The 44,638-nt window shown below is 66.6% G+C and carries 42 protein-coding genes; 13 read left to right on the plus strand and 29 right to left on the minus strand.

From position 1 onward, the window contains the following. Positions 1-61: 61 nt before the first annotated feature. Positions 62-1,339 (plus strand): M23 family metallopeptidase, encoded by a 1,278-nt coding sequence (locus DIE06_RS10640; protein WP_124661386.1) that lies wholly within the window; start codon positions 62-64, stop codon positions 1,337-1,339. 112 nt (positions 1,340-1,451) lie between these two features. Here the strand turns inward: DIE06_RS10640 and DIE06_RS10645 are convergent, their stop codons facing one another. The 18 genes from DIE06_RS10645 to DIE06_RS10735 all read right to left on the minus strand — a co-directional run bounded on the left by DIE06_RS10645 (position 1,452) and on the right by DIE06_RS10735 (position 24,763). Further along, positions 1,452-2,177: an amino acid ABC transporter permease gene (locus DIE06_RS10645; protein ID WP_124661387.1), complete on the minus strand. Its 726-nt coding sequence runs from the start codon at positions 2,175-2,177 to the stop codon at positions 1,452-1,454. A gap of 2 nt (positions 2,178-2,179) precedes the next feature. Beyond that, positions 2,180-2,902: an amino acid ABC transporter permease gene (locus tag DIE06_RS10650; RefSeq protein ID WP_124661388.1), complete on the minus strand. Its 723-nt coding sequence runs from the start codon at positions 2,900-2,902 to the stop codon at positions 2,180-2,182. 105 nt (positions 2,903-3,007) lie between these two features. Continuing rightward, positions 3,008-3,823 carry an ABC transporter substrate-binding protein gene (locus DIE06_RS10655; RefSeq protein WP_124661389.1) on the minus strand — a complete coding sequence of 272 codons (816 nt, stop codon included), beginning with the start codon at positions 3,821-3,823 and terminating at the stop codon, positions 3,008-3,010. Between the two features lie 454 nt (positions 3,824-4,277). Further along, positions 4,278-5,582: an MFS family transporter gene (locus tag DIE06_RS10660; RefSeq protein ID WP_124610727.1), complete on the minus strand. Its 1,305-nt coding sequence runs from the start codon at positions 5,580-5,582 to the stop codon at positions 4,278-4,280. A gap of 232 nt (positions 5,583-5,814) precedes the next feature. Continuing rightward, positions 5,815-7,494, minus strand: coding sequence for a SpoVR family protein (locus tag DIE06_RS10665; protein ID WP_124661390.1), 1,680 nt, complete (start codon positions 7,492-7,494; stop codon positions 5,815-5,817). Then, positions 7,491-8,759, minus strand: a complete 1,269-nt coding sequence (locus DIE06_RS10670) for a YeaH/YhbH family protein (protein ID WP_124661391.1) — start codon at positions 8,757-8,759, stop codon at positions 7,491-7,493. The genes DIE06_RS10665 and DIE06_RS10670 overlap by 4 nt, the downstream gene beginning before the upstream one ends. Positions 8,760-8,884: 125 nt before the next feature. Next, the gene (locus tag DIE06_RS10675) at positions 8,885-10,807 is read right to left on the minus strand and encodes a PrkA family serine protein kinase (RefSeq protein WP_057924430.1); all 1,923 of its coding nucleotides are present in this window, start codon (positions 10,805-10,807) and stop codon (positions 8,885-8,887) included. A gap of 509 nt (positions 10,808-11,316) precedes the next feature. Next, on the minus strand, positions 11,317-13,068 hold the full coding sequence (locus tag DIE06_RS10685; RefSeq protein ID WP_124661428.1) for a methyl-accepting chemotaxis protein: 1,752 nt from the start codon (positions 13,066-13,068) through the stop codon (positions 11,317-11,319). 277 nt (positions 13,069-13,345) lie between these two features. Beyond that, positions 13,346-14,275: a ribokinase gene (rbsK, locus tag DIE06_RS10690; protein ID WP_124661392.1), complete on the minus strand. Its 930-nt coding sequence runs from the start codon at positions 14,273-14,275 to the stop codon at positions 13,346-13,348. After that, on the minus strand, positions 14,272-15,303 hold the full coding sequence (locus tag DIE06_RS10695; RefSeq protein WP_124661393.1) for a LacI family DNA-binding transcriptional regulator: 1,032 nt from the start codon (positions 15,301-15,303) through the stop codon (positions 14,272-14,274). Before DIE06_RS10695 ends, rbsK begins: the two co-directional genes overlap by 4 nt. Before the next feature lie 35 nt (positions 15,304-15,338). Continuing rightward, positions 15,339-16,358 (minus strand): ABC transporter permease, encoded by a 1,020-nt coding sequence (locus tag DIE06_RS10700; protein WP_124661394.1) that lies wholly within the window; start codon positions 16,356-16,358, stop codon positions 15,339-15,341. Further along, on the minus strand, positions 16,355-17,968 hold the full coding sequence (locus tag DIE06_RS10705; protein WP_124661395.1) for a sugar ABC transporter ATP-binding protein: 1,614 nt from the start codon (positions 17,966-17,968) through the stop codon (positions 16,355-16,357). Before DIE06_RS10705 ends, DIE06_RS10700 begins: the two co-directional genes overlap by 4 nt. A gap of 139 nt (positions 17,969-18,107) precedes the next feature. Then, positions 18,108-19,058 (minus strand): sugar ABC transporter substrate-binding protein, encoded by a 951-nt coding sequence (locus tag DIE06_RS10710; protein ID WP_124661396.1) that lies wholly within the window; start codon positions 19,056-19,058, stop codon positions 18,108-18,110. A 613-nt stretch (positions 19,059-19,671) separates the two neighbouring features. Next, positions 19,672-20,598: a CysB family HTH-type transcriptional regulator gene (locus DIE06_RS10715; RefSeq protein WP_124661397.1), complete on the minus strand. Its 927-nt coding sequence runs from the start codon at positions 20,596-20,598 to the stop codon at positions 19,672-19,674. An 80-nt stretch (positions 20,599-20,678) separates the two neighbouring features. Next, the gene (locus tag DIE06_RS10720; protein WP_124661398.1) at positions 20,679-21,737 is read right to left on the minus strand and encodes a sulfate/molybdate ABC transporter ATP-binding protein; all 1,059 of its coding nucleotides are present in this window, start codon (positions 21,735-21,737) and stop codon (positions 20,679-20,681) included. Positions 21,738-21,750: 13 nt separating this feature from the next. Beyond that, positions 21,751-22,698, minus strand: a complete 948-nt coding sequence (cysW, locus tag DIE06_RS10725) for a sulfate ABC transporter permease subunit CysW (protein ID WP_124661399.1) — start codon at positions 22,696-22,698, stop codon at positions 21,751-21,753. Further along, a complete protein-coding gene (gene cysT / locus DIE06_RS10730) occupies positions 22,695-23,591 on the minus strand; it encodes a sulfate ABC transporter permease subunit CysT (RefSeq protein WP_124661400.1) in 897 nt (298 codons plus the stop codon). Before cysT ends, cysW begins: the two co-directional genes overlap by 4 nt. Before the next feature lie 134 nt (positions 23,592-23,725). Then, the gene (locus DIE06_RS10735) at positions 23,726-24,763 is read right to left on the minus strand and encodes a sulfate ABC transporter substrate-binding protein (protein ID WP_124661401.1); all 1,038 of its coding nucleotides are present in this window, start codon (positions 24,761-24,763) and stop codon (positions 23,726-23,728) included. Positions 24,764-25,027: 264 nt separating this feature from the next. Here DIE06_RS10735 and lexA point away from each other — a divergent pair, with 264 nt between their 5' ends. From lexA to DIE06_RS10750, 3 genes are read left to right on the plus strand one after another with little or no spacing between them, the layout of a single operon-like run. Continuing rightward, positions 25,028-25,675, plus strand: coding sequence for a transcriptional repressor LexA (gene lexA, locus DIE06_RS10740; RefSeq protein ID WP_006754655.1), 648 nt, complete (start codon positions 25,028-25,030; stop codon positions 25,673-25,675). Positions 25,676-25,701: 26 nt separating this feature from the next. Further along, positions 25,702-26,040: a hypothetical protein gene (locus DIE06_RS10745; protein WP_124661402.1), complete on the plus strand. Its 339-nt coding sequence runs from the start codon at positions 25,702-25,704 to the stop codon at positions 26,038-26,040. A gap of 29 nt (positions 26,041-26,069) precedes the next feature. Next, complete coding sequence (locus tag DIE06_RS10750) at positions 26,070-26,780, plus strand: DUF2939 domain-containing protein (RefSeq protein ID WP_124661403.1); 711 nt, start codon at positions 26,070-26,072, stop codon at positions 26,778-26,780. Between the two features lie 90 nt (positions 26,781-26,870). On the opposite strand, the gene DIE06_RS10755 is transcribed toward DIE06_RS10750, so the two are convergent. After that, a complete protein-coding gene (locus DIE06_RS10755) occupies positions 26,871-27,368 on the minus strand; it encodes a universal stress protein (RefSeq protein WP_124661404.1) in 498 nt (165 codons plus the stop codon). Between the two features lie 326 nt (positions 27,369-27,694). Here DIE06_RS10755 and nodI point away from each other — a divergent pair, with 326 nt between their 5' ends. Together nodI and DIE06_RS10770 are read left to right on the plus strand one after the other, a co-directional pair. Beyond that, on the plus strand, positions 27,695-28,609 hold the full coding sequence (gene nodI, locus DIE06_RS10765; protein ID WP_260433586.1) for a nodulation factor ABC transporter ATP-binding protein NodI: 915 nt from the start codon (positions 27,695-27,697) through the stop codon (positions 28,607-28,609). A gap of 6 nt (positions 28,610-28,615) precedes the next feature. Beyond that, complete coding sequence (locus DIE06_RS10770) at positions 28,616-29,449, plus strand: ABC transporter permease (protein WP_124661407.1); 834 nt, start codon at positions 28,616-28,618, stop codon at positions 29,447-29,449. Positions 29,450-29,497: 48 nt separating this feature from the next. Here the strand turns inward: DIE06_RS10770 and DIE06_RS10775 are convergent, their stop codons facing one another. From DIE06_RS10775 to DIE06_RS10790, 4 genes are all read right to left on the minus strand, one after another. Continuing rightward, complete coding sequence (locus DIE06_RS10775; protein WP_185733383.1) at positions 29,498-29,920, minus strand: hypothetical protein; 423 nt, start codon at positions 29,918-29,920, stop codon at positions 29,498-29,500. Between the two features lie 144 nt (positions 29,921-30,064). Beyond that, positions 30,065-31,123: a permease gene (locus tag DIE06_RS10780; protein ID WP_124661409.1), complete on the minus strand. Its 1,059-nt coding sequence runs from the start codon at positions 31,121-31,123 to the stop codon at positions 30,065-30,067. Continuing rightward, entirely contained in the window at positions 31,120-32,247 is a 1,128-nt protein-coding gene (gene mnmH / locus DIE06_RS10785) for a tRNA 2-selenouridine(34) synthase MnmH (protein ID WP_124661410.1), read from the minus strand. The genes DIE06_RS10780 and mnmH overlap by 4 nt, the downstream gene beginning before the upstream one ends. Positions 32,248-32,311: 64 nt before the next feature. Further along, the gene (locus DIE06_RS10790; protein WP_124661411.1) at positions 32,312-33,265 is read right to left on the minus strand and encodes a LysR family transcriptional regulator; all 954 of its coding nucleotides are present in this window, start codon (positions 33,263-33,265) and stop codon (positions 32,312-32,314) included. Between the two features lie 164 nt (positions 33,266-33,429). Here DIE06_RS10790 and DIE06_RS10795 point away from each other — a divergent pair, with 164 nt between their 5' ends. Next, on the plus strand, positions 33,430-34,851 hold the full coding sequence (locus tag DIE06_RS10795) for a M20 family metallopeptidase (RefSeq protein WP_124661412.1): 1,422 nt from the start codon (positions 33,430-33,432) through the stop codon (positions 34,849-34,851). 37 nt (positions 34,852-34,888) lie between these two features. Continuing rightward, positions 34,889-36,175 (plus strand): MFS transporter, encoded by a 1,287-nt coding sequence (locus DIE06_RS10800; RefSeq protein WP_124661413.1) that lies wholly within the window; start codon positions 34,889-34,891, stop codon positions 36,173-36,175. An 86-nt stretch (positions 36,176-36,261) separates the two neighbouring features. On the opposite strand, the gene DIE06_RS10805 is transcribed toward DIE06_RS10800, so the two are convergent. Together DIE06_RS10805 and DIE06_RS10810 are read right to left on the minus strand one after the other, a co-directional pair. Further along, positions 36,262-37,314 (minus strand): NADP(H)-dependent aldo-keto reductase, encoded by a 1,053-nt coding sequence (locus DIE06_RS10805; protein WP_124661414.1) that lies wholly within the window; start codon positions 37,312-37,314, stop codon positions 36,262-36,264. Between the two features lie 201 nt (positions 37,315-37,515). Then, positions 37,516-37,953, minus strand: coding sequence for a PaaI family thioesterase (locus DIE06_RS10810; protein ID WP_124604768.1), 438 nt, complete (start codon positions 37,951-37,953; stop codon positions 37,516-37,518). 169 nt (positions 37,954-38,122) lie between these two features. On the opposite strand from DIE06_RS10810, the gene DIE06_RS10815 reads away from it, so the two are divergent. Further along, positions 38,123-38,605 carry a helix-turn-helix domain-containing protein gene (locus DIE06_RS10815; protein WP_124661415.1) on the plus strand — a complete coding sequence of 161 codons (483 nt, stop codon included), beginning with the start codon at positions 38,123-38,125 and terminating at the stop codon, positions 38,603-38,605. Positions 38,606-39,013: 408 nt separating this feature from the next. Next, positions 39,014-39,637, plus strand: coding sequence for a phospholipase D family protein (locus tag DIE06_RS10820; protein ID WP_409364496.1), 624 nt, complete (start codon positions 39,014-39,016; stop codon positions 39,635-39,637). Positions 39,638-39,816: 179 nt separating this feature from the next. On the opposite strand, the gene DIE06_RS10825 is transcribed toward DIE06_RS10820, so the two are convergent. Beyond that, complete coding sequence (locus tag DIE06_RS10825) at positions 39,817-40,029, minus strand: hypothetical protein (protein WP_124661417.1); 213 nt, start codon at positions 40,027-40,029, stop codon at positions 39,817-39,819. 286 nt (positions 40,030-40,315) lie between these two features. Here DIE06_RS10825 and DIE06_RS10830 point away from each other — a divergent pair, with 286 nt between their 5' ends. After that, positions 40,316-41,287, plus strand: coding sequence for a diguanylate cyclase (locus DIE06_RS10830; RefSeq protein WP_124661418.1), 972 nt, complete (start codon positions 40,316-40,318; stop codon positions 41,285-41,287). An 80-nt stretch (positions 41,288-41,367) separates the two neighbouring features. Here the strand turns inward: DIE06_RS10830 and DIE06_RS10835 are convergent, their stop codons facing one another. Then, positions 41,368-41,841, minus strand: a complete 474-nt coding sequence (locus tag DIE06_RS10835) for a VOC family protein (RefSeq protein ID WP_124661419.1) — start codon at positions 41,839-41,841, stop codon at positions 41,368-41,370. A gap of 255 nt (positions 41,842-42,096) precedes the next feature. Further along, positions 42,097-42,405: a phosphatidylserine/phosphatidylglycerophosphate/cardiolipin synthase gene (locus DIE06_RS10840; RefSeq protein WP_124661420.1), complete on the minus strand. Its 309-nt coding sequence runs from the start codon at positions 42,403-42,405 to the stop codon at positions 42,097-42,099. Between the two features lie 203 nt (positions 42,406-42,608). On the opposite strand from DIE06_RS10840, the gene DIE06_RS10845 reads away from it, so the two are divergent. Beyond that, positions 42,609-43,352, plus strand: coding sequence for a DUF695 domain-containing protein (locus DIE06_RS10845; RefSeq protein ID WP_124661421.1), 744 nt, complete (start codon positions 42,609-42,611; stop codon positions 43,350-43,352). 492 nt (positions 43,353-43,844) lie between these two features. On the opposite strand, the gene DIE06_RS10850 is transcribed toward DIE06_RS10845, so the two are convergent. Beyond that, positions 43,845-43,997 (minus strand): hypothetical protein, encoded by a 153-nt coding sequence (locus tag DIE06_RS10850; protein ID WP_260433587.1) that lies wholly within the window; start codon positions 43,995-43,997, stop codon positions 43,845-43,847. Positions 43,998-44,217: 220 nt separating this feature from the next. On the opposite strand from DIE06_RS10850, the gene DIE06_RS10855 reads away from it, so the two are divergent. After that, positions 44,218-44,638, plus strand: a 421-nt coding sequence (locus DIE06_RS10855; RefSeq protein ID WP_148094363.1) for a helix-turn-helix domain-containing protein, incomplete at its 3' end; no start/stop codon positions are given.

A 44,638-nucleotide genomic window follows, 5' to 3' on the forward strand; every position in this document is an offset into this window, starting at 1 on the left:
GCCACCCGACGGATAGGCCGCCGATGGCTCCCGCCCACACCTCTTTGAACCGCTTTCCTGGATGTGGACACCTTTGGTCAAGCCTGCCGCAACTCCTGATGCTTTCGCGCCCGGGCGCGCGCAGCGCCTCGTGCGCGCGCTCGTGCCGGCCGCCGTGCTCGGCGCCCTCGCCGCCTTCGGCCTCGTCGCCGCGCTGCCGGCCGTCTCGCAACTGCCGGGCGCCGTCGATTCGGGCACGGCCGCGCTTCCGCAGCGCGTGCTGTCCGACACGCCGTTTCCCACCGCGCAGCATTTCGTGACGAGCGAACTCGCGCGCACGATCGGCGAGCGCAACGAACTCAACGAACACAGTGATCGCAGCCCGCAGCCGGGCCTGTTCGCGCCGCTCAGCGCGCACCGCAACGACATGCTCGGCTATACGAGCCTGTTCCAGTTCGCACCGCCCGAACAGCAGCACGGGATGCGCGCGGGCGACATCGAACTCACGCTGTCCGACACGCTGAACCGTCTCGACGTGCCGCCCGAGGTGCGCATCCAGCTCGGCGACCTCGTCACCGGCAAGGTCGCGCTGCGCGCGAGTGCGCAGCGCGGCGACTACTACCGCGTCGCGTACGACACCAACAACGGCACGCCGCACCTCACCGCGCTCGAGTTGCGCGTCGCGGGCCGCACGTTCGGTGCGATCTGGTTCCGCGCGCCGGGCGCCGACCACGGCGCGTACTACACGCTCGATGGCGCGCCGCTCGAAGCGGCCGCGTTCACGATGCCCGTCAAATGGACGCGCATCAGCTCGTTCTTCGGCGAACGCATCCACCCGCTGTCGCAGGCGATGGCATTCCATACCGGCGTCGATCTCGCCGCGCCGTCCGGCACGCCGGTCAATGCGGCGGCCGACGGCGTCGTGTCGTTCGTCGGCACCGATCCCGGCGGCTACGGCCACTATGTGATCGTCGATCACGCGGACGGTTATTCGACCTACTACGCGCATTTGTCCGCGTTCGCGCGCGGGCTGAAGACCGGCGAAACCGTCAAGCAGGGCCAGCGCATCGGCTCGGTCGGGATGACCGGCGCGGCCACCGGCCCGCACCTGCACTTCGAAGTGCGCGTCGCGAACGATCCGGTCGATCCGCTCGTCACGCTCGCGAGCGCGCAAACGGGGCTGTCCGACATGCAGCTCACCGCGTTCCGCCAGGAAGCGGCGCAATGGCGCTTCCGCCTCGCGTCGATCAGTACGACGCCGCTCGCGTTCGCGCAGAGCGACGGCCCGCTGTGGGGCGACTTCGCGACCGGTCCGTCGACGCTGCGCGCGGTCTTCGATACGCACTACAGCGCGTCCTGACGCTGACGCGCCGCAGCACCGTCACGCCCGTCGCCGCTCACGCAGTGGCGGCGCGCCGCGCCGCGGGTAGCCGCAGGCCATCGATCCTCATCAGCGGCAATGCGCCCCACCGTCAGCGCGCGGGTTCCGTGCGCTCGGCCGTCGCCTGCGCGATACGCTGCGCACGCGGGCGGCGCGACAGCAACCCGCGCGCCGCGCCGTCGAGGCACGTGCACAGCACCAGATAGATCGCCGCGACGAACAGGAAGATCGGCGCCGGATACACCATCAGCCGGTTGTTCACCTGCGTCGCGACGAACGACAGCTCCGGCACGCCGACGATATAGGCAAGCGACGTATCCTTCACGAGCGCGACCCACTGGTTGACGAACGACGGCGTCATGATCAGGATCGCCTGCGGCAGCAATACGTAGCGCACCGTCTGCCAGCGCGTGAGCCCGAGCGACAGCCCCGCCTGCCACTGTCCGTCGCCGGCCGCGACGATGCCCGCATGCACCGCATGCGCGAGATACGCACCGCCGATCAGCGCCAGCGCGCACACGACCGTCGCGAGTCCCGGCACGTCCATGTGCAGCAGCATCGGCATCAGGAAATACGTCCAGAAGATCAGCATCAGCACCGGAATCGCGCGGAAGAAGCCGATGAACGCGAGCAGCAGCACGCGTAGCGGGCCGCGCGCGAGCGCCATCGCGACGCCGAGTGCCACGCCCAGCACCGCCGACGCGATGGCCGACGCGATCGCGAGCACGAGCGACAGCGCGGCACCGCCGATCGGGCCATCCGGGAATGCGCCGACGAGCAGGTACGGCAGGTTGTCGAGCAGCAGCGAGAAGTCCATCGTCACCGCCCCGCCCCGAGCCGGTCGCGCCATTGCGTGGCCGCATAGGCGCCGGCCTCGATCGCGGCCACCGCGGCGACGTACAGCACGGTCGCGACACCGAACGCGGCAAAGGTCTTGAACGTCTCCGTCTCGACCTGCCGCGACGCATACGACAGCTCGGCGACACCGATCGCCATCGCGAGCGACGAGTTCTTCACGAGATTCATGTATTGGCCGAACAGCGGCGGCAGCGCGATGCGCACGGCCTGCGGCAGCACCACGTAGCGCAGCGACTGCATCGGCGTGAGGCCGAGCGCCGCGGCGGCATCATGCTGTGCGCGGCGCACGCCACGCAGCCCGGCTTCGCATTCCTCGGCGACGAACGCGGCCGTGTACGCGCTCAACCCGACCCAGCCGGCCACGAACTCGAACGACGGCCATGCGAGCGTGAGCGGGCCCGCGCTCAGTGCGTGGCGCGCGTTCAGCCACGCGATCCACGTGTCGGGCAGCAATGACGCGACGCCGAAGTACCAGAACAGCAATTGCACGAGCAGCGGCGTATTGCGGAACGCGACGACGTAGCCGGCCGCCAGCGCGCGCGGTGCCGTGCCGCGCGCATGCCGCATGACGGCGAGCAGCAGCCCGCCAACGGTCGCGGCGAGCGCCGACGCGGCCGCGAGGCCGAGCGTGAGCAGGAAGCCCTGCCAGAGCCAGGACAGATATTTGGGAGCCAGACCGAGCATGCTGTGGTGCGGGCGAGAAGTACGCGATCAGGAAAAACGGAATACGCCGCGATCGCTGTCCTCCGGCACGGCCGGCGGCGGAACGCGGCGCATCGTGCGTGCGACTCAGGTCTTGTCGCCGATGCGGAAGATGCGCGTGAGCGGCGTCTTCGTCGTCGGACCGAACCACGCGTCATAGATCTGCCCCGCGCGGCCGTTCGCCTCGAGCCCCTTCAGCGTGTCGTTCACGAAGCCGAGCAAGCGCGTCTCGCCCTTCGGCACGCCGACGCCCATATAGTCGTTCGAGATCGTGAACGCCGGGATCTCGTAGTTCTGCTTGTCGGGCACGTTCGCGAGCAGGCCGATCAGTTTCGGCCCGTCCTGCGTGATCGCCTGCACGTTGCCGGCGCGCAGCGCGGCGAATGCGAACGGCGTGTCGTCGTACGCGACGATCGTCGCCCTCGGGAATTTCTCGCGCAGCGTGATCTCGTTGGTCGTGCCCTTGTCCACGCCGACGCGCAGGGCGTTCAGCTGGTCGGCCGATTTCAGCACGCCCTTCTTCGCGAGAAACTGCTGGCCCGACGAGAAATACGGGATGCTGAAGTCGACCTGCTTCGCGCGCTCGTCGGTGATCGTGAAATTCGCGAGCACCAGGTCGACCTTGCCGGAGGTCAGGAACGGAATGCGGTTCGCGGGATTGGTCGGTTGCAGTTGCAGCTTCACGCCGAGCTTGTCGGCCAGCGCTTTCGCATAGTCGACGTCGAGGCCGACGATGTGATTGTTCTTGCCGTCGACATAGCCGAACGGCGGATTGCTGTCGAAGGTCGCGACGCGCAGTACGCCGGCCTTCCGGATGTCGTCGAGGCGGTCCGCATGCGCGACCGTGCCGGCCGTGACGAGTGCGGCCCCGACGAGCCACGTGGCGAGAGTGTGGAATTTCATGTGCACGACCTGATTTGTCATGAAGACCGCCGCGGATCGCGCGGCGGCCGGTTCGAGGAACATCGCGACGCCGGGTGTCGTCGCGAAGCCGCTAACGTATCAGCGCGTGCGGCGATTCCGAACCAACGAATGGTGCTTTGCTCTGCGGGTTTCGTGATGAGGCTTGCAGGGGCCGCATGCAACGCATGCGCACAAAAAAACGCCCGCTGCACGCAGCGGGCGCGAATCCCAGTCAAGGAGGTGTCACACGAACTACACGCTCAGAATAAAAGCATCGCCCGCGGCGGACAACGAAGCGATTGCGATATCGATATCGTGCGGCCGGCGATGAGCCCGCACGCGTCCACGCTAAGACGCCGCGCATGAAAAAACGGCGCGCCGCCTGCGTGGCGGAGCGCCGTCCTGTTGCACGTTGCCGGTCGATATGGGCAGCCTGGCCGGGCTGCCCTGTCGATCACGGTTCGTGACGCAGATACCCTTCCTTGCTCGGATCGCGCATCCGCCACGACACGATCAGCGAGATCGCGCACAGCACCGTCACGTACCAGTAGAAGGTTTCCTCGCTGCCGATCGACTTGAACCACAGCGCGACGTACTCGGCCGAGCCGCCGAAGATCGCGTTCGCGACCGCATACGACAGGCCGACGCCCATCGCGCGCACTTCGGGCGGAAACATCTCGGCCTTGATGAGGCCGCTGATCGACGTGTAGAAGCTGACGATCGCCAGCGCGATCGTGATCAGCACGAACGCGGCCGTCGGGCTCGTCACGGTCTTCAGCGCGTGCATCAGCGGCACCGTGCCGATCACCGCGAACGTGCCGAACAGGATCATCGACGTGCGGCGGCCGATCTTGTCGGACAGCGCGCCGAACACCGGCTGGATCAGCATGTAGACGAGCAGCGCGACGGTCATCACGTTACTGGCCGTCTTCGCGTGCATGCCGGCCGTGTTCACCAGGTACTTCTGCATGTACGTCGTGAACGTATAGAAGATCAGCGAGCCGCCGGCCGTGAAGCCGACCACCGTGAAGAATGCCCCCTTGTGTTGCCACACGCCGCGGATCGTGCCGGCGTCCTTCTTGTCGCGCGATGCGCTCGTCGACGTCTCGTCGAGCGATTTGCGCAGGTACAGCGAGATCAGCGCGGCCGCCGCCCCGCAGACGAACGGAATGCGCCAGCCCCACGCCTTCAGTTCGTCATTCGACAGCGCCTGCTGCAGGATCACGAGCACCAGCAGCGCGCACAGCTGGCCGCCGATCAGCGTCACGTACTGGAACGACGCGAAGAAGCCGCGCCGCCCCTTCAGCGCGACCTCGCTCATGTAGGTTGCGCTCGTGCCGTATTCGCCGCCCACCGACAGCCCCTGGAACAGGCGCGCGACCAGCAGCAGCGCCGGCGCCAGCGCGCCGATCTGCGCATAGGTCGGCAGCACCGCGATCACGAGCGAGCCGCCGCACATCATCAGGACCGAGATCATCATCGCCGCGCGGCGGCCGTGACGGTCGGCGATGCGGCCGAACAGCCAGCCGCCGATCGGACGCATCAGGAAGCCGGCCGCGAACACGCCTGCCGTGTTCAGCAACTGCGTCGTCGTATTGCCGCTCGGAAAGAACGCGGGCGCGAAATACAGCGCGCAGAACGAGTAGATGTAGAAGTCGAACCACTCGACGAGGTTGCCCGACGAGGCGCCGACAATGGCGAACACGCGCCGCCGGGTGTCATGCGCGGACAGCGCAGCTTGGTCGGTCTGGACGTCCATGGGTTGGTCTGTTCCTTTTAGTACTTTCTGGGCGAGACGGCTGCGGGCCGCCGCGTGCGGTCGCACGTGGCACCGGTTCCGGCGCACGGCGCTACGGGATTTTAGCGAAATGTAAAGTAACAGGCTTTCCGGGTTCGTCCGGATGTAGAAGAATCTTCTCCCGCCGCGCGTTCGTCATATGAAAACGCCAGCCGTCAGGCTGGCGTCCGATGCAAGCTATGCTCGGTGAGACTCAGACACGCACCTCCGGCGGCACATAGCGGCACTCGTAGCGCTTGCGCACGGTGCCGGCCTCGTCGACGCTTTCCAGGTAGACGTCGAACTGCCAGAGCCGCGCCATGTGCTTGAGCACTTCCTCGCTGTCGTTCGACAGATGGCGGTTGTCGGTCATGAAGTGGCGCAGCGTGAGGCTGCGGTCGCCGCGCGTGTTCACGGCCCACACCTGGATATTCGGCTCGCGGTGATGAATGTCGTACTGCCGCGACAACGCCTGCCGCACGTACTGGTAGCCGGACTCGTCGTGAATGGCCGACACCTCGAGCGAATCGCGCATGTCGTCGTCGAGCACCGAGAACAACCGCATCTCGCGGATCAGGTGCGGCGACAGGTACTGCGCGATGAAGCTCTCGTCCTTGAAGTTGCGCATCGCGTAGTGCATCGCCGGCAGCCACGGAGTGCCCGCGATCTCCGGAAACCACTTGTAGTCCTCTTCAGTCGGCGCTTCGCAGATCCGGCGGATGTCGCTCATCATCGAGAAACCGAGCGCATACGGGTTGATCCCGCTGTAGTACGGCTTCGTGACGGGCGGCTGGTAGACCACGTTGCTGTGCGAATGCAGGAACTGCATCATGAAGCCGTCTTCCAGCTTGCCCTGGTTGTACAGCGTGTTCAGCAGCGTGTAGTGCCAGAACGTCGCCCAGCCTTCGTTCATCACCTGCGTCTGCCGCTGCGGATAGAAGTACTGGCCGATCTTGCGCACGATGCGGATCACTTCGCGCTCCCACGGCTCGAGCAGCGGCGCGTTCTTTTCCGCGAAATACAGCAGGTTTTCCTGCGGTTCCGGCGGATAACGCCCCTCCTGCTCCTCCATCAGCTCGGGCTTCTTGCCCGGCAGCGTGCGCCACAGTTCATTCACCTGCGACTGCAGATACGCCTCGCGCTCGCGCCGCAGCGCGGCCTCCTTCGACAGCGACGGTTTCTGCGGCCGCTTGTAGCGGTCGACGCCGTAGTTCATCAGCGCATGGCACGAGTCGAGCAGCTCCTCGACGCGATCGAGGCCGTAGCGCTCCTCGCATTCCGCGACATAGTTCTTCGCGTACACGAGATAGTCGATGATCGCGTGCGCGTCGGTCCACAGCCGGAACAGGTAGTTGCCCTTGAAGAACGAGTTGTGCCCGTACGCCGCGTGCGCGATGACGAGCGCCTGCATCGTCATCGTGTTCTCTTCCATCAGATACGCGATGCAGGGGTTCGAGTTGATGACGATTTCGTACGCGAGGCCCATCTGGCCGCGGCGATAACTCTTCTCGGTCGACAGGAAATGCTTGCCGAACGACCAGTGGCGATAGTTGACGGGCATCCCGACCGACGCATAGGCATCCATCATCTGCTCGGCGCTGATCAGTTCGAGCTGGATCGGATAGATATCGAGCTCGTATTGCTCGGCGACCTGCGCGATGTGCGTGTCGTATTCCTCGAGCAGTTCGAACGTCCAGTCGGACGGGCACGGCAGCGGCTTGCGTTCGGCAACGTTCATACGCGCTTCCTTCTGCCCGGCACCGGGCAAGTCGGCGGCCGGCGGCGCCGGTTCGGTCCGGCCGCTTTGCTGCGATGCGGCAGGACCGGCCGTGTCGTCGCCGGAAGGGCGCGGCTCGTAGCCGCGCGACTCGTTGTGCAGATGGCGGGTCGTCATGACATTTCCACCTGCTTTTCGAACAATTCGCGAAACACCGGGTAGATGTCGGCAGCCGATTCCACTTTTTTCATCGCGAGATGCGGTTGCGACAACGCCAGTTGCGCGTATTCCAGCCACAGATTCTGCTCTTCCGGCGCGACCTGGATATACGCGAAGTAACGCGTCTTCGTGAGGATATCCTCTTCCAGGATTTTGCGACACTTCGGCGAATCGTCGGTCCAGTTGTCGCCGTCGGACGCCTGCGCGCCGTAGATGTTCCACTCGGTCGGCGAGTAGCGCTCGTTCATCACCTTGCGCATCAGCTCGAGCGCGCTCGACACGACCGTGCCGCCGCTTTCGGTCGAGTGGAAGAAGGTATCTTCGTCGACCTCCTCCGCACGCGTGTGGTGACGAATGAACACCACCTCGATGCGCTCGTAGTTGCGCTTCAGGAACAGGTACAGCAGGATGAAGAAACGCTTCGACAGATCCTTGCGCTGCTCGTCCATCGAGCCCGACACGTCCATCAGGCAGAACATCACGGCCTGACTCGACGGCTGCGGCTGCTTCACGCGGTTGATGTAGCGCAGGTCGAACGGATCGATGAACGGGATCCGCCAGATGCGCCCCTTCAGGTGATGGATCTCGGCCTCGAGCACGGCGATTTCCTCGCGGCGATCGTCGGTGTCGCCCTTCAGCGCCTCGAGCCGCGCCTCGAGCTCGCGCAGCTCGTTGACGAGCGGCGAGCCGAGTGCGATGCGCCGGCCGAGCGCGCTGCGCAGCGAGCGCACGACGTCGATGTTGTTCGGCGTGCCTTCCGCCGACCAGCCCGCGCGCACGTTCTTCCAGCTCGGCACCGTGAGCAGGTGCGTCTTCACGAGGCGCGGCAGTTCGAGATCGTCGAAGAAATACTGCATGAACTCGTCGCGGGACAGTTCGAACACGAAGTCGTCCTGCCCTTCGCCTTCGTTGCTCGCCTGACTGCCGCCTCCGCCCGAGCCGCCCTGCGGACGCGGAATCTTGTCGCCGCGCACGTAGTCCTCGTTGCCCGGGTGCACGTATTCACGACGCCCGCCTGGCCCGTGCCGGAAATTCGGCTCCGCGATGTCCTTGCGGGGAATCGTGATGCTTTGCGTGCTCTGAATATCCTTGATACTACGGTCGCGCACCGCGTCGGACACGGCACGACGAATGTAGTTCTTGACGCGACGCAGAAAGCGTTCGCGGTTGGCGATGCTCTTGTTCTTGCCGGCCAGCCTGCGGTCGATGATTTGATGAAGCACTCCCGGTCTCCCGCTCGAAAGTCGATCTGCCGGGGCACTCGCCGCGCATGCCGTCTGCCGTCATGCGGGCGGCGCCTCTGAAGGCGCCCGTACGGACTCGCCGCACGGGCGCGGTACCGCGCGCGTCATGACGACTTGCGCACGCGCAGGTACCAGTCGCAAAGCAGCCTCACCTGCTTCGGCGTATAGCCCTTCGCGACCATCCGGTTCACAAAGTCCTCATGCTTGCGTTGCTCCTCCGCCGACCCCTTCGCGTTGAACGAAATGACCGGCAACAGTTCCTCGGTATTCGAGAACATCTTCTTCTCGATCACGACGCGCAACTTCTCGTAGCTCGTCCACACGGGGTTCTTCCCGGCGTTGGCCGCCCGCGCGCGCAACACGAAGTTCACGATCTCGTTGCGGAAATCCTTCGGATTGCTGATGCCGGCCGGCTTCTCGATCTTCTCCAGCTCGGCATTCAGCGCGGCGCGGTCGAAGCTCTCGCCCGTGTCGTGGTCGCGGAATTCCTGATCCTGGATCCAGAAGTCCGCATACGTGACGTAGCGGTCGAAGATGTTCTGACCATACTCGGAATACGATTCGAGGTACGCCGTCTGGATCTCCTTGCCGATGAATTCCGCGTAGCGCGACGCGAGCACGTCCTTCACGAAGGACAAGTACTTCTGCTCGGTTTCCGGCGGGAACTGTTCGCGCTCGATCTGCTGTTCGAGCACGTACATCAGGTGCACGGGGTTCGCCGCGACCTCGCTCGAATCGAAGTTGAACACGCGCGACAGGATCTTGAACGCGAAGCGCGTCGATACGCCCGTCATCCCTTCGTCCACGCCCGCGTAGTCGCGATACTCCTGATACGACTTCGCCTTCGGATCGGTGTCCTTCAGGTTCTCGCCGTCGTATACCTGCATCTTCGAGAACAGGCTTGAATTCTCCGGCTCGTGCAGGCGCGACAGCACCGAGAACTGCGACATCATCTTCAGCGTGCCCGGCGCGCACACGGCTTCGGCGAGCGACGAGTTGCGGATCAGCTTCTCGTAGATCTTGACCTCTTCCGACACGCGCAGGCAGTACGGCACCTTCACGACGAAGATCCGGTCGAGCAGTGCCTCGTTGTTGCGGTTGTTGCGGAATGCCTTCCACTCAGACTCGTTCGAGTGCGCGAGGATCACCCCGTCGAACGGAATCGCGCCGAATCCTTCGGTGCCCTTGAAGTTGCCTTCCTGCGTCGCGGTCAGCAGCGGGTGCAGCACCTTGATCGGCGCCTTGAACATTTCGACGAATTCGAGCAGCCCCTGGTTCGCCAGGCACAGGCCGCCCGAGTAGCTGTACGCATCGGCATCGTCCTGCGCGTACTGTTCGAGCTTGCGAATGTCGACCTTGCCGACGAGCGAGGAAATATCCTGGTTGTTCTCGTCACCAGGCTCCGTCTTCGCGATGCCGATCTGCCGGAGGATCGACGGATAGCGGCGCACCACGCGGAACTGGCGGATGTCGCCGTTGTATTCGTGCAGGCGCTTGACGGCCCACGGACTCAGGATGTTCTTCAGGTAACGGCGCGGAATGCCGTATTGCTCTTCGAGGATCGGGCCGTCTTCGTCGTAGTCGAACAGCCCGAGCGGCGATTCGTTGACGGGCGAACCCTTCAGCGAATAGAACGGCACGCGCTCCATCAGTTGCTTCAGGCGCTCGGCGATCGACGACTTGCCGCCACCGACCGGACCGAGCAGGTAGAGGATCTGCTTCTTCTCCTCGAGCCCTTGCGCGGCGTGGCGGAAGTATGCGACCACCTGCTCGATCACTTCCTCCATGCCGTAGAACTCGCGGAACGCCGGATAGACCTTGATAACCTTGTTCGCGAAGATCCGCGACAGGCGCGGGTCGATGCGGGTATCGATTTGTTCAGGTTCCCCGATTGCAGCCAGCATGCGTTCGCCTGCCGTGGCGTACGCTGACGGATCGTTCTTGCAGAGCGCGAGGTACTCCTCCAGCGAGAACTCTTCCTCTCGCGTCTTTTCGAAGCGGTTCGCGAAGCTGCTGTAAATATCCATGCTACCTCCCTCGCCTGAGTCTGAAGACGTGCTTGCCTTCTATGACTGCGCAGAAGCAAGCGCGTTCGAATTCATCCTAAACCCTTTCTTATTTTTTTTCACGAACTCTTCGTATGAAGTTCGTCATTCTCGACAACACCGGTTGGACAACGCATTTCGACGCTTTACAATCAATCTCCCGTGTCGCAGAAACTGCATCCGTCACGTCTCGTCGAGCATCGGAACGTCTCGTGTGTTGGACACCCCCGTCGTCGTCGCTGCGCCCTTCACCCTCCCCTTCATCCCTAGACGTTCGAGCGGACGTTTACGACGACACGCGTCGTGCGCCGTTACAAATTTTTTTCGCATCGTCCGGAGATACCCGTAGCGCGGATGCGCACATGCAACGCGCGGCGATGCACGGACGTTCACGTGCGCCGTCACATTCCGTCGGTCGCCGAAACGACGACGCCCGCATGTCGCGGGCGTCGTGTGCTACCAAATGGGGATAGATGCGCGGCGCGCGCGAATCAGAACGTCTCCCAGTCGTCGGCGCCGGCAGCCACCGGCGCAGGTGCGGCGGACGCGGCCGCCGGCTTGCGCGCCGGCGCGACGCGTTTCGGCGCTGCGTCGCGATCGTCGCGTGCGACGGTCGGTGCGGGCGACGAAACCGGCACCGCGGCCGGTGCGGGCACCGTGCGCGGCGCCTGACGTGCGGCGGCGGCCGGGTGCGCCGCGTCGTCGTCGATCCGGAACACCGACGCCGTCTCGCGCAGGCGCGTGGCCTGTTCGTCGAGCGATTGCGCGGCCGCCGCCGCTTCCTCGACGAGCGCGGCGTTCTGCTGCGTGACCTCGTCCATCTGCGCGACCGCGCGCGCGACCTGGTCGATGCCGCCGCTCTGTTCCTCGGACGCCGCCGCGATCTCGCCCATGATGTCCGTCACGCGCTGCACCGCACCGATCACGTCGCTCATCGTGCGGCCGGCTTCGTCGACCAGCGTCGACCCCGTCCGGATGCGCTCCACCGACGCGTCGATCAGCATCTTGATTTCCTTGGCCGCGCTCGACGAACGCTGCGCGAGGCTGCGCACCTCGCCCGCGACGACCGCGAAGCCGCGGCCTTCCTCGCCGGCACGCGCGGCTTCGACGGCTGCGTTCAGTGCCAGGATGTTGGTCTGGAACGCGATTCCCTCGATGATTGCGATGATGTCCGCGATCTTCGCGGAGCTGTCGTTGATCTCGCCCATCGTGCCGACCACCTGGCCGACCACCGTATTGCCCTTGTTTGCAATCTCCGACGCGTTCGCGGCCAGTGAGCTTGCTTGCCGCGCATTGTCCGCGTTCTGCTTCACGGTGCCGGTCAGTTGCTCCATGCTCGATGCGGTCTCCTGCAGCGCGGATGCCTGCTCTTCCGTACGCGACGACAGGTCGATGTTGCCGGCGGCGATCTGCCGGGCCGCGGTCGCGATCGACTCGCTGCCGCCGCGCACGGTGCGCACCGTGTCGACCAGCCCGCGCTGCATCTTCGCGAGACCGTCGAGAAGCTGGCCCATTTCGTCGCGCCGATGCACCACGATCGAGCGGCGCAGGTCGCCCGCGGCGATCGCGTCGAAATGCGCGAGCGCGTCCGCGAGCGGACGGCCGATCGCACGGCTGAGCGTCAGCCACGACAGCACCGCGGCGACGAAACCGGCCGCCAGCGCAACGATCGACACCACGCGCAGCGTTTCATACACCGATTCCGCGCGGTCGAAGCCCGCCTGTGCGTCGGTGAACTGAAAATTGCGCAGCGCTTCGCTTGCGGTCGAGAGATCGCTGTAAAGCACCTGCAGCTGCTTGGCGCCCTCGCCGATCCGGTCGTGGTCGCCGGTCCCGACGATGCTCCCGAACGCGTCGCAACTGCGCTGCAGCGCCTGCCGCTTCGCGGCGACGTCCTGCGCGATCCGGTCCTCCTCCGGGCCGCGCGGCAGCGCAAGGTACTTTTGCCACCACGCGTCGGACTGCGTGCGCATCGCGCGGCTGCGCTCCACCGCGGCCGCGGCGTCGGGCGTGCCGGCCAGCAGTGCGGCGCGATCGAGCGCGAGGCGCTCGCGTGCCGAGTACATCTCCGCCACGGCCACGTCGACCGCGCTCGGCATCTGGTTCGTGAAAATCTCGCGCGTCGCGTCGTTCGTGCGCGTCATTCCGTACACACCGAGTACACCGATCACCCCCAGCAGTACCGCGAGAAACGCCATCGTCAAACCGATGCGCGCACGTATCGTCAGGTTTCCGATCACCATCATTCTTCCTGTGTTGCGTCGTCATGGACGGGCCCGGCCCGTTTTTCGAAACAGTGTTTCGCTCCGATGCATTTACGACCGTCCGTCGCACAACTTGATGGTATTGACAGCAATTTTCCCCGCAATCCATCTGCTTATTACATATTTCGGAATAATGGATGCGAAGCTTGCGACCCGTGACATGAAATGACGGGACGCAGGTCGGATTCCGGAAAATAGGGGAAGGATAGCCGGCCGCCTGCTGCCGCAGGCGCCGGCTGCGATGCGCGATCGAGCCCTATTCGGCCAGTTCGGCGAGGGTGGGAATCGACGGCTGCGCGCCTGCGCGCGTGACCGACAGCGCCGCCGCGCGTTGTGCGAAGCGGATGGCCGAGTCGACGTCCTCGCCGGCCGCGAGCCGCGCGGCGAAACCGCCGATGAAGGTATCGCCGGCCGCGGTCGTGTCGACCGCCTTGACGACGGGTGCCGGATAGTGGCGCGCCACGCCGTCGGCCGTCAGCGCGAACACGCCGCGTGCACCGAGCGTGATCAGCACATTGCGTGCGCCGGCCGCCTGCAACGCACGCGCCGCGGCTTCCGCCTCGGCCGGATTGCGCACCGGCAGCCCGGTCAGCGCGGCCGCCTCGACTTCGTTCGGGATCAGGTAATCGACCAGCGGCAGCCAGCCGTCGGGCAGCGGCGCGACGGCCGGCGCCGGATTGAGCACCACGGTACGGCCGAGCCGCCGCCCGGCCGACAGCGCCGCGAACACGGCGTCCGGTGGCGTCTCGAGCTGGCAGATCAGCACGTCGGTCGCGGCCAGCGCCGCGTTGTGCCGCGCCACCGTGTCGGTCGTGACCTCGCCGTTGCCGCCCGCGACGATCACGATCGTGTTCTGGCTGGCGTCGTCGACGACGATCAATGCAACGCCGGTCGACGCCGTTGCGCTCGTCGCGAGCCGCGAGCAGTCGATGCCTTCGGTCTCGAGGCCGGCCCGCAGCGCGGTGCCGTGCGCATCCGCGCCGACGCAACCGATCATCGCAACCTGCGCGCCGAGCCGCGCGGCCGCGACGGCCTGGTTGCCGCCCTTGCCGCCCGCGGCCTGCGCGTAGGCGTGACCAGCGAGCGTTTCGCCCGGCAACGGCAGCCGCGGCGCCCGCACGACGAGATCCATGTTGAGGCTGCCGACCACCGTCACGCGGCCGGCGCCTGCCGCACGCGCCGTCATGGACGACCGCCGGGCGCAGCCGGTTCGCGGTAGACCGCCGTCGATTCGCGCAGCACGAGGCGTGGCGACACGACGCGACGGCGGCTCGGCGCAGCCGTCGAGCCGCCGCCGATTCGCTCGATCAGCGTCTGCGCGGCCATTTCGCCGAGCGCGCGCACCGACTGGCCGACCGTCGACAGCGCCGGGTACGTGTAGCGAGAGAATTCGATATCGTCGAAGCCGATGATCGAGCAGTCGTCCGGCACGCGCATCCCGCGCTCGGCCGCCGCGCGCAGCGCGCCGACGCCCATCAGGTCGTTGCCCGCGAAAATCGCGCTGGGGCGCACCGACTCGAACAGCCGCGATGCCGCGTGATAGCCGCCGAGGCACGAAAAATCGCTTTCCGCGATCGCGCCCGGCACGATGTCGATTCCGCGCTCGGCCATCGCGCGGATGAAGCCGTGCACGCGCATCGCGCTGACGGCCGTGTCGGTCGGCCCGGTGATGCAGCCGATCTTCGCGTGCCCGAGTTCGAGCAGGTGACGCGTCGCCAGGTAGGCGCCGCGTTCGTGGTCGATCTGCACGAGGTCGGCCGCGAGCCCCTCGATGTTGCGGTCGACGACGACGAGCGGCGCATGCGCGTCCGCGAGCGTCTGCGCGAGCACCGCGTCCTCGCCGGCCGACGCGACGATCAGCCCGTCGATGCGCTTTTCCTGCAGCACGCGCAGGTAGTTGCGCTGTTTCACGGGATCGTCGTCCGAATTGCAGAAGAACACGCAATAGCCGTTCGCCGCGCACTGGTCCTCGATGCCGCGCGCCAGCTCCGCGAAGTACGGATTCGTGCTGTTCGGCACGACGAGGCCGATGGTCGCCGTCGAGCGCGCCTTCAGCGAGCGCGCCACCGCCGACGGCACGTAGTTCAGCTCGCGGATCGCCCCCTCGACCTTCGCACGCACATCCGCGGACACCGGCCGCGAATTGTTCACCACGTGCGAGACGGTCGTAAACGACACGCCCGCCATGGCCGCCACATCCTTGATCGTCGCCATTTCCCGTTTCTCTCTGGTCTGCTTTCTGTGTAGTTCTACCGGGCGCGCGCGCGCCGGCTGCGATACGTGTCGAGCACGACCGCCACCACGATCACCGCCCCGGTGATGATCCGTTTGGTCGGCTCGTTCGCGCCGATCTGCGCCAGCCCCGCGGCCAGCACGGAGATGATCAACACGCCGAAGAACGTGCTGATCACCGAGCCGCGCCCGCCCATCAGGCTCGTGCCGCCGATCACGACGGCTGCGATCACCTGCAGTTCGAGGCCCACGCCCGCGTTCGGGTCGGCGGCCTCGAGCCGCGAGATCTGGAACAGCGACGCGAGCCCCGCGAGCGCGCCCATCAATGCGAATACGAGGATTTTATACGGCCGCGGGTTAACCCCGGCAAGCCGGACGGCCTCTTCGTTCGTGCCGATTCCGACAAGATAACGCCCGAACACGGTGCGCGTGAGCACGAACTGTGCCGCGATCATTACCGCGACCGCGATCAGGAACGCCGGCGAGATGCCGAGCGCGATCGGGTTCGACAGGAAATCGAACGCGTCGCCGATGTAGGCCGTACGCGAATTCGTCAGTTGGTATGCGACGCCACGCGCGGCCTCGAGCACGCCGAGCGACACGATGAACGACGGAATCCGCCAGGCGACCGTGATCGCGCCCGTCAGCGAGCCGGTCACGGTCGCGACCGCGATCCCGATCAGCGCGGCCGGCAGGGGCCCCCACTGCCATTTCAGCGCGGCCACGCTGACCATCGACGCGGCCAGCGCGAGCACCGAGCCGACCGACAGGTCGATGCCGGCGATGATCAGCACGAAGGTCATCCCGACCGACATCACGACGAGATCGGGGATCTGGTTCGCGATCGTACTGAAGGTATCGTAAGTCAGGAAATGCGAGCTCAGCGTCGAGAACAGCGCGATCATCGCGGCGAGCGCGCCGGCAAGCCCGAGATAGTTCGACACGCCGAGCCGCGTGCCGGACAGCGTGCGCGCGCGGCGCCCCGTCACGTCCTGCTGCGCGCCTGCGTCGCTCGGGGATACGGGAGGCTGGGTCATTGTCGTCGTCCTGTCGTCGAAGTGCCGGAAGCGGTGCGCGGCGCCGCTCCCGCATCCGGATGCCGCGCACCGTCCGGCAGCGCGTCGCGGCCGAAGCCGGCGAACGCCGCGGCCAGCAGCGCATCCTGGGTCCAGTTGCCGCGTTCGAACACGGCGGTCATGCGGCCGGCCGACATCACGCCGATCCGGTCGCAGATCAGCATCAGCTCGCGCAGGTCGCTCGAGACGACCACCAGCGCACGGCCCTCGCGCGCGAGGGCGCCCATCAGCGTGTAGATCTCGAATTTGGCGCCGACATCGATCCCGCGGGTCGGCTCGTCGAACAGCAACACGCCCATGTCGCGCGCGAGCCAGCGGCCGATCACGACCTTCTGCTGGTTGCCGCCCGACAGTTCGCCGACCGCCTGCGCGGTGCCGTGCGTGCGGATCCGCAACGCGTCGATCTGCCGTTCGGCGAGCGCCGTCTCGCGCGTCGTGTCGACGATGCCGCCGCGCGCGAGCCGGTCGAGCTGGCCGAGCGATACGTTCGACGTGACCGACTGCGACAGCAGCAGCCCTTCGCCCTTGCGGTCCTCGGTGATCAGCGCGATGCCGTGCTTCACCGCGTCGACGGGCGATCCGATGCGCGCCGGCTTCAGCGGATCGCCGACCGCGATCATCCCGGCGTCCGGCGTGTCCGCGCCGTAGATCAGCCGCAGCAGTTCGGTGCGCCCTGCACCGATCAGCCCCGAGATGCCGAAGATTTCGCCCGAGCGCACTTCGAGCGACACGTCCTGCACGGCCGTGCCGCGCGTCATGCCCGACACGACGAGTCGCGGCGCGCCGATATGGCGAGCGCCGAGATCGATATGCTCGCCGACCTCGCGCCCGACCATCAGCGTGACGAGCCCGTCGGACGTTGTCGCGACCATGTCGCCGACGTGCACGAGCCGGCCGTCGCGCAGCACCGCGACACGCTCGGCGACGCGCGCGAGCTCCTCGAGCCGGTGCGAGATGTAGACGATCGCCACGCCGCGGGCCTTCAGCCGGTCGATCTGCTCGAACAGCAGCTCGACCTCGCGCGCGGTCAGCATCGCGGTCGGCTCGTCGAGGATCAGCACACGACAGTCGCCGATCAGGTTGCGCGCGATCTCGACCATCTGCTGGTGGCCGATGCCGAGCGCGCCGACCGGCGTATCGGGGTCGACCGCGTCGAGCCCGACCTGCGCCATCGCCGCACGCGCATCGTCGCGCAGGCATGCGCGATCGATGATGCCGAAGCGGCGCGGCAGACGGTTCAGGAACAGGTTTTCGGCGACCGTCAGCGTCGGCAGCAGGCTCAGCTCCTGCATCACCATGCGCACGCCGAGCGCCTCGGCCTGCGTGCGGCTCGCCGGCGCATAGGCCTGGCCGCCGAGCTGCATCGTGCCGGTCGTCGGGTCGACGAGCCCGCCGATGATCTTCGACAGCGTGCTCTTTCCGGCGCCGTTCTCGCCCGTCAGCGCGAGCGCCTCACCCGGCGCGAGCGCCAGCGTGACGTCGGCGAGTACCGGTTCGACATAGGTCTTGCCCACGCCGGAGACGGACAGCACGGGAACGGCTGAACGGGAGGGTTGGAAGGTCGGTTCCATCGCGATCCTGGTTGCGGCCGCGCGCACGCGGCGCGCGGGTATGACGCTCACAAGTGCATGCACTGGCCGTGATCGCGCTCACTCCGTATAACGGCCACCGGCCCGGATTCTTGAGCGCGGCGGCCGTGACGGGGTGGCGTTACTTCGTCACGAGATCCACGGGCGTCTCGACCACGCCGGACATGTCGGCCTGCTTGCGATGCTCGGCGATCGCCTTGAGCGCCGTGTCGATGCCGAATACCGCCTGCTTCGCCGCGTACTGGTCGGCGGTCGCGAGCACGCGGCCGTCCTTCAGCATCGGCTTGATCGCGTTGATGTTGTCGTAGCCGACCACGAACACCTTGCCCTGCTTGCCCGCCGCCCGCACGGCCGACACGGCGCCGATCGCCATGTTGTCGTTGCCGCACAGCAGCGCCCGCAGGCTCGGGTATTCATTCAGCATCGCGGACGCGACCGCATTGCCCTTGTCGATCTCCCATTCGCCCGACTGCACCGACACGACCTTCATCCCGCCCGCCTTCATCGCATCCTGGAAGCCGGCCGTGCGCTGCTGCGCATTGGTCGTCGTCGACACGCCTTCGAGGATGCCGACCTGGTCGCCCGCCTTCAGCCGCTTCGCGAGGTAGTCGCCGATCTTGCGCGCGCCCTTGCGGTTGTCGGGGCCGACGAACGGCACGTTCAGGTTCTTCGACTTCAGCACGTCCGGGTCGAGCCGATTGTCGATGTTCACGACGACGATGCCCGCGTCGACCGCCTTCTTCACGACCGGCACGAGCGCCTTCGAATCAGCCGGCGCGAGCACGATCGCATCGACCTTCGATACGATCATCTGCTCGACGATGCGAATCTGGTTCGCGGTGTCGGTCTCGTCCTTGATACCATTCGTGATCAGGTCGAACTGGCTGGCGTTGTGCTTCTGGTATTCCTTCGCGCCGTTTTCCATCGTCAGGAAGAACTCGTTGGCGAGCGACTTCATCACGAGCGCGACCTTCGGCTTGGCCGTGGATTGCGCGTGGACGGCCGGTGCGGCAGCGACCGCGACGACGGCAAGCGCGGCGGTCAGGAAGCGACGGCGAAAGAGGACATTCATACACATCTCCTGGCGGCTGGCCCGACGGGCCGGATTATTGTTTGACTGTTGTTTTAATGCGAGCAAACGTTTGCGCTACACTACCCGGACATTGGCCATCGATGCTGCTTGTCGGTACCACGGGATGGAAGCGAGGCAGACGGCCGACTGCCTGGCGCGTGCTGTCGTCGACGCGCCCTCGCCGACGGGACGCCGGCGAAGTGCAGCTATGCTGTACCGTTTCGGTTCGACGCGCAACCCGTCTGATCAATATTTAAGGGTTTATTCGGAGCGCGCGGTTGCACGTGCCGATTGCCGCGCGTGACACCGGCCACGCGCCAGCGCCAGCTCAGTTTGCCGACCGGCGCCCCGGCGCGTTAAGTCATACAGATGGCGCGTTCGACGAGGTCGAACCGAGCATTCGCATGCGCCGTCTTGTTTTTCTGTTGCCCGGCGAATGCATGACGGGCGCCGCTCGCGGCAACCCGGATTGTCAGCGACGACGTCGATCGAAGGATCGAAAGTTCGAAGAGCCGGCACGCCACGACATGGCGCACACAAAACCGGCGTCATGACGGCCCCATGCAACGCGTCCGGCGGGCGCTTGCCGCGCCGCCGGCACATCGCCCGGCCGTCAGACCGCTTCGCGCAGCAGTCCGGCGATTTCCGCTTCGGTGAGGTGCGGCGCGAACATCTCGATCAGCCGGTACGCATACGCGCGCAGGAACGCGCCCTTGCGCAACCCGACGCGCGTCGTGCTCGCCTCGAACAGGTGCTGCGTGTCGAGGGCGACGAGCCCGGTATCGCGCTGCGGATCGAAGGCCATCGCCGCGACGACGCCGATCCCCATCCCGAGCTCGACGTAGGTCTTGATCACGTCCGCGTCGATCGCGGTCAGCACCACGTCGGGCACGGCGCCGGCCTGCGTGAATGCCTGGTCGATGTGCGAGCGGCCCGTGAAGTCCTGGTCGTACGTGATGATCGGATACTCGGCGATCTCGTCGAGCGTCAGGTTCTCGCGGCCGACGAGCGGATGCCCCTTCGGCACGACGACCGTGTGGTGCCACGAATAGCACGGGAACGTGACGATGTCCGGATAGCGATCGAGCGCCTCGGTCGAGATGCCGAGGTCGGCTTCGCCGTTCAGGATCATCTGCGCGATCTGCTGCGGGCTGCCCTGGCGCAGCGCGAGATGCACCTTCGGGAACACGTCGGTGAACTGGCGGATCACCTTCGGCAGCGCATAGCGCGCCTGCGTGTGCGTCGTCGCGACGACGAGGTGGCCGCTGTCCTGGTCCGCGAACTGGCGTGCGACGCGGCGCAGGTTTTCGGCGTCGAGCAGCATCCGCTCGATCAGCTGGTGCACGGCCTTGCCGGGCTCCGTGAGCCCCGTGAGCCGCTTGCCGCGGCGGATGAAGATGTCGACACCCAGTTCATCCTCGAGATCCTTGATCTGCTTCGACACGCCCGACTGCGACGTGTACAGCACGTTCGCGACTTCCGTCAGGTTCATGTTCTGGCGCACGGCTTCGCGCACGAAGCGCAATTGCTGAAAATTCATGGGTATGCCTCTTAGGCTGTCGTTGTTCGAATGTCGATCCGGAGCGGTAGCCGCCCTCTTCTCTTTGCCGGGTTCAGGCGTCAGTGTGCGGGAAATACGCGCACCGCGCGCGGCACGGCCGTCGCGCCATCGCCGACCTGCAGCGCGAGCGCACGCCATGCGTCGCGATCGAGTTCCGCTTCGAGTGCGCCGCCGGTACGCGCCTCGAGTTCGACCCGCACCGAGCCGCCGAGCGGGATCACGCGGCGCACGTCGACCGCGATGCCGTCGCGATGGCCGTCGCCGCACGGCCACAGCTGCAGGTCGTGCGGCCGCACGTACGCGTTCGCGGGGCCCGCGAAATCGGCGTCGACCGCGATCGGCGCAGCCGCCCCCTCGGCGACGAAGCCGCGCCCGACGACCGTGCCCGGCAGCCGGTTCGCCGCGCCGAGGAACTCGTAGACGAACGCGCTCTGCGGATGATCGTAGACGTCCTGCGGGCTGCCGACCTGCTCCACGTGACCGCGGTTCAGCACGACGATCCGGTCGGCCACTTCCAGCGCCTCCTCCTGGTCGTGCGTGACGAAGATCGTCGAGATGTGCAGGTCGTCGTGCAGGCGCCGCAGCCAGCCGCGCAGCTCCTTGCGCACCTTCGCGTCGAGCGCGCCGAACGGCTCGTCGAGCAGCAGCACCTTCGGCTCGACCGCGAGCGCGCGGGCCAGCGCGATCCGCTGGCGCTGGCCGCCCGACAGCTCGGACGGGTAGCGCTGCGCGAGCCAGTCGAGCTGCACGAGCTTCAGCAGCTCGTGCACCTTGTCGCGGATCACGGCTTCCGACGGCCGCTCGCGGCGCGGCTTCACGCGCAACCCGAACGCGACGTTCTCGAACACGGTCATATGGCGGAACAGCGCGTAATGCTGGAACACGAAGCCGACCTGGCGATCGCGCGCGCCGACCGACGCGACGTCGAGCCCCTGCAGCACGACCTGTCCGGCGTCCGCGTGCTCGAGGCCCGCGATCACGCGCAGCAGCGTGGTCTTGCCGCAGCCGGACGGCCCGAGCAGCGCGACGAGCTCGCCCGGCGGGAAGTCGAGCGACACGTTGTCGAGGGCGGTGAAATCGCCGAAGCGCTTCTGAAGGTGACGGACGGTGATACCCATTCTGGTTGCCTCTTTACGATTTCGACGAAATGGCGGCGACGGGGCCGGCATGAGCGGGAACGTCATCGCGTGCGCCGGCCAGTTCGGCGGCGAGGTGACGCTCGGCGAGCAGCTTCAGCGCGAGCGTGACGAGCGCGAGCAGCGCCAGCACCGACGCCACCGCGAACGCCGCCGCGAAGTTGTATTCGTTGTACAGGATCTCGACGTGCAGCGGCATCGTGTCGGTCACGCCGCGGATGTGGCCGGACACGACCGACACCGCACCGAATTCGCCCATCGCACGCGCATTGCACAGGATCACGCCGTACAGCAGGCCCCACCTCACGTTCGGCAGCGTCACGCGCCGGAAGATCTGCCAGCCCGATGCGCCCAGCACGCGCGCGGCCTCTTCCTCGTCGGTGCCCTGCGCCTGCATCAGCGGGATCAGTTCGCGCGCGACGAACGGGAACGTGACGAAGATCGTCGCGAGCACGATGCCCGGCACCGCGAAGATGATCTGCACGTCGTGGTCCTGCAGCCACGGACCGAGCCAGCCCTGCGCGCCGAACAGCAGCACGTAGACGAGACCCGAGATCACCGGCGACACGGAGAACGGCAGGTCGATCAGCGTGGTCAGCAACGCCTTGCCGCGGAATTCGAATTTCGCGATCGCCCACGATGCGCACACGCCGAACACGAGGTTCAGCGGCACCGCGATCACGGCGACGGTCAGTGTCAGCTTGATCGCCGACCATGCGTCGGGATCGGCGAGCGACTCGAGATAGAAGCCGACGCCCTTGCGCAGCGCCTCGAAGAACACCGCGGCGAGCGGCACGACGAGGAAGAACGCGAGGAACGCCAGCGCAACGCCGATCAGCAACCAGCGCACGGCGCGCGGCTCGCTGACGGGGTCGAGCTGTTTCGCGGCGCGCGCGCGCGCGGCGGACGGGTTGTTCGGCACGGCACTGGACTCCTGGCTCATTGCTGGCCTCCTGCCGCGGCGACAACGGTGACAGTCGCGGGCGCCGGGCCGCTCGCGCCCTTGCTCGTCCTGCGCTGCAGATACCACTGCAGCGTGTTGATGAACAGCAGCATCAGGAACGACACGACCAGCATCACGACGGCCAGCGCGGTCGCACCCGCGTAGTCGTATTGCTCCAGCTTCGTGATGATCAGCAGCGACGTGATCTCGGACTTCATCGGCACGTTGCCGGCAATGAAGATCACCGACCCGTACTCGCCGAGCGCGCGCGCGAACGCCAGCGCGAAGCCGGTGAGCAGCGCCGGCAGCACGGCCGGCAGCACGACGCGGCGGAACGTCAGCCAGCGCGTTGCGCCGAGGCACGCGGCGGCCTCTTCCTGCTCGCGCTCGAAATCCTCGAGCACCGGCTGCACGGTGCGCACGACGAACGGCAGCCCGATGAAGGTCAGCGCCACCAGTACGCCGGCCGGCGTGAACGCGATCTTGATGCCGAACGGCGCGAGATACTGGCCGACCCAGCCGTTGGTTGCATAGACGGCCGCGAGCGAGATGCCGGCGACCGACGTCGGCAGCGCGAACGGCAGGTCGACGATCGCGTCCACGAGGCGCTTGAACGGAAACGTATAACGCACCAGCACCCACGCGACGAGAAAGCCGAACACGGCGTTGATCAATGCACCGCCGAGCGCGGCGGAGAACGTCAGCCGGTACGACGCGAGTACGCGCGGCGACGCGACGGCGGTGACGAACTGGTCCCACGACAGCGTCGCGGTCTTCAGGAACGTGGCGGCGAGCGGGATCAGCACCACGAGGCTCAAATAGGCCACCGTGATGCCGAGCGTCACGCCGAAACCGGGCAGCGCGCTCGGCTTGCGAAAGGTGTACGTCGTCATCGGATGCTCTTGCTGGGTCGTTGCTGCTCACGGGTCCGACGCAAACGCGGGCGCGAGGTGTCGCGCCGGCGGGCAATCGGGGATGCGGCGCGCTGTCGTGGCGCGCCGCTGTCGTTATGGGTTGCTGCCTGGCCTTACTGCGGCTTGTAGATCGAGTCGAACACACCGCCGTCCGCGAAATGCGTCTTCTGCGCATTCGTCCAGCCGCCGAACGTGTCGTCGACCGTGTACAGCTTCAGCTTCGGGAACTGCTTCGTCAGGTTCGCCGGCACGTTCTTCGAACGCGGACGGTAGTAGTTGCGCGCCGCGATCTCCTGGCCCTGCGGGCTATACAGGAAATTCAGGTAGGCCTCGGCCAGCTTGCGCGTGCCCTTCTTGTCGACCACCTTGTCGACCACGGCCACGGGCGGCTCGGCCAGGATGCTCACCGACGGCACGACGATCTCGAACTTGTCGGTACCGAATTCCTTGACCGACAGGAACGCCTCGTTCTCCCACGCGATCAGCACGTCGCCGATCCCGCGCTGCACGAAGCTCGTCGTCGCACCGCGCGCGCCCGAGTCGAGCACGCCCGCATTCTTGTAGAGCTTCGTCACGAATTCCTTCGCGGTCTGCTCGTTGCCACCCGGCTTGTGGACCGCGTACGCCCATGCGGCCAGGTAGTTCCAGCGCGCACCGCCCGACGTCTTCGGGTTCGGCGTGACGATCGAGATGCCCGGCTTCGTCAGGTCGTCCCAGTCCTTGATCCCTTTCGGGTTGCCCTTGCGCACCAGGAACACGATCGTCGACGTGTACGGCGACGCGTTGTCCGGCAGGCGCTTCTGCCAGTCCTTGTTGACGAGCCCCTTGTTGGCGAGCGCGTCGATGTCGTAGGCCAGCGCGAGCGTCACGACGTCGGCCTGCAGGCCGTCGAGCACCGAGCGCGCCTGCGCGCCCGAGCCGCCGTGCGACTGCTTGAAGTTGACCGTCTCGCCCGTCTTCGCCTTCCACTCCTTGCCGAATGCCTGGTTGAAGTCCTGGTACAGCTCGCGCGTCGGGTCGTAGGACACGTTCAGGAACGTCGTATCGGCCTGGGCATGTGTCGCGACGCCCAGCGCCGCCGCCGCGCCCAGCGCGAGTGTTGCGATCAGGCGGCCCACTCCGCCCGCCAGCCCCGTATTGCGCTTCGCCATCCTTGGTTCTCCAGTGTTGTCGGTATTGCGATGTCGGGCCAGTCTAACGAACGGGTTACATGATTAAAAATAATCGTTCTTCATTTTTTAATACTCAAAAGTGCTAACGCAGACGGGACGGACGGTTGCGGCAGACGAACCGGCGTCCGGACGTCGCGAAACCGCGTCGGAACCGGCGCGATCGCGTCGAACCTCAAGTAACGCTTGAAATTCGCGAAGTACTGTATAAAAATACAGCTCACTGTCTATCCATACAGTTCAGCCATGACCAAACTCACCGCCCGTCAGCAGCAAGTGTTCGACTTGATCCGCCGCGCGATCGAGCGCTCCGGTTTCCCGCCCACGCGCGCCGAGATCGCGGCAGAGCTGGGCTTCAGCTCGCCGAATGCGGCCGAGGAGCACCTCCGTGCGCTGGCGCGCAAGGGCGTGATCGAGCTGGCCGCCGGCGCGTCGCGCGGCATCCGCCTGCTCGGCATCGACGACGCACCGCACCAGTTCACGCTGCCGCACGCCGGCCTGATGCAACTGTCGCTGCCGCTCGTCGGCCGGGTGGCGGCCGGTAGCCCGATCCTCGCGCAGGAGCACATCTCGCAGCATTACGCGTGCGATCCCGCGCTGTTCACCAGCAAGCCCGACTACCTGTTGAAGGTGCGCGGCCTGTCGATGCGCGACGCCGGCATTCTCGACGGCGACCTCCTCGCCGTGCAGAAGCGCACGGAAGCGAAGGACGGCCAGATCATCGTCGCGCGGCTCGGCGACGACGTCACGGTCAAGCGCCTGATGCGCCGGCCCGGCGGCCTCGAGCTGATCGCCGAAAACCCGGATTACGAAAACATCTTCGTCAAGGCCGGCAGCGCGGAATTCGCGCTCGAAGGCATCGCCGTCGGGCTGATCCGCTCGGGCGAACTCTGACAATCGGTCTCGCTGAGGAGAACATCATGGAACGCCTTTCCCGTTTGCTGCCTTTCCGTCAATTCGGTCGCCTGCGTCACCTGCGCGGCCGCACGCCCTGCGCGCCGCTGTCCGCCGCGGCGCCCGTGGGGAACCAAGAAGTCGCAGTTGAACGGCAGGCGTCGCTGCTGCCGTCAGCGCTGCCCGCATTCGCGCGGGTCTCGCTGAACGCCGGCCTGAATCACGCGGAACCGGCGCGCCGTGCGCCCGTGCGCGTCTATCACGGCCGGTCGCGCCTGATCATGGTCGGGACGATCGATGCCGTGTGCCGGATGATCGATCGCTGCATCGCCGAGGAACGATCGGCCACGCACGGCGGTCTCTGATTGCGGAACCTGTCCGCACCGGAGGCATCGTGACCGGATCTTCGGGCCGCGCGTGGCGGCTCAAGCCCCTAGTGATCGTCGTGCTGGCCGTCGCCGTACTGGTGGCGATCGGCTATGCATACGCATCGCCGTACGTCGCGCTCGGTCGCCTGAAATCGGCGATCGATGCGCGCGATGCGCAATCGGTCAGCGAATATGTCGATTTTCCGTCGCTGCGCATCAGCCTGAAGCAGCAGGTCACGGAAGAGTTGATGCGCCGGATCGACGCTGTGAAGAAGGACAATCCGTTCGCGGTGATTGGCGCGCTGATCGGATCTGCGTTGATCGGCCCGCTTGTCGATGCCTACGCGACACCGGAAGGTGTGGCGGCGCTGATGAGCGGCATTCCCCCGCGCGGTAATCCGGGCGAACGGCCACCCGAATGGTCGGGCCCGCCGTCGGGTGGTGCGCCTGGCAACGCACCGGCCGCACCGCCGGTCAATCCGGCGGGCACCCCGGTACCGGGCAGCAATGCGTCCGTCTCGACCGCATCGGCGCCGGCCGCCGCACCCGCGCCGGTGCCGGCGCCGGCCAGCCCGACCGACGCGGGCCATCGGCAGCAAACGAGTGCCGGCTACCGGAATATCGATGAATTTGTCGTGACCTACCGGCGCAGTGCCGACGGCACGCGCTATGCGGCGATCTTCCACCGCTTCGGCCTGTTCTCGTGGAAGCTGTCCGCGATCGACCTGCACGCCTGAGGTTGCAATCGGGGTAGATGCCGCTGAGGCGGCACGGCGAGCAACCGGCGCGGATCGCAGGACAACCCGGCCGGTCGCGCGATCACTGCGTCACTTACCGCTCGCGGTGGCCGCCTCGCGTTCGCGCGCGATCTCGGCCTTTTGTTCTTCCGCCGACGAACACGCGACCAGAATGCTGCAGCTCACGCGATCGAGCAGTTGCGTGTTGCCCGACCCCATCCACCATCTCGACAATCCGCTGCGGCACCGATGACCGACGACGACGAGGTCGACCTTCAACTCCGTCGCGAGATTCGCGATTTCGTCGATCGGATAGCCGAACGCGAAATGGCCTTCCGCCTGAACGCCACGCTCGCGCAACCAGTTCACGCCTTCCTGCAGGATCTCGCGTGCGGTTTCCTCGAAGCGGCCGCACGCGACGTCGGTCAGCAGCCCTGCGCTTTGCGCGATGCTCGAGCGCATGTCGACGACCGACAGCAAATGCGTTTCCGCCTTCAGGTCGAGCGCGAGATTGGCACCGCACCGCAATGCCTTGCGTCCTTCGAGCGTGCCGTCGTAGCACAGCAGAATCTTGTTGTAGCTAGCCATGAAACCTCCCTGTCGCGACTACGTACCCTATGCACTCATCATGGTGCGCCGCAATTCAGGACGCAAGGGATGGAAAACGCTGATTCGCCGCGCGGGGCGCGTCGGCGATGATGCGGTGCACGATCCGTGTGCGCATGCACCGTGCCGTGCGGGCATGCCCGGAAGAGACGCCGCCGATGCACTAGAATGGCCCGTTCGTGCCCTCGACTGCGTTTGCCGCGGTCATGCCCATGTGACACGCATTCGCCCGAACCGTTCGCCGGCCGGCATGCCGATCCGGCCAGCCGCGAAACGCGTCCGCGCCCGCTCACAACGACAACCTGCCCATGTCCGTTGCACCGATCGATTTCCGGAACGTCGAAAAGCGCTATGGCGACAAGCTCGTCGTCAACGACCTGTCCTTCCACGTGCAGGCCGGTGAATGCTACGGCCTGCTTGGGCCGAACGGCGCCGGCAAGACCACGACGCTGAAGATGCTGCTCGGCCTCGTGTATCCCGACGCCGGCACCATTTCGCTGTGCGGCGAACCGGTTCCGTCGCGCGCGCGGCATGCGCGCCAGCGCGTCGGCGTCGTCCCGCAGTTCGACAACCTCGACCCCGACTTCACGGTCCGCGAAAACCTGCTCGTGTTCAGCCGCTATTTCGGAATGTCGGCGCAGGCTTCCCGGGCGCTCGTGCAGCCGTTGCTCGAATTTGCGAAGCTGGAAAACAAGGCCGATGCGAAGGTCGGCGAGCTGTCGGGCGGGATGAAGCGCCGTCTGACGCTCGCACGCGCACTCGTCAACGATCCCGACGTGCTGGTGCTCGACGAGCCGACGACGGGTCTCGATCCGCAGGCGCGGCACCTGATGTGGGAGCGGTTGCGTTCGCTGCTCGCGCGCGGCAAGACGATCCTGATCACCACGCACTTCATGGAGGAAGCCGAGCGCCTGTGCGACCGGCTGTGCGTGATCGAGGAAGGCCGCAAGATCGCCGAAGGCGCGCCGCATGCGCTGATCGAATCGGAGATCGGCTGCGACGTGATCGAGATCTACGGGCCCGACCCGGTCGCCTTGCGCGACGAGCTGGCGCCGTTCGCGAAGCACACCGAGATCAGCGGCGAGACGCTGTTCTGCTACGTGACCGATCCCGAGCCGCTCAGTGCGCGACTCAAGGGTCGCACGGGATTGCGCTATCTGCATCGCCCGGCCAATCTGGAAGATGTGTTCCTGCGGCTCACGGGCCGCGAAATGCAGGACTGATCGATCATGGACGTACGCAACTATTCCGCCGCCGCGCCGTCCGCACCGCCACGCGAATCACGCTTCGCAATCGCGCTGCCCGCGAATGCCACCAACTGGATCGCCGTGTGGCGGCGCAACTACCTCGTGTGGCGCAAGCTCGCGCTCGCGTCGCTGTTCGGCAATCTCGCCGATCCGATGATCTACCTGTTCGGGCTGGGGTTCGGGCTCGGCCTGATGCTCGGCCATGTCGACGGCGTGTCCTATATCGCGTTCCTCGCGGCCGGCACGGTCGGATCGAGCGTGATGATGTCCGCGAGCTTCGAGTCGATGTATTCGGGCTTCTCGCGGATGCACGTGCAGCGCACCTGGGAAGCGATCATGCACACGCCGCTCGCGCTGGGCGACATCGTGCTCGGGGAGATTGTCTGGGGAGCGAGCAAGGCGCTGCTGTCGGGCGTCGCGATCATGCTCGTCGCGGGCCTGCTCGGCTATGCGCGGTTTCCGTCGATGCTCGCGGCGCTGCCCGTGATCGCACTCGCCGGCCTCGCGTTCGCGAGCACCGCGATGATCGTCACCGCGCTCGCGCCGTCCTACGACTTCTTCATGTTCTATCAGACGCTCGTGCTGACGCCGATGCTGCTGCTGTCGGGCGTGTTCTTCCCGATCACGCAGTTGCCGCCGATCGCACAGCACGCCGCACACGTGCTGCCGCTCGCGAACGCGGTCGAACTGATCCGGCCCGCGATGCTCGGCCGGCCGGCGACGGACGTCGGCCTGCATCTCGCGGCGCTCGCCGGCTATGCGGTCGGCGGATTCATCGTCTCCGCGTGGCTGTTCCGGCGGCGGATGATGCGTTGACGGCCGGCGCGCACGGCGCCGGCTCGATGCGACGAAGTGGCGGCGACGTTACTCGTCGTCGTCGCTCCACGGGATCTCGACGTCGGTCAGGAACGCGACGATCGCCAGCGGGCCGCCTTCCTGGCGGCCGAGCTTGCCGTCCGCGCGATGCCATTCGACGCGGAACTGCGTACCCGGATCGTCGGCGACCAGATACACCGCGCGCAGTTCTTCCGCGTCGGCTTCGTCGACCGGACCGTCGAACGATACCAGCATCTTCTGCGGCCACAGGCCGTTCACCGGATCGTAAATGCGGTCGCCCTGCGGAATCTCGATGCTGGCCTCGACGCCGATCGTGGCGGAGGCTTCGATGATCATCGTGCCGAGCGCGTTCAGCACGGCAGTCGCCCGCGCGGAATTGGCCTGGCGGATCGCGAGATCGCCGCGCGTCAGCGCCTTTTCGAGTCGAGGATGAATCTTCGGTTGGGTCATGCGTTTTCCTGTTTGCTTCTTGTAAAGGGCACCGCATGCGTGAGGCGGCGGTGCCGGATGAATACGACGGTCGCGCGGCGGGATCGGTCAGCGCGCGCCGCAGCGGCCATCACGCAGGTCCGGCCGCCGTCTCGTCCGCGCCCGTCAGAACCCGAACGCGATCGCGAGCAGCCCGCTCGCGACCCCGAATACGACGACGAGGCCCGTGACGATCGCCAGCATGTAAGGCTTGAACGAACGCGCGAGCATCGCGAGCGACGGCACGCTGATCGGCGGCAGCGTCATCAGCAGCGCGGCGGCCGGGCCGACGCCCATGCCGAGCGACAGCATTGCCTGGATGATCGGCACCTCGCCGGCCGTCGGGATCACGAACAACGTGCCCGCAACCGCGAACGCGATGATCCAGCCGAGGTGGTTGCCGATGTCCGGGCCGATATGCGGGAACAGCCACGCGCGCGCCGCGCCGAGCAGCAGCACGAGCACGATGTATTCGGGCACGAGCCGCACGGCCATGCGCACGAGCAGTTTCATCCAGCGGACGAACGGATTGCCCGCGGCAGCCTGTTCGGCCACCAGCGCGGCGAGTTGCGTGTCGTCGATGCTGCGGTCCTCGGGACGCGCGATACGGTTCAGCAGATAGCCGATCCCCAACACCATCGCGATGCCGAGCACGAGCCGCAGCGCGCTCCAGTGCCAGCCGAGCACGAAGCCCATGAACACCAGCGCGGCCGGATTCAGCACCGTGTTGCCGAGCCAGAACGCGACCGCGCCGCCCGGCGACGCGTGCCGCGCGCGCAGGCCCGCGACGACCGGCGCCGCGCAGCACGTGCACATCATGCCGGGCAGCGACAGCAGGCCGCCCGCGGCGACACTGCCGAAGCCCGTGCGACCCAGCACGCGCGCGACCCAGTGCGCGGGCAGCAGCGCCTGCACGGCCGAACCGAGCAGCAGGCCGAGCACCATGGCCTGCCAGATCGCCTTGCCGTATGCCCACGCGTAGTCTAGTGCGGCCTTCAGCGACGGCTCGGGGGCGCTCGCCGACGTGCCCATCAGGATCGACTGGCCGATCGAATGATGCTCGGCGGCGACGAATGCCTTGTTGTAGTACGGGAACCATTTCACGTAGAACAGTCCCGCGACCGCGATCAGCAGGAAGGTCATCCAGCCGAGCGCCGGACTGGGTTGGGTGCGTGTGGTCGTCATCGTGTGGTGGTCGATTGGTTTTTAACGGTTGCGGATTCCGTGCCTGCCGCCAGCGCGGCCGACGCAGGCAGCCCCGCTTGCGCGAGCCCGGCCAGCAGCGTGCGCGCCTGATCGCGCACGTCGGCCGCGTTCGGCTGGAACGTGAACGTCAGCGCCCGGTTCGGCTTGTTGTACGTTGCACGGTAGGTGCGCGCATAGGCGGGATCGTAATGCTTGTCGATCAGCTCGGTGAACAGGTCGGCCCGCGCATTGGCATCGATCAGCGCATTCCAGTGCGCCACCTCGTCACGGCTGTGTAGGCCGATCAGCCGATGGAGCTGCGCCTTGAACGCCGCCGGATCGTCGAACAGGTGGGCGTAGTCTTCCAGCAGGAAGGCGATGCGCTCGTCGTGCGCCGCGTCGACCTGCACCCACGGCCCGGCGTGAAACGCGTCGATCAACGCGATCGGCAGATGCACGAGCCCGATCCTGCGGCTTTCCGATTCGACGAACACCGGCCATTCGGGGTCGAAACGCCCGAGTGTCTCGACGAGCCCCGAATCGAACCCCTTCTGCGACGGCTGCGGCTTGCCCGGCAGCGCGCCGAGCAGCGAACCGCGATGACACGCGAGCGCCTCGAGATCGAGCGTCTGCGCACCCACATCGCGCAGCGCGTTCAGCAGCCGCGTCTTGCCGCAGCCCGTATGGCCGACGAGCGCAATGTAGCGAAAGCGCGTCGGCAGCGTGTCGAGCGTCGCGCACACCGACTGGCGGTACGCCTTGTAGCCGCCGTCGAGCTGGCGCGCCTGCCAGCCGATCAGGTTGAACCAGGTCGTCATCGAGCCCGAGCGCTTGCCGCCGCGCCAGCAGTAGATCAGCGGACGCCAGTTGCGCGGACGGTCGGCAAAGGTGGTGTCGAGATGGCGCGCGATGTTGCGTGCGACCATCGCCGCGCCGACGCGCGTCGCTTCGTACGGCGACACCTGGCGGTACATCGTCCCGACGATCACGCGCTCCTCGTTGCTGAGCACGGGCGCGTTCAGCGCGCCGGGGATATGGTCCTCGGCGAATTCGAGCGGCGTGCGCACGTCGATGATCTCGTCGAACTCGCCGGCGCGATCGAGGGTGACAATCAGGTTCTTCAATTTGGCGTCGAACAGGGGCGATGCGGCTCGGCGAGCCGCACGGGCACGGAGGGCGGATTTGCGATTATCTCACGCCCGGGCGTCTCGGGCCGCGCGCGGCAACCGGCGGGGGCGACGCGGCGCTCATCACGTCGATCAGATGGTCACGAAACGCGCGCACCGACGCGGGCAGATCGCGCCCCGCCATGGTCTGCACCTGGATGCTGCGCTCGCGAAGTTGGGGGTTCGTGACGGGCACGACGACGAAGCCGTCCGCGTCGAAGCGGTCCCGCACCGACAGCAGCCCGGTGAACATCACCGCACCGGTACGCTGCGCGTAGCGGTACATCACCGCGGTGTTGTTGCTGGTCAGTTCCGGCTCGAGCATGAGCCCGTCGAGCACGCACGCAATGTCGATCAGTTGGCGCACCGTCGTGCCGGCCTCGGGCAGCACATGCGGGTGCCGTGCGACATCGGCGAGCGACACCGAGTCGCGCGCCGCGAGCGGATGGTCGCGCCGCACGAGCGCGAAGACCGGCGCACGCTCCGTGTGTTCGACGCGCACACCCTGCTCCGGCGCCAAGCTGAACGTCAGCCCGATGTCGGCATCGCCGTCGCGCACGCGCCGCGTCGCTTCCGCCGGCGACACGACCCATACCGAGAAATCGACGCCCGGGTGACGCGCCTTGAAACCGGCGAGCGCGCCCGGCAGGAAATCGATCGCGAAGCCTTCCGAGCAGGCGACCTTCAGCAGGCTGCCGTGTAGCGCCTCCAGCCCGCCGATTTCCTTCATCACGTGCTCGGCCTCCAGCAGGCTGCGCTGCGCGAAGCCCAGCAGCCGTTCGCCGGCCTCCGACAACGCCATCCCGCGCGGCCGGCGCTCGAACAGCGGCGCGCCGAGCTCGCTCTCGAGCTTCGCGATCTGCCGGCTGATCGCCGAGACGGCCACGTGCAGCCGCGCGGATGCGTCGCTGATCGACCCGGTGCGCGCCACTTCGACGAAATACCGCAGCGCAAGACCATGCAGGAAAGCCGCCATCGTTCTGTCCCCGAGCCCGTCGTCCAGGCCGATCCGCTTTGCCTTTTCGGCAAAGAAATGTTCGAAATTCGATCATTGTGACAAAAAAAACGGCTTTCTAGAATCGATCGCACGCTCGGTCAATGCGCGCCGCGCCCGCCGGAAAACCGATAAGGAGACACGTCTTGAGCCGTACCACCGCCATTCAGCACGCGCTGAACCAGTTCGAATCGGGCGCGTTCTTCACGACCCTGAGCCGCCGCGTCGGCCTGCGCACCGAGAGCCAGGACAGCGGCTCGGGCGCCGCGCTGCGCGCCTATCTGACCGACGAGATCGCGCCGGAGGCCGCCCACCTGGGTTTCACGTCGCGGATCGTCGAGAACCCCGTCGACGGCGGCGGCCCGTTCCTGCTGGCGTCGCGCCACGAGGACGACGCGCTGCCGACCGTGCTCATCTATGGTCACGGCGACGTCGTGCGCGGCTACGACGCGCAATGGCGCGCGCCGCTGTCGCCGTGGACGCTGACCGTCGACGGCGATCGCTGGTACGGCCGCGGCAGCGCCGACAACAAGGGCCAGCACACGATCAACCTGGCCGCGCTGGCAAGCGTGCTCGACGCGCGCGACGGCCGGCTCGGCTTCAACGCGAAACTGCTGATCGAGATGGGCGAGGAAACGGGGTCGCCGGGCCTCGACGCGCTGTGCCGCCAGGAGTGCGACGCGCTCGCGGCCGACGTGCTGATCGCGTCGGACGGGCCGCGTCTCACCGCCGAACGTCCGACCGTGTTCCTCGGCTCGCGTGGCGCCGTCAACTTCAAGCTCAGCCTGCGCGCCCGCGACGGCGGCCATCACTCGGGCAACTGGGGCGGCCTGCTGCGCAACCCGGCGACCGTGCTCGCGAACGCGCTCGCGAGCCTCGTGGACGCGCGCGGCGCGATCCGCGTCGCAGGGCTGCGCCCGCCGCCGATTCCGGCCGCCGTGCGCGCCGCGCTCGCCGACCTCTCCGTCGGCGGCGGCCCCGGCGATCCGGCGCTCGACGCCGACTGGGGCGAGCCCGGCCTTTCCGCCGCCGAGCGCGTGTTCGGCTGGAACACGTTCGAGATCCTCGCGTTCAAGGCCGGCAACCCCGAACATCCCGTCAATGCGATACCGCCCGTCGCACATGCGCACTGCCAGTTGCGTTTCGTGGTCGGCACCGACTGGGAGGCGCTGCATGCGCACCTGCGCGCACACCTGGATGCGCACGGCTTCACCGACATCGAGATCGACGTCGAACGCGGCGCACCCGCGACGCGCCTGCCGCCGGACGATCCGTGGGTCCGCTGGGCCGTCGCGTCGCTCGCGCACACGACCGGCAAGAAGCCCGCGATCCTGCCGAACCTCGGCGGCACGCTGCCGAACGAAGTGTTCGCCGATACGCTCGGGTTGCCGACGCTGTGGGTGCCGCACTCGTATCCGGCGTGCTCGCAGCACGCGCCCGACGAGCACCTGCTCGCGAGCGTCGTGCGCGAGGGACTGCAGATGATGGCCGGCCTCTTCTGGGATCTCGGCGACGCCGCGCCGCCCGTTCGCCGCGCGGCACCCGCCGCGGCCGGCGCCGCCCTGTAACGCGCTTCGCCCCTCTTTCCCGGGACCTGCTCACACGATGAATACGACCACCCTGACCTCGCAGGACGCCGCGCGACCCAGCGCCGCGACGATCCGGCGCATCATCTTCGCCGCGTCGATAGGCAATGCGCTCGAATGGTTCGACCTGATCGTCTACGGCTTTTTCGCGGTGACGATCGCCAAGCTGTTCTTCCCCGCGACGAGCGAGGCGACGTCGCTGCTGCTCACGCTCGGCACGTTCGGGCTGTCCTACCTGATCCGGCCGATCGGCGGCTTCGTGCTCGGCGCCTATGCGGACCGCGCGGGCCGCAAGGCGTCGCTGCTGCTGTCGATCGGGATGATGATGGCCGGCACGCTGCTGATCGCGCTGATGCCGACCTATGCGTCGATCGGCATCCTCGCGCCGCTCGGGATCATGCTGTCGCGGCTGATGCAGGGCTTTTCGGCCGGCGGCGAATTCGCGAGCTCGACCGCGTTCCTCGTCGAACACGCGCCACAGCGGCGCGGCTTCATGTCGAGCTGGCAGTTCGCGAGCCAGGGTCTCGCGACGCTGCTCGCTTCGGGCTTCGGCGCGCTGCTGACGTCGACGCTGAACACCGCGCAACTCGAAAGCTGGGGCTGGCGCGTGCCGTTCCTGTTCGGCCTCGCGATCGGCCCGGTCGGGCTCTACATCCGCCGCTATGTCGACGAGGGGATCGAGTTCAAGACGCAGGCGCGCTCCGAGGCGCCCGTGCGCGAGCTGTTCGCGGACCAGAAGATGCGCGTGCTGTTGTCGATCGGCGTGCTCGTGATCTCGACCGCGATCAACTACATGGTGCTGTACATGCCGACGTATGCGATCAAGCAGCTCGGGCTGCCGGCATCGACGGGCTTCGCGGCGACGCTCGCGACCGGCTTCGTGCTGACGCTCGTCACGCCGCTCGTCGGCCACCTGTCCGATCGCACCGGACGAATCCGCGTGATGGCGGCCGCCGCCGTGCTGATGCTCGCCACCGTCTGGCCGACGTTCGCGTGGCTCACGCATCACGCGTCGTTCGCGACGATGCTCGCCGCGCTGGTCTGGATCGGGCTGCTGAAAGCGACGTACTGCGGCGCGCTGCCGGCGCTGATGGCCGAGCTGTTTCCGTCGCAGACCCGCGCGACCGGTCTCGCCGTCAGCTACAACACCGGTGTCACGCTGTTCGGCGGCTTCGCGCCGTTCATGATCACGTGGCTGATCAGCGCGACGGGCAACCGGCTGTCGCCGGCGCTGTACCTGATGGGTTGCGCGGTGCTGAGTCTCATCGCACTGTTGGTCGCGCGCACGCGGCTCGGGATGCGCTGACCGCGCGCATGCAGGAACCGTCGGCGCGGCCATGCGCGCCGGACGCGGCCCGTCGCGGCATCCATGCCGCGCGGGCCGCCCGCCGTTTACGGCGCGGGGTTCGGCTGCAGTTCGTGCAGCGCGTCGATCTCGGCGAGGATCTCGTCGGACAGCTTCACGTCGATGCTGCCGACGTTCTCCTTCAATTGCGCGAGCGACGTCGCGCCGACCAGGTTGCTGCGCACGAACGGCCGGCTGTTGACGAACGCCAGCGCGAGCTGCGCGGGCGACAGTCCGTGGCGCTGCGCGAGCGCGACGTAGCGCGACGTCGCTTCGACGGCCTGCGGCTTGCTGTAACGCTGGAAGCGCTCGAACAGCGTGATGCGCGCGCCGGCCGGACGCGCACCGTTCTCGTACTTGCCCGACAGCCAGCCGAACGCGAGCGGTGAATAGGCGAGCAGGCCCACGCCATCGCGATGCGTGAATTCGGACAAGCCGTTCTCGAACGTGCGGTTCAGCAGGCTGTACGGATTCTGGATGCTCGCGATGCGCGGCAGCCCGAGCTTCTCGGCCGCGCGCAGGAACTGCGCGACGCCCCACGGCGTTTCGTTCGACACGCCGATCGCGCGAACCTTGCCGGCCTTCACGAATTCCGCGAGCACGCCCAGCGTTTCCTCGATCGGCACCGAATACGCATCGTCGACCCACGGATACGCGGGGCGGCCGAACGTCGTCGTGCTGCGATCGGGCCAGTGCAGCTGGTACAGGTCGACATAGTCGGTCTGCAGGCGCTTGAGGCTGCCCTCGAGCGCCTCGGTCAGGTTCTTGCGGTCGAACTGGTTGCCTTCGCCGCGAATATGGCGTGGATTATGCGGCTGCCGAGCCGGCCCCGCGATCTTCGTCGCGAGCACGATCCGGTCGCGCTGCGCACGATGCTGCGCGAGCCAGGTACCGATGTACTGCTCCGTGCGGCCCTGGGTATCGGGCTTCGGCGGCACCGGGTACATCTCCGCCGCGTCGATCAGCGTGACGCCCTGACCGAGCGCGTAATCGATCTGCTCGTGGGCGTCGCGCTCCGAATTCTGCTCGCCCCACGTCATCGTGCCGAGACCGATCAGGCTGACCTCGATGCCCGAGTCGCCGAGTGTGCGGTATTCCATGATGTTCCTGTGGCGTCAGTGGAAAGCAGGAACGCTATCACATTGAAGCGAATGCTTCAGATGGCCGATGCGTGCGCTTACAGGTGACCTTCGATGCGCGCGAGGCACTCGCTCGAGCAGGTACGCCGGCTTCGCGTGCGCGTGTGCGTCGTTCGGACCACCTCGGATGGCCGAGCCGACGTGATGACGCCACGCCCTCCGTCATTGCGGCCGCTGAATGAAGCAGGTCGCCGACGCGTGCGCGACGATCTTGTCGTCCGGCGTCTTCAGCGTGCCTTCGGCGACGCCGAGCGAGCGCGACAGGTGAATCACGCGCCCTTCCGCGATCAGGTCGACGTCGCGCGGCACGGGACGCAGCATCTTCACGTGCAGGTCGACCGTGCCGTAGCCGACGCCCGCATCGAGCATCGAGTGCACCGCGCAGCCCGTGACCGAGTCGAGCACCGTCGCGGCGAACCCGCCGTGCACGCCGCCGAGCGGATTGAGGTGCCGGCCGTCCGCACGCGCCGAAAACTTCACATAGCCGAGCTCAACGCCCAGCGGACGCATCGGAATCGTCTCGGAAATCGACGCGAGCGGCGCGTCGCCGGCCGCCGCGGCACGCAGCAGATCGAGGCCGGACAGGGAAAGCGGATTCATCGGGTTGTCTCCGGGTTGAAGGTGCGTCACCGTGCGAGTAAGTTCTAAATTGGAACTCATTATTGACAACCGCGCCGGGCTTGTCAACGCAGCCGACACCCGTCGCAACCGAAGGTAAGTTCTATAATCGAACCCGCTTCTTCGCTGAATCGCCGCACGAGACTCGATCATGAAATGGGATGACATCGGTACGCTGAACTGTTCGGTCGCGCGTACGCTCGCCGTGCTCGGCGATCGCTGGACCATGCTGATCCTGCGCAACGCCTTTCTCGGCTGCCGCCGCTTCGATGCGTTCCAGACGCAACTGGGCCTCACGCGCCACGTGTTGGCCGAGCGGCTCGCGCGCCTCGTCGACGAAGGCGTGCTGGTCAAGCGCGCATATCAGGAACGCCCGCCGCGATTCGAGTACCGGTTGACGGAAAAAGGCCTCGACCTCTACCCGGCCCTGCTCGCGCTGATGACCTGGGGTGACCGCTGGAAGGACGACGGCCAGGGACCGCCGGTGCAATTGCGTCATCGCACCTGTGGTCAGCTGATGCACGCGGTCGCGGTGTGCTCGGCGTGCGGCGAGCCGCTCGACGCGCACGACGTGCAGCCGGAACCCGGGCCCGGATGGGTCGACCGCGAGGCGGCCGGACCGCTCGATGCCTGACGCGTCACGCAGCGCGACTGTTGCGCGCGCATGGCAGCGCAGCGCGGCCATCTGCGTGCGTGTGTTGCGTGCGTTTACGCCTGCCGAGCCGCATTCGTGCGGCCGCGCCCTGTCTGCCGCTCCAATCTCGTCGAGCGCATGGCGCATTGAACCTGCACCGGCATGTGTGTGCCTTCCGTCACGCGGGGACCATGCCGTACCGGCTTCGCACGCACGCGCTCATCATCGACTTCCGTCACCCGGCACGACCACCGAGCCGATGCAGATACCGCACGGCACGATGAACCGCACGGCATCGACCGCTACGGGCTGCCACACCATGCCTTCCATTCGCATCCGGGCGTGACCGCGCCGCCGTGTCTGCGTTACACTCACGGCCCGCTGTCTCAAAATAATTCGCTGTCCAAGATGTTGTCGCGCAAACGCCTCGCCGCCGCCTGCCTCGCCGCTTCCCTGCTCGCTACACCCTTCGCCGCCTTCGGCAAGACGCACAACGAATCGCTGCTGCAGCAGGCGATCGACTTCATTGCGCAACTGCTACCGACCCCGACCCATGAAGCGCCCGCCACGCAGGTCGTCGAATCGGCGTTCTCGCCCGATGGCGGTGCCGAGGCGCTCGTGCTGAAGGCGATCGGCGCCGCGCGCACCTCGATTCGCGTGGCCGCCTACTCGTTCACGTCGCCGCCCGTCACGCGCGCGCTGCTCGCCGCGAAGCGGCGCGGCGTGAATGTCGAGGTCGTGGTGGACGACAAGGGCAATCGCGCGAAGAGCAGCAAGCAGGCGCTGAACCTGCTCGTCAACGCGGGCATTCCGACGCGCACGATCGACGCCTATGCGATCCACCACGACAAATACCTCGTGATCGATGCCGAGCATGTCGAGACCGGCTCGTTCAACTACAGTGCGTCGGCGGCCAGCCGCAACTCCGAAAACGTCGTCGTGGTCTGGAATAATCCGCAACTCGCGTCGCGCTACCTTGCGCATTGGCAAAGCCGCTTCGACCAGGGCACGACGTATCGCTCGTCGTACTGACGCTTCGCCCGCACGCGATCGCAAGCGCCGTTCGCGTGCGGTGCCGCCGACCCGCGTCGTGCGCATGCATTCGCGCCGTGATGTCACCAATGATCGGCGCACATGACGTGCCGATCAACCTGGCCGAATGGCCTGCACACCGGGCGTGACGGCGCCGCGATCGGTAGAATCAATGGAAATCAGTGGATCTCGGGCGATCGCTCCGCGATCTGCGTGGTCGCGGCACACCGGCTCGCATGCGCATCGCTTGCCGAAGGCGCCGGTCGATCGCGCGCGCGGCCAGGCAGCGCGCCGAGTACACAGTCCGCACTGACGGTCAGCGTGTTCTGGACCATCGGATAGAGCAGATACAGCGCAAACGCGAGATACCCTGCGTACAGAATTCGAACCATGGTGCGATAGATGAACGATTGATCACGCCCTGTTTACGGCATCGCATCGGACAGCTTGAGGCGGCGGACATCAAATTGCATGTCCGCCGCCAACGCACGACACGTGAAGCGTTCGCATCGCATCGACATGACAAGCCCGCACAACCCGCCGTGGCAGCGCAATGGAGAATGCGCGATACTGTCCGACGTATGCTCGTCGAGCGCAGCATGCCGTCCGGCTTGCACAAGCGCCGCGCGACAACCGATCGATGACCGGCTCCACAGCCGGGACCAGAGACAAAGGCCCATGCAGATTGCTTCCAAACCGGTCGACGAGGCGGCCCGGCTCGAGACGCTTCATTCACTGTCGATCCTCGACACCCCACCGGAAGAACGGTTCGACCGTCTCACGCGCCTCGCGCGCCGACTATTCGACGTCCCGATCGCACTCGTCAGCCTCGTCGACGAGAATCGCCAGTGGTTCAAGAGCCATCCGGGTCTCGACGCCACGCAGACTTCGCGCGACGTATCGTTCTGCGCGCATGCGCTGCTCGCGGACGATACGATGGTGATCCAGGACGCGCGCAACGACGATCGCTTCCACGACAATCCGCTCGTCACCGGCCAGCCCGGCATCCGCTTCTACGCGGGGCGGCCGCTCGCCGCGCCGAACGGCGCACCCGTCGGCACGCTGTGCCTGATCGACACGCGGCCGCGCGAACTCTCCGCCGACGAACTCGCACTGCTCGGCGATCTCGCGCACATGACCGAACGCGAAATCGCGGCGCTGCATCTCGCAACAACCGACGAGCTGACCCAACTGACGAACCGGCGCGGCTTCGAGATTCTCGCGCGCCACGTGCTGAGCCTGTGCGAGCGCATGGGCCGGCACGCGGTGCTGCTGTTCTTCGACCTGAACGGCTTCAAGGCGATCAACGACCGCTTCGGCCATGCCGAGGGCGACCGCGCGCTCAAGACTTTCGCGGACACGCTGACCGGCGCGCTGCGCGACAGCGACGTGATCGCCCGACTTGGCGGCGACGAATTCGTCGTGCTGCTGAGCGCCACCGATGCGGCCGACGTCGGCGAGCCGATCGAGCGCGTCACGCAGGCACTCGATCGGCGCAACGCGGCCGACGCACGCGGCTATGCGATCCGGTTCAGTGTCGGCCACGTCGCATACGATCCCGCGCGACACCGCGCGGTGGCCGACCTGCTCGAATCGGCCGATCGCCGCATGTACGCGGACAAGCAGCGCGGCAAGGCCGCCGGCGCCTGAGCGCGGACGAACCCGCGCACCGATACGCGCCGCCGCGGCCGCGACCGCCAGCCACGTTCAGTCCGATGCGCCCCGCTTGGTCAGCCTCCGCACGGCGGCGCGCTCGCCATCGCTTCCGCGATCTGCTCGGGCGTCAGATCGCGCTGGTGGGTCGCGATCGACCAGCGATGGCCGAACGGATCCTCCACCTGGCCATAGCGATCGCCCCAGAACATGTCGGCGGCCGGCATCGTGACCGTCGCGCCGGCCGCGACGGCCTGCGCGATCGCCGCATCGGTGTCCGGCACGAACAGGTGCAGGCAGACCGGCGTGCCTTTCAGCGTCTTCGGCCCGAGTGCGCCGTGCTCCGGCATTTCATCCACGAGCATCAGCGTCGAATCGCCGATTGCGAGGCACGCGTGCGCAAGCCGGCCGTCTGGGGTCGGCAGGCGGAACCGTTCGGTCGCGTTGAACGCACGCTTGTAGAAGTCGATGGCTGCGGCTGCGCCGGCGCAGATCAGATGCGGCGTCAGCGTGCGCATCCCTTCCGGGATCGGGTTGACGGACGTTGCCATGGGTATCGCTCCTTCAGTCGGTTGTCGTATCGGAAATCGGGACGGACGCACGATGCGCACGTCTCCGATGCTACGACGGACGGACTCGACGGAAATCGACACGCGTGGCGACATTATTTGTGTTCGTTCGCGACAGGGTGGCCAGGTCGCGCACGACATGCCGAATCAATCCGTTCGGCCGACGGGATCATCCGCCATGCACACGCTGGCATGATTCGTTCGTGATCGGCTCGCGGGAACACGCGCCGGCGCGGCTCAGATCTGCGGAAGGTCACGCAACGTACGCGACTCGCTCGTCGCATCGATGTCGAGTTCGATCCCTTCCGACGCGTCTCGATACAGCACGCGCTTCAGCTTCGGCCCCACCGCCGTCCCATCCACTTCGTCAAAGACGGCGCGCACGTCGTTGCCGGCCGCAAGCGCGCGTGCCACTTCCGCCACCGACGCCTCGCTCGGCGTCGCCGCCCACGACCGGTCCGCCGGATTGACGGCTGCCCAGCGCACGTGTGTCACACGCGCGCTGCGCACATCGATTCGGACACCATTCACCGCGAACATCGACATCGGAATCTCCTTCGAAACGGTTGCGGCCGGGCGAGCGCCCGACGACGGAAACCGGCGATGGCGCGACAGCACGCGAATTCGACCGCCACCGGTCCGGCCGGACGCGCGATCACCCAGGTACGCGGCTTCGGCCAACGCGATTTTCGATGATACATTGGGACGCTTTGCAACCGTCAACAGACAATCGTGCACGGGAGAAACACATGACCGACGCCTGGGGAACCTTCCCTGCCAGAATGGGCGACCATCAGGCCTTCATCAGCTTCAATCACGGCTTTGCTGAAATCGCCGAAAGCGACCCGCGCACGTCGCTGCTCAGCGTGCGCGTCACGCTTGCGCATCCGACGCCCGACGGCCTGCCGAGCGGTGACGAGTTCGCCGATCTCACGAAGATCGAGGAGCTGCTGGACGCCGCGGTGACCGCGAAAGACGGCATGCAGGTCGGCCGCATCACGGTCGACGGCAACCAGGACTTCCTGTTCTACGTGCCGTTCGACGAACAAGCCGCCGCCGAGATCGTCGACTCGCTGGCCGAACAGACGACCTACGCACTTCAGTACGCGTATCAGGACGATCCGGACAAGGAAACGTACTGGCGCACGCTCTACCCGACCGACGACGACTGGCAGTTGATGCGCGACATGCGCGTGCTCGACGCGCTGCGGCAGAAAGGCGACGTGAGTGACGTGAGCCGGCGCGTGATGCATTGGGCCTACTTCCCGGAACCGAGCGACGCGCACCAGTTCGCCGACTGGGCCGAGTCGAAAGGCTATCTGGTCGAATCGGTCGCGCCGACCGAGGACGGCAAATCGGCCGTGCGGTTCGCGCACGAAGGCACGACGGCGCTGGCCGACATCACGCACCATACACTCGAGATCAATCGCGAGGTGCACTCGCTCGGCGGCGAATACGACGGCTGGGAAACCAGCGTCGAGCAGGCAGGCTGATCGCGCTGACGCGCGCGTTACGCGCGATCGGACCTCGACGGGTTCGGGACAACAAGCATCCCGGCGGCGCGACCGCGTACCGCCGGGACCAGGGCATCGGCAGCCGCAACCGGCGATGGGCCCGGGCAATCGCCCAGCCACGAGGAAAGCGCTTCATGTGGATCAGGCGAACGGATGCCGGGGCGCGCGAAACGCCCCCCTGCCGAACGCCTGTCCGGTTCCGCCGACGCGGCTTGCATGCGCCGTGCGGGCAAAAAGCCCCGCTCCTGCGCGAGCGAGCGGGGAAACGGTTGACCGGGCCGGGGTAGAACGGTCAACCGGCCAGATTGTGATCGTGGCCCATGCAACCGTCTGTGCGGCAACTCACCGTGGCCGCAGCCGCCCTCGCCGCCGTGATTTCGACGAGCGGCGCGCCCTGCGGGCTGACCAACTGCTCCAGCCAGTCGACGATATTGGCGCGTGCGTCGTCCTCGTCGGCGAAGTCGTTACGTTTCAGAAAACGGTCGAATACGGTCCACGCGAACGTCTTGCTTCGCGAACGGAATCCAGCTGCCAGTCGACCACGGCGACCCGCCCCGTTTCCCGGGTTTCGAATGTCGCGGTGAAGCGGTAATCGAGATATTCGATCTCAAGTTCCGGCGACATGATTTTCTCCGGCCAATCCACCCTCTCGGTTCTTATAACGCGCCTCGTCGGCCCGGCTTCACGCGATGAGTGAACCTTGCGTGAATTGCGGACCGTGCGTCATTCCGACAGGCAGTATCACGATATTCTCGCAAGCTGTCGATCCCGACTGAAAATGCAAGGCCGTACCCCTTAGACTCTAGTTTCAAGTGCAACACCTTTGATGAGGTAGGGTGTTGCAATGACGAAATACCAGCATCTGAGCGCCGAAGAGCGCGCGGCGATCATGATCGAGAGGGCCAGAAACACGAGCGTCAGGGCGATTGCAAGGCTGCTTGGTCGCAGCGCGTCGACGATCACGCGAGAGTTGGCACGCAATCGTACGGAATCGTCTCGCTGTTATGACGCCACGAGCGCGGCTAGCGCCTACCGGGCGCGCCGCGAGCGAAGTCGGCGTCAGGCGAAGCTGGCAACAGGAAGCGCGCTGTACTGGCAAGTGCATCACGATCTGGTTTATCGGCGCTGGTCGCCGCAGCAAATTGCTGCCAGACTTCGCGAGATGCATCCAGATAATCCCGAGCAACGGAACCTGTCCGCATTTTTGTGGGTGAGGCGGTTGAACAACGCGTTATCCGCGCGCCTGCATAAATCGCTCTCCGAAC

Origin of the sequence: Burkholderia sp. Bp8998 (assembly GCF_003854235.1) — a bacterium.
Classification (GTDB): Bacteria; Pseudomonadota; Gammaproteobacteria; order Burkholderiales; family Burkholderiaceae; genus Burkholderia.

What these genes read in the sequence shown, in the direction of transcription:
- DIE06_RS10640 (WP_124661386.1), top strand. Translation starts at nt 62, where the DNA reads ATGTGGACACCTTTGGTCAAGCCTGCCGCAACTCCTGATGCTTTCGCG.
- DIE06_RS10645 (WP_124661387.1), bottom strand. Translation starts at nt 2,177, where the DNA reads ATGGACTTCTCGCTGCTGCTCGACAACCTGCCGTACCTGCTCGTCGGC.
- DIE06_RS10650 (WP_124661388.1), bottom strand. Translation starts at nt 2,902, where the DNA reads ATGCTCGGTCTGGCTCCCAAATATCTGTCCTGGCTCTGGCAGGGCTTC.
- DIE06_RS10655 (WP_124661389.1), bottom strand. Translation starts at nt 3,823, where the DNA reads ATGAAATTCCACACTCTCGCCACGTGGCTCGTCGGGGCCGCACTCGTC.
- DIE06_RS10660 (WP_124610727.1), bottom strand. Translation starts at nt 5,582, where the DNA reads ATGGACGTCCAGACCGACCAAGCTGCGCTGTCCGCGCATGACACCCGG.
- DIE06_RS10665 (WP_124661390.1), bottom strand. Translation starts at nt 7,494, where the DNA reads ATGACGACCCGCCATCTGCACAACGAGTCGCGCGGCTACGAGCCGCGC.
- DIE06_RS10675 (WP_057924430.1), bottom strand. Translation starts at nt 10,807, where the DNA reads ATGGATATTTACAGCAGCTTCGCGAACCGCTTCGAAAAGACGCGAGAG.
- DIE06_RS10685 (WP_124661428.1), bottom strand. Translation starts at nt 13,068, where the DNA reads ATGGTGATCGGAAACCTGACGATACGTGCGCGCATCGGTTTGACGATG.
- rbsK (WP_124661392.1), bottom strand. Translation starts at nt 14,275, where the DNA reads ATGACGGCGCGTGCGGCAGGCGCCGGCCGCGTGACGGTGGTCGGCAGC.
- DIE06_RS10695 (WP_124661393.1), bottom strand. Translation starts at nt 15,303, where the DNA reads ATGGCGACGATCAAGGATGTGGCGGCCATGGCGGGCGTGTCGTTTACG.
- DIE06_RS10700 (WP_124661394.1), bottom strand. Translation starts at nt 16,358, where the DNA reads ATGACCCAGCCTCCCGTATCCCCGAGCGACGCAGGCGCGCAGCAGGAC.
- DIE06_RS10705 (WP_124661395.1), bottom strand. Translation starts at nt 17,968, where the DNA reads ATGGAACCGACCTTCCAACCCTCCCGTTCAGCCGTTCCCGTGCTGTCC.
- DIE06_RS10710 (WP_124661396.1), bottom strand. Translation starts at nt 19,058, where the DNA reads ATGAATGTCCTCTTTCGCCGTCGCTTCCTGACCGCCGCGCTTGCCGTC.
- DIE06_RS10715 (WP_124661397.1), bottom strand. Translation starts at nt 20,598, where the DNA reads ATGAATTTTCAGCAATTGCGCTTCGTGCGCGAAGCCGTGCGCCAGAAC.
- DIE06_RS10720 (WP_124661398.1), bottom strand. Translation starts at nt 21,737, where the DNA reads ATGGGTATCACCGTCCGTCACCTTCAGAAGCGCTTCGGCGATTTCACC.
- cysW (WP_124661399.1), bottom strand. Translation starts at nt 22,698, where the DNA reads ATGAGCCAGGAGTCCAGTGCCGTGCCGAACAACCCGTCCGCCGCGCGC.
- cysT (WP_124661400.1), bottom strand. Translation starts at nt 23,591, where the DNA reads ATGACGACGTACACCTTTCGCAAGCCGAGCGCGCTGCCCGGTTTCGGC.
- DIE06_RS10735 (WP_124661401.1), bottom strand. Translation starts at nt 24,763, where the DNA reads ATGGCGAAGCGCAATACGGGGCTGGCGGGCGGAGTGGGCCGCCTGATC.
- lexA (WP_006754655.1), top strand. Translation starts at nt 25,028, where the DNA reads ATGACCAAACTCACCGCCCGTCAGCAGCAAGTGTTCGACTTGATCCGC.
- DIE06_RS10745 (WP_124661402.1), top strand. Translation starts at nt 25,702, where the DNA reads ATGGAACGCCTTTCCCGTTTGCTGCCTTTCCGTCAATTCGGTCGCCTG.
- DIE06_RS10755 (WP_124661404.1), bottom strand. Translation starts at nt 27,368, where the DNA reads ATGGCTAGCTACAACAAGATTCTGCTGTGCTACGACGGCACGCTCGAA.
- nodI (WP_260433586.1), top strand. Translation starts at nt 27,695, where the DNA reads ATGTCCGTTGCACCGATCGATTTCCGGAACGTCGAAAAGCGCTATGGC.
- DIE06_RS10770 (WP_124661407.1), top strand. Translation starts at nt 28,616, where the DNA reads ATGGACGTACGCAACTATTCCGCCGCCGCGCCGTCCGCACCGCCACGC.
- DIE06_RS10775 (WP_185733383.1), bottom strand. Translation starts at nt 29,920, where the DNA reads ATGACCCAACCGAAGATTCATCCTCGACTCGAAAAGGCGCTGACGCGC.
- DIE06_RS10780 (WP_124661409.1), bottom strand. Translation starts at nt 31,123, where the DNA reads ATGACGACCACACGCACCCAACCCAGTCCGGCGCTCGGCTGGATGACC.
- DIE06_RS10790 (WP_124661411.1), bottom strand. Translation starts at nt 33,265, where the DNA reads ATGGCGGCTTTCCTGCATGGTCTTGCGCTGCGGTATTTCGTCGAAGTG.
- DIE06_RS10800 (WP_124661413.1), top strand. Translation starts at nt 34,889, where the DNA reads ATGAATACGACCACCCTGACCTCGCAGGACGCCGCGCGACCCAGCGCC.
- DIE06_RS10805 (WP_124661414.1), bottom strand. Translation starts at nt 37,314, where the DNA reads ATGGAATACCGCACACTCGGCGACTCGGGCATCGAGGTCAGCCTGATC.
- DIE06_RS10810 (WP_124604768.1), bottom strand. Translation starts at nt 37,953, where the DNA reads ATGAATCCGCTTTCCCTGTCCGGCCTCGATCTGCTGCGTGCCGCGGCG.
- DIE06_RS10815 (WP_124661415.1), top strand. Translation starts at nt 38,123, where the DNA reads ATGAAATGGGATGACATCGGTACGCTGAACTGTTCGGTCGCGCGTACG.
- DIE06_RS10820 (WP_409364496.1), top strand. Translation starts at nt 39,014, where the DNA reads ATGTTGTCGCGCAAACGCCTCGCCGCCGCCTGCCTCGCCGCTTCCCTG.
- DIE06_RS10825 (WP_124661417.1), bottom strand. Translation starts at nt 40,029, where the DNA reads ATGGTTCGAATTCTGTACGCAGGGTATCTCGCGTTTGCGCTGTATCTG.
- DIE06_RS10830 (WP_124661418.1), top strand. Translation starts at nt 40,316, where the DNA reads ATGCAGATTGCTTCCAAACCGGTCGACGAGGCGGCCCGGCTCGAGACG.
- DIE06_RS10835 (WP_124661419.1), bottom strand. Translation starts at nt 41,841, where the DNA reads ATGGCAACGTCCGTCAACCCGATCCCGGAAGGGATGCGCACGCTGACG.
- DIE06_RS10840 (WP_124661420.1), bottom strand. Translation starts at nt 42,405, where the DNA reads ATGTCGATGTTCGCGGTGAATGGTGTCCGAATCGATGTGCGCAGCGCG.
- DIE06_RS10845 (WP_124661421.1), top strand. Translation starts at nt 42,609, where the DNA reads ATGACCGACGCCTGGGGAACCTTCCCTGCCAGAATGGGCGACCATCAG.
- DIE06_RS10850 (WP_260433587.1), bottom strand. Translation starts at nt 43,997, where the DNA reads ATGTCGCCGGAACTTGAGATCGAATATCTCGATTACCGCTTCACCGCG.